We start from the raw sequence: 55,741 nt of genomic DNA, 5'->3' as shown, positions 1-55,741 counted from the left end.
CGCCGGCGAGACGGAGCTGCTGCGGGCGCGCGGCGGTTCGCGGGCCAGGATCACCTCGCTCGCCGCCGTCGAGGCGCTGCTGCTGGCCCTGCCCGCGGCCGTCGTCGCGCCGCTGCTCTCCGGCCCGCTGACCCGGCTGCTGGCCGACCGCGGCGAACTCTCCCGGATCGGGCTCCGCCTGGACACCGGCATGACCGGCCAGGTGTGGCTGGTCGCCGCCGTCACCGCGCTGGCCTGCGCGCTCGCCGTCGTGGCGCCCGCCCTGGCCGCCAGCGCCGGGGGCCGGCGCAGCACCCGGTCCGCCGCGCTGCCCGGCCCGGTGCGGGCCGGCGCCGACCTCGCGCTGCTGCTGATCGCGGCCGTGGCGTACTGGCAGCTGGACCGGCAGACGAAGGGCTCCGGCAGCGGCGCGCTCAGCGGCGACCGCTCCGGTGGTCTCGGCATCGACCCGCTCCTGGTGGCCGCGCCCGCGCTGCTCCTGCTCGCCGGCACCGTGCTGACGCTGCGCCTGCTGCCGCCGGCCGCGCGGCTCGCGGAGCGCCGGGCGGCCGGCGGGCGGGGGCTGGCCACCGCGCTGGCCGGCTGGCAGTTCAGCCGCCGGCCGCTGCGCGGCGCCGGGCCCGTGCTGCTGCTGGTCCTCTCGGCGGCGATGGGCATGCTGGCGATCGGGCAGAGCGCCTCGTGGAACCGTTCGCAGAGCGACCAGGCCGACTTCCGCTCCGGCGCCTCGGTGCGCATGACCGGCGGCATCAACGCGGACCCGGCGAAGTCGGGCGCGTACGAGGAACTGCCCGGCGTACGCGGGGTGGCGCCCGCCTTCCGTACGACGGTGGACCTCTCCGGCGAGCGCACCGCCGACGTCCTCGTCCTGGACACCGCGCACGCCGACGAGCGGATGCTGATGCGCGGCGACCTCGGCGCCGGCTCCACCGACCGGCTCTTCGACTCGCTCGCCCCCGCGAAGCAGGCGCGCCCCGGCCTCGTGCTCCCCGCCGGGAGCACCCGGCTCCGCTTCGACCTGGCCGTCTCCGCGCCCGCCGCCCCGCACAACACCTCGCCCTCCGGCGGGGACCCCCGGCTCACCGTGCTGCTGGAGGACCGCTACGGCCTGCCGTACCAGGTGTCCGCCGGGCAGGTGCCGGTCGACGGGAAGGCCCGGCCGTACGAGATCAAGGTGTCCGCGGCGGGCGGGCTGGCCGTCACCGGCTTCGAGCTGGACGACAAGCAGCCCGTGGACCGCGGCGAGACGCACCGCCTGACCCTGACCGGGCTGCGCGCGGTCACCGGGGGCGGCGCCGAGCGGCCGGTCCCGGTGCCCGGCGGCTTCCGCTGGCGTGCCGCCGTCACGACCGACACCTTCGGCGAGGTCCGCCCCGGTGCCGCCGCCTTCCCGACCTCGTCGGCCACCGCCCCGCTGGCCGTCGAGTACCGCACCGGCTCGGTCACCGCCGAGGACGCCGTGTACGCCGTGCCGGGCCTCAACGTGCGGATCACCGCCGAGCGCCCCAAGGCCCCGGCGGTCGTCCGGGGCGTCGCCACGGACGCCTACCTCCGGGCGACCGGCGCGAGGACCGGGCAGGCCGTCGATGTGACGCTGGCCGGCGAGCGGGTCCGGGTGAAGATCGCCCGGACCGTGGACCGGCTGCCGACGACCGGCCCCGGCGGCTCCGCCGCGACCACCACGGAGTACCGGCGGGCCAGGGACGGCGGGGCGCTGCTGCTCGACCTCCGGTCCCTGGGCCAGGTCTTCGCCGAACGCCCCAACGCCCGGCTCACCGTGTCCGAGTGGTGGATGAGCACCGAGCCCGGCCGCACCGCCGACGTGGCCGCCGCGCTGCGCGCCCTGCCGGACGTCGACCCGGCGCAGGTGCTGGTGCGCGACGAGGTCGCCGACGAACTGGTCAGCGACCCGCTGGGGGCCGGGCCGCAGTCGGCGCTGCTCGCGGTCGCGGTAATCGCGGCGGCCCTGGCGGCGGTCGGCTTCGCCGTGGCGGCGGTCGGCTCGCAGCGGGAACGTTTCGCCGAGTTCGCCGTGCTGCGGGCGCTCGGCGCCCCGCGGCGCCAGCTGGCCCGGATGACCGCGGCCGAGCAGGGCGTCCTGATCGCCATCGCGCTGCTCGTCGGAGGACTGCTCGGGGCCCTGCTCACCCGTGCCGTCGTCCCGCTGATCGTGCTGACCGGACAGGCGGCCCAGCCGGTGCCCCCGGTCCTCGTACAGCTGCCGGCCGGGCAGGTGGCCCTGCTGCTGGCCGGGGTCGCCGCGCTGCCGCTGCTCATCGTCGCGGCCCTCGCGCTGCGCCGCGCCGACCCCGCGATTTCGCTGCGCCACCAGGGGGACCACTGACATGAGCCCGCGTACGAGAACCCCCCGCGCGGCGGCCGCCGGCGCCCCCTGGGTGCGCACCCGACTGCGGACCGCGCCCGGCGCCTCCCTCGCGTTCGCCCTGCTGGTGCTGGTCACCGCGTTCCTGGCCGCCGCCTTCCCCCGGTCCGTGGACCGCTACGAGGGGCAGGGGCTGCGCCACGACCTCGGCGCCGTCGAGCCCCGGCGCGGCGTCCTGGAGATCAGCAGCCCGCAACCCGGCCTCGAACTGCCCGTCGAGGTGCGCGAGAACGCGGTGCGCGGGACCACCCTGGGGGCCGTGCGGCGCGACGTCATGGCCCGGCTGCCCGACCCGGTACGGGCCGACCCCGAGCAGTCCGCGTACGGGCTGCGGACCACCGGCTCGATCGCCGGCTCGGAGAGCTGGTTCCCCCGCCCCTACGGCCTCGACCCGCAGCTCACCTACGTCACCCAGGCCGGGCTCGCCGACCACGCCACCCTGCGCACCGGCGCCTGGCCCGAGGTCGACGGCAAGGTGACGATGAAGACCCGCGAGGTCGAGGGCGCCGTCACCGAGGCCACCGCGAAGGCCCTGCACATCGAGGCCGGGGCGACCGTCGCCGTGCCGACGCGGGGCGGCGGGACCCTGACCGTACGCGTCACCGGCATCGTCACCCCGAAGCGGCCCGAGGCGTCCTACTGGTCCACCGAGGAGCTGCTGCGCACCCCGTCCCTCGTCCCCACCCGGGGCAAGGGCTCCCCCCTCTACTACTGGACGGCCGCGCTGCTGCTGCCGCCGGACGCCGCCCCGGCCCTGCTCGCCACGACCGCGCAGCCCGAGGTGTACTGGCGGCTGGCGCCGGACGGCTCCGCCCTGAGCGCCCGTGACGTGTCCCGGCTGCGTACGGCGATCGCCTCGCTGGAGGGCGGCCCCGGACTGCTCTCGGTGCGCCAGGTGGCCGGGGACACCGCCACCGTCACCACCGACCTGGACGAGGTCCTGGCCGGCTACGACGGCATGCGCACCGCGATCCAGCCGGTCGTCGCCGTCGCCGCCGTCGGCATCGGGGCCGTGGCCGCCGTCGTCCTGCTGATGACGGGCGGCCTGATCGCGGCCCGCAGGCGCGCCGAGCTGTCCCTGCTGCGCGCCCGCGGCGCCTCCCTCACCGGCATCGGCGGCCGGCTCCTTGCCGAGACCGCGGTGCTCGCCGTACCGGCCGGCGCGCTGGGGCTGCTGCTCGCGGTCCTCACGGTGGACGAGGCCCGGTTCGGCCCGGCCGCCCTGGCCGCGGGCGCGGTCGTCGCCCTGGTCTGCGTGGCGCTCCCGCTGCGCACGGCCCTGCTGCACCGCAGGCACCGGGCGCACGGGGAGCGCGACGACCTCGCGACCGCCCGCCCGTCCCGGCGGCGCACCGTCGCCGAGCTGACCCTGCTGGTGCTGGCCGCGGGCGCCGTCGTCGCGCTGCGCAGGCGCGGCACGGACGCGGAGGGCGGCACCGATCTGCTGGTCAGCGCCGCGCCCGTGCTGGTCGCGCTGATCGCGGCCGTGGTCCTGGTGCGGCTCTATCCGCTGCCGCTGCGGCTCGCGCTGCGTTCCGTCTCCCGGCTGCGCGGCGCGGTCGGCTTCCTCGCCCTGGCCCGCGCCGGGCGCTCGTCCGCCGCCGGCACGCTGCCGCTGCTCGCCCTGCTGGTCGCGCTGACCACGGCCGCGTTCGGCGGGTCCGTGCTGGCCGGGGTCGCCGACGCGCGCGACGACGCGGCCGTCCTGGCCACCGGCGCCGACGCCCGGATCAGCGGCCAGGGCGACGCCGTACCGCTGCCCGCCGAGCTGATCCGGGCCGCCGGGAAGGCGGACGGCGTGCGCCGGGCGGTACGGGTCCAGATCGAGTACGGGGTCGCCCTGCCGCCCGCCGGGAGCGGGGTCGAGGACGCCAAGGGCGCCACGCTGATCGGCGTCGATCCGGAGGCGTACGCGGAGCTGGCGCGCGGCCTCGGGCTCGGCTCCTTCCCGGCCGGCCCGCTGAAGGCCACCGGCGCCCGGCCCGCGCAGGGCGAACCGGCCTCGCGGGACCGGGTGGTGCCCGTGATCGCCTCGCCGTCCGTCGCCGAACGCCTCGGTGACCGGCCGCGCGACCTGGAGTCCGTGGCCGGTGACTTCAAGGTGAAGGTGGCCGGCACGGTGGCGCGCACCCCGGCGATCACCGGCTCCTCCTTCATGATCGTGGACGCCTCCGCGCTCACCCACCGACAGACCACCGTGCTGCTGCTCACCGGCGGACACCTGGACGCCGAGGCGCTGCGGGCCGCCGCCGGCGAGGCGGGCGAGCACTTCTCCGTACAACTGCGCTCCGAGACGCGCGAGGCGTACGTGGACACCCCGATGCAGAACGGCGCCGAGCGGATCTATCTGGCGGCCATCGCGGCCGGCGCCGGATACGCCCTGCTCGCCGTCCTGCTGTCGCTGCTCCAGACCGCGCCGGAGCGCACCACACTGCTGGCCCGGCTGCGGACCATGGGCCTCACCTCCCGGCAGGGCGGGCGGCTCCTCGGCTTCGAGGCCATGCCGCAGGCGGTGCTCGCCGCCGTGGGCGGGCTGCTCGTGGGCCGGGCGACCATCGCCCTGCTCGCGCCCGGCATCGACCTGGTGCACCTCGCGCTCTCGACCGGCCCCGGCTCCGGCGTACTGGCCGGCGCACCGCTGCGGACCGACCCGTGGTCGCTGGTCCTGCCGGCGGTGGGCGTGATCGTCCTCGCCGCCGCGGTGGCCGGTGTGCAGGCCTGGTGGACCGGCCGCCGCGGATCGATCACCGAACTCAGGGCAGGAGACTCCCGATGACGACGCCGTCGACCGATTCCACGCTGGCGGAGCTCGAACAGCGGGCCACCGCCCGGCGCGACCGGCCCTCCTACGGGCACGACGCGCTGATCGCCTGCGACCGTCTGGTGCGCATCTTCACCACGGACGGGGTCGAGGTGCAGGCCCTCCAGGGGCTCGACCTGCTGGTCGAGGAGGGCGAGCTGCTGGCCCTGGTCGGCGCGTCCGGCAGCGGCAAGTCCACGCTGATGAACATCCTGGCGGGCCTGGACGAGCCCACGGCCGGAGCGGCCAAGGTGGCGGGCTGCGACCTGCTGAACATGGGGCAGAAGGAACGGCTGCGCTACCGCCGGGACGTCGTCGGCTTCGTCTGGCAGCAGACCGCCCGCAACCTCCTGCCGTATCTGACGGCGATCCAGAACGTCACCCTGCCCATGCAGCTGCGCGGGCGCGGCCGGGCCCGCGAGCGGGCGGCGCGCGCCGAGACGCTGCTGAGGATGCTGGAGGTCGACGACTGCCGGGACAAGCGCCCGCAGCAGATGTCGGGCGGCCAGCAGCAGCGGGTGGCGATCGCCGTCTCGCTCGCCAACTCCCCCTCGGTGCTGCTCGCCGACGAGCCGACCGGTGAGCTGGACTCGGCCACCGGCGAGCAGGTCTTCGCCGCGTTCCGCCGCGCCAACGAGGAGCTGGGCACCACGATCGTGATCGTCACCCACGACCAGGCGGTGGCCAGTGAGGTGCGGCGTACGGTCGCGATCCGCGACGGCCGGACGTCCTTCGAGGTGCTGCGCCGTACGGAGGTGGACGCGGCGACCGGCCAGGAGTCCCAGGTGGCCCGCGAGTACGCGATGCTGGACCGCGCGGGCCGGCTGCAGCTGCCCGCCGACTACACCGAGGCGCTGGGCATGGAGCACCGGGTGATGCTGGAGCTGGAGCGGGACCACATCGGCGTCTGGCCGGACGGCGCGACTCCGGGCGCGAACGCGGACGCGGGTAAGGACGCCGGTGCGGACACGGACGCGGGTGCGGACACGGACGCCGGCACCGCGTAGCCGCCGCTCGGGCGCCCGCTGACCGGCCGTTAGTATCCGGGCCATGACGACGTTCGAACGCGAGATCACCGAGCCGGTCGACCTCTGTCTGCCCGACGGGCGCCTCGACCCGTCGGCGGTCGGCTGGTCGCGGGTGCCGCTGCACCGCGCCAATCTGCGCGGCTGGGGCCGGACGAAGCGCTGGGAGTACTGGTGCGTGACGACGCCGACCCATCTGGTGGCGCTGACCGTCAGCGATCTGGACTTCCTGGCCCTGAACAGCGTCTATCTGCTGGAGCACGCGCCCGGCGGGCTGGAGTTCGAGCGCACGGCGGTCATCCCCGGCGGTGTGGGCGTGAGCCTGCCCGACACGGTGGCCGGCTCGCCCGGCGCCCCGGACGTGGTGACGGGACCGGCCCGCCCGACCGGCGGCAAGGTGCGCGTGGAGATCCGCGACGAGCCCGGCGGGACCCGGCTGCGGGCGCGCTGTCTGACCCCGGAGCGGGTGCCGGTGGAGGTGGACCTGCTGGTCGCCCGCCCGGCGGACCACGAATCGCTCTCCGTCGTCGTGCCGTGGGACAGCCGGCGCTTCCAGTACACCTCCAAGCAGACCGCGCTGCCCGCGTCCGGCCGGGTCCGGGTGGGCGGGGAGTACCTGGACTTCGACGGCGAGGACACCTGGGCCGTCCTGGACCACGGCCGGGGCCGCTGGCCGCGTACGGTCGACTGGAACTGGGGCGCCGCGTCCGGCCGGACGGACGGCCGTACGGTGGGCCTCCAGCTCGGCGGGCGCTGGACGCTGGGCACCGGCTCCACGGAGAACGCGCTGTGCGTGGACGGCCGGCTGAGCAAGATCGGCGAGGAGCTGGACTGGCGCTGGTCGCCTTCCGACCTGCTCGCGCCGTGGACGATCCGCACCCCGGTGACCGGGCAGGTGGACCTCACGTTCACCCCGTTCCACAACCGGCGCGCCCGCACCGAGGCGGGCCTGATCGTCAACCGCACCGATCAGTGCTTCGGCCACTACGACGGCCGCGTCCGCACCGACGACGGCGCGGAGATCGCGGTGAAGCGCCTGCTGGGCTGGGCGGAGGACGTACACATGCGGTGGTGACCGGGGCGGCGGGCGGCCGGGCCCACCGGGGTGCGCGGTACGGGTCAGCCGCGTACGGAGACCGCGAGGTTGCCCAGGCCGCCCGCCGCGTCCGCCCGGCGCAGGGCGACGGAGCCGTACGGGGTGCGCAGGCGCAGCCAGCTGCCGGCCGCCAGGAGGGCGACCGGGAAATCGGGGGCGGCGCGCAGGAAGCCGAGGGACTGCGCGGCGTGCACCGCGCGCAGCGGGAGCCCGGTGCCGGCGACGGTGCGCGACCAGATCTCGTGGCCGATGCGGTCGCGCTCGGCGCGGGTGCGCCGGTCCTCGGGCAGCGCTTCGTCGCGGGTCCGGAACTCCTGGACGGCGGCGGTGAGCGCGGTGCGCAGGGCGACGGGGTCGGGCAGCCCGCCCTGTTCCCGCCAGCCTCGGCGGGGCGGCAGGACACCGGCCCAGGGCGGTCCGGTGACCGGGGCGGGCAGGGCGCCCGCGTCGGGTTTTCCGGGGCCCGGTCCTTCGGCGTCCTCGGCGGGCAGGGCCTCCAGGAGGTCGCCGGCCGACACGGTGGTGTCGAACTCCTGGGCCTCGGCCAGCCGTACGGCTCGGATGGCGAGCACCTCGAAGGAGGGCGGCCGGCCGAACACGGCGAGCGCGCCGCCGCCCGCCTGGAGGCGTACGGCGGCGGCACGGTCGTAGTGGAGCAGCCGGCCGAGGAAGGCCGCGAGATCCGCGGCCTCCCTCGCGTCGGCGAACCGAAGCGGCTGTACGGACACGGTCATACCGCGGCGGGCTCCTCCGCGAGGTACTCCTGGAGGAACAGCTTCTCCTCCGGGGAGATCCGCCGGGGGCGCCCCTCGGCCAGGTCGTAGGGGACGACGACGGTGGACGCCCGTACGTAGACCTGTTCCGGGTCCTTGATCTCGTAGGCGATCGTCAGCGACGCGGCGCCGATCTTCGTGACCCAGGACTCGACGGTCACCGGACGGTGCCGGTGGACCAGGGGCCGCAGGTAGTCGATCTCGTGCCGCGCCACGACGGAGCCGCCCGCGAAGGACGGCGAGCCGTCCCCCGGCGCCAGCCGGAACATGAAGTCGATGCGCGCCTCCTCCAGATAGCGGAGGAAGACCACGTTGTTGACGTGGCCGAAGGCGTCCATGTCCGACCAGCGCAGTGGGCAGCTGTAGATGTGACGAGCCAAGACGATCAGCCTCGCGTGAGCTTCTTGTACGTGGCGCGGTGCGGGCGGGCCGCGTCGGCGCCGAGCCGGTCGATCTTGTTCTTCTCGTACGACTCGAAGTTGCCCTCGAACCAGTACCACTTGGACTCGCCCTCGTACGCCAGGATGTGCGTGGCGACGCGGTCCAGGAACCAGCGGTCGTGGGAGATGACGACGGCCGCGCCGGGGAACTCCAGCAGGGCGTTCTCCAGCGAGGACAGGGTCTCGACGTCGAGGTCGTTGGTGGGCTCGTCGAGGAGCAGCAGGTTGCCGCCCTCCTTGAGCGTCAGCGCCAGGTTGAGGCGGTTGCGCTCACCACCGGAGAGGACCCCGGCCGGCTTCTGCTGGTCCGGGCCCTTGAAGCCGAACGCGGACACGTACGCCCGCGAGGGCATCTCGACCTGGCCGACGTTGATGTAGTCCAGCTCGTCCGAGACGACGGCCCAGAGGGTCTTCTTCGGGTCGATGTTGGCGCGGGACTGGTCGACGTAGCTGATCTTGACGGTCTCGCCGACCTTGATGGAGCCGCTGTCCGGCGTCTCCAGGCCCTGGATCATCTTGAAGAGCGTGGTCTTGCCGGCGCCGTTCGGGCCGATGACGCCGACGATGCCGTTGCGCGGCAGCGTGAACGACAGGTCGTCGATGAGGACCTTGTCGCCGAACGCCTTCGACAGGTGCTCGACCTCGACGACGATGGACCCGAGGCGCGGCCCCGGCGGGATCTGGATCTCCTCGAAGTCCAGCTTCCGCATCTTGTCGGCCTCGGCCGCCATCTCCTCGTACCGGGCGAGACGGGCCTTGGACTTGGTCTGCCGGCCCTTGGCGTTGGACCGCACCCACTCCAGCTCTTCCTTGAGCCGCTTCTGGCGCTTCTCGTCCTTGCGGCCCTCGACCTTGAGGCGGGCGGCCTTCTTGTCGAGGTACGTGGAGTAGTTGCCCTCGTACGGGAGCGCGCGGCCGCGGTCCAGTTCGAGAATCCACTCGGCGACGTTGTTGAGGAAGTAGCGGTCGTGGGTGACGGCGACCACGGCGCCCGCGTACTTGGAGAGGTGCTGCTCCAGCCAGTTCACCGACTCGGCGTCGAGGTGGTTGGTGGGCTCGTCGAGCAGCAGCAGGTCGGGCGCCTCGATGAGCAGCTTGCAGAGCGCGACGCGGCGCTTCTCGCCACCGGAGAGGTTGACGACGGGCCAGTCGCCGGGCGGGCAGCCCAGGGCGTCCATGGCCTGCTCCAGCTGGGCGTCCAGGTCCCACGCGTTGGCGTGGTCCAGGTCCTCCTGGAGCTTGCCCATCTCGTCCATGAGCGCGTCGGAGTAGTCGGTCGCCATGAGCTCGGCGACCTCGTTGAACCGCTTGAGCTTGCCCATGATCTCGGCGGCGCCGTCCTGCACGTTCTCCAGGACCGTCTTGCTCTCGTCCAGCTCCGGCTCCTGCATGAGGATGCCGACGCTGAAGCCGGGCGACAGGAACGCGTCACCGTTGGACGGCTGCTCCAGGCCCGCCATGATCTTCAGCACCGTGGACTTACCGGCGCCGTTGGGCCCCACGACACCGATCTTCGCGCCGGGCAGGAAGTTCAGGGTGACGTCATCGAGGATCACCTTGTCGCCGTGCGCCTTGCGCGTCTTGCGCATGGTGTAGATGAACTCAGCCAAGAGAAACCGTCCGGCAATCGATGTGTGGGCAGATACACCCCATCTTGCCTGACGGCCGCCTCTTGACGGAAACCGGTCCGGTGCGCGATACGTGCGATCCCGGCTCTCGGTACGGGGCCGGGGTACGGGCGGGACCGGCTCGGAGGACGGTCGGGGCACGGGGGCGGGTGTGCGAAGGCCCCGGCGGGCCTGTGTGGCTCGTCGGGGCCTTCGTGCGGGGGTGTGGCGCCGGGCTCAGCCCGGGTCACTCACCGCTGGTCACTCACTGGCGGTGCGCTTGCGGCGCAGGAGCAGGACCGCTCCGCCGCCGACGACGACCAGGGCGATGGCGACGCCCGCGATGACCGGGGTGGCGCTGGAGCTTCCGGTCTCGGCGAGGTCGGTGCCGCCCGAGGTGCTGCCGCCGGCCGTGGCCGTGGTCGGCGCGGGCGGGGTGGGCTCGCTGCCGGTCTGGGTCTCCGTGCCGTCGGTGCCGCCCGTGCCGCTGCTGGTGGTCTTGCAGTCCAGGACGCCCTTGAAGGTCTTGGAGAAGCCGTTGGGGCCGGTGACCGTGATGTCGTACGCCTGGTCCTCGGCGACGGGCACCGTCACGGTCGTGGTCTTGCCGGCCTCGACGGTGTGCTCCTTGCCGTCGAGTTCGAAGGTGAACGCCTCGTCGCCCTTGTTGCCGACGGTGATGTCGACGCCGCCCTTGTCACAGTTCTTCTCGGCGGTGGCCGTGGGGATCGGGCCCTGCTTCGCCCAGGTGGCGGTGGCGGTCGCGGAGACCGTCGACTCGCTGGAGCCGGCCAGGATCATGGTCTGGCTCTTGGTGACCCCGGCGAAGGCGCGGCCGACCGGGACGGAGGTGGTCGCCTGGACGGTCAGCGAGGCGCTGCCCTCCTCGGAGGCCGCCGGCACGTCGAAGTAGAGCTTGGTGCCGTCCGACGCGGTGGTGACGGGCTTGCCGTCCTTGTCGGTGACCTTGACGCCGCTGGCGAGGTCCGCCGGCGGGGTCACCGTGGCCTGGCCGGCGTTGGTGTGGACGGTGACCGGGCCGACCCGCTCACCGGAGCGGCCGGAGACCGCGATCGGGTCGAGCGCCAGGGACGCCTTGGGCTCGGGGGTGTCGGTGGCGGACTTCTCCAGCCAGTCGGCCAGCTTCTCCGCCTGCTCGTCGGCCGCCTCCACGTCGACGTGGTCGGAGAACCGCCAGATCGCGACCTGGGTACCGGCCGCCGCGGTCTTGTCGGTGAGCGTCCCGGTGCCGGCCGCCTTCGCCAGTGCCGAGAGGTCGTTCACCTGCGGGTAGGAGTGCTGCAGAATCCAGAGGATTTTACCGGCGTCTTTGTTGCCGCCGAGCGAGGTCTGGCTCCAGGGGGTCTCCAGGTACTTCGCCCGGTCCTGGGTGGGGTTGTGGATGTCGATGCAGTACGTCTTGAGTGTGCCGCCGCCGTCGACCGTCATCTTGAACAGGCCTGCGGGCACGTTGCGGGTCCTGCCGTTCTCCTTCAGGAGCGCGGTGCCATAGGGCCTCTCCAGCCCGTCCAGCACGGCGGTGGCCCCGCCCTGGTGTGCGGGCACCTCGTCGGCGGCCGCGCTGCCCGCGCCGACGAGGGCACCGGCCACGACCAGGCCGGACGCCGCCACCGACGCGGCGAGCCGGGATATGCCCCGGCGCCGTCCGGTGCGGCCCGCCGCACCGGATGACGAAACGGTCTCTGAAGAAGCAGAAAACACTTATTTCCCCTCCGGGCGAGACCCTCGCGCCCGGTACGCGTGTGGGGATAGTCCCGCCTGCTACTCAAGTTCTTTGTGAGTCCGGGGAGATCCTATGGAGCGGACCAAGAACAGTCCCCCGTCATACCGTCCGACAACCATTCCGAATCGCAATCGTTATCCCCGGTAACTCCCGCCGCCGGGCGGCCACCGGCCACGGGCACGCTTGGTCATCGCCCGGTCGCCGGCGGGTCACCACGCCCCCCGCGTGCCGCTTCACTCCGCCGCCACCAGGTCGGGCTCCTTCTTCCGGGGTGCGGCCGCGGCCCTCTGACGTACCGTCCGTTTACGGGCCGCGGGCCGCTCCGCCGCACCCTCCCGCACGCCCTCCTCCGAGCCGTCCTCGACGCGCCCCTCCGCCCGCTCCCCGCCGGACGTCTCGCCCGACCCCTCCGGCGCGGCCGGGACCGCCGGGACCGCCGGAACCTCCGGCACCGCCCACGGGTCGTCCCCCGCCGCGACCGGCGCCGGGCCGAACCGCGAGGTCAGGGCCGGGTCGTTGCGCAGCGCCCGCCGGAAGGCCGCCGTACCCCGCGTCAGATCGTGGCCCACCGCCACCGCCTCGATGTCCACGAACGTCCGGCGCGGCCCCTCCACTTCCTCCTCGCGCACCTTCAGCCTGCCGTGCACCACCAGCGGCTCCCCCACCGACACCGATCCCGCCAGGTTCGCCGCGAGCGTCCGCCACGCCCACACGGTGTAGAAGCTCGTATGCCCGTCCGCCCACGCCTCCCTGGCCCGGTCCCACCTCCGGGGCGTGACGGCGAACCGGAACCGGGCCATCCCTCCGGTCGCCGTCTCCCGGAACTCCACCGCCGTCGCCGCGTTGCCCACCAGCGTCACCCAGGTCTCGTTCATGACTCCGCCTCCCCTTCGCCCGGACTTCGCGACCGCGCCGTACGCGCGGTCACCGATTCCATGCTGGAGGGGAGGCGGAATTCCCGCTGAGAGCTGTGGGCTAACGGACCGTTGTGGAAAACTCCGTCACCGCCACGTAGCGTTCGCGCACTTCGCGGTAGCGCGCCAGCTCGGCCGCGACCGGGTCGAGCACCCTGGCCCGTCCGCAGGCCGCCGCCGCCTCGCGCAGCCGGCGTTCGGCCTCCTGGCCGTACCGCCTGGCCGGCCCCCGGGCCGCCGCCGCGCACGACCACTCCACCAGCGGGCCGCCGACGATGCCCGCCAGCATCACCAGGGCGGGCGTCAGCAGCCCCGGCTCCAGGACGCCGATGATCTGGCCGGCCAGCCACAGGCCGCCGAAGATCTGGAGCAGCGTCATCGCGACCTGGGCCAGCACGGCCGCCGGCCACCAGGCGGGACGCGGTGGCTTCCCGGCCGCCCGGCCCTCCGTACCGCGTACGCCCGTCGCGTCACCGCCCGTACCGCCCGTACCGCCCGTACCGCCTGCGCCCGTCGCCTCGCCCGAGGAACGGCCCGCCAGTTCGTCCAGCGCGTCCGGCAGCCCCTTCGCGCCGTGCACCGCGGCCTCGCGCACCGCCTGTGCCCAGGGTCCGGGCAGTCCGGCGGAGGCGTCGTCCGCCACCGTGCGCACGGCCTGCTCGACGCGCTGACGTGCCGTGAGCCGTTCCTCGGGCGGGGCGGCGAGCGGAACCCGGTCCCGGGCGCCGGGCTGCCGGGTCGACTCGTACCAGCGCCACAGCCGCAGCCACGGCGTGCCGCACGCCCGTCCGGCGTTGCGGCGCCACTCGCGCTCGGCGGCCTGGCCCGCAGCCGCCGCGCCCACGGCCTCCGCGAGGCGGTCGGCGAACTCCTCCCGCGCCCGCTCCCCCAGGCCCGCCCGCCCCTCGGCGACGTACACCGGGCGCAGTCTGGCCGCCGCCGCGTCCACGTCGGCGGAGAGACGGCGGGTGGCCGCCGTGCGTTCCTGGACGAACCTGCCCAGCAGTTCGCGCAGCTCGCCGACGCCCTCGCCGGTGAGCGCGGACAGCGGAAGCACGGTCGCGCCGGGGTCGCCGTGCTCGCCGAGGGCCATGCCGTCCTCGTCGAGCAGTCGGCGCAGATCGTCCAGGACCTGGTCGGCGGCCTCGCCCGGCAGCCGGTCGATCTGGTTGAGGACGACGAAGGTCACCTCGGCGTGGCCGGCCAGCGGGCGCAGATAGCGCTCGTGCAGTGCGGCGTCCGCGTACTTCTCCGGGTCCACCACCCAGATCACCGCGTCGACCAGCGCCAGCACCCGGTCCACCTGGTCGCGGTGGCCCTTCGCCGCCGAGTCGTGGTCGGGCAGGTCCACCAGGACCAGGCCCTGCAGCGCCTCGTCGGACGCCGCGCCGGGCTGCGGCCTGCGGCGGAGCCTGCCGGGCACGGCGAGCCGGTCGAGCAGTCCGGCGGCGCCGTCGGTCCAGGAGCAGGCGAGCGGGGAGGAGGTGGTGGGCCTGCGCAGGCCGGTCTCGGAGAGCTGGGCACCGGCGAGCGCGTTGAAGAGGGTCGATTTGCCGCTGCCGCTGGCGCCGGCGATGGCGACGACGGTGTGCCGGGAGGAGAGGCGCTGTCGGGCCGCCGCCTCGTCCAGCACCCGGCCGGCCTCGGCGAGCGCGGCCCGGTCCAGGCGCGCCCTGGAGAGCCCGACGAGTTCGCGCAGGGCGTCCAGGCGGGGGCGCAGCGGGCTGCCGGAGTCCACGTACGCCTCGACCTGGGGCCGGGTCTCGTCGTCCTCCGGAACGATCTCGTCCGGGGTCCGGACGGCTTCCTTCCGCGCTTCCTGGGCGCGGCGGGCGATCAGTCCGTCGTCCCAGCCGCCGCTCTCCGAGCGCCGGGGGTCGTGGCCGCGGTCCGCCGCGTCCTGTTCCCGCCGCGCGCGGGCCGGGCGGCCCGGCTCCCGGCCCGATTCCCGTACCGTGTCCCGGCCCTGTCCCGGATTCTCGTCAGTGACGGCAGTCATCGCTGCCACCTCTCCTTCTGCAGTAGGGACAGCGCGGCAATCAGTTCCGCCTGCGGTTCGGGGGCCACGTCGAGGGCGTCCAGGGGGGCGAGGCGCCGGTCGCGTTCGCCGTTGAGGACGTGGTCGAGGTAGGTGGTGAGCAGTGCGCCGCCCTTGTCGCGCAGGCGCAGCGCGCCCTGGGCGCCCATGCGTTCGGCGAGCTGCTCGCCCGCGGCGCGGGCGCGGCGCCCGCCGAGGAGGGCGGCGGCCAGGAGTGCGGCAACGGTCTCGGGGTCCGGGGCGGTGTTGCGCTCCATCAGGCGCAGTTCCTCCTCGGCCAGTTCCTCCAGGATGCGGCGCCACCGGCGTACGGTCATGTCGATCCGGCCCCGGATGTCCTCGGCCGGGCCCCAGCCGCCCTCCTCGCGGCCGGCCGCCTCGTAGGCGAAGGCCGCGGCGGCGGGCTCGCGCCGCCAGACGGTACGGATCTGCTCGTCGGCGGCGGCGACGGCGCACTCCAGGAGCGCGGCCAGGCTCTCGACGAGCGCGTCGAGCACTTCCTCGGAGGTGCTGTACGTGGGGTAGCCGCGCCATCTGGTCCGGGCGTCGCCGGCGAGCGCGCCGCCGTTCTTCAGCCGGCGGCGGACCCGGGCGCTCTCCTTTCCGTACGCGTCCTCGACCACGCCCGTCAGCCGTACGGCGGCGGCGTACTGGGCGGCGACGGCCCCGGCGAGGGCGGGCATGCGGACGTCCAGCGAGTCGATGACCCCGGCGGCGGTCCGGCCGACCGCCTGCTGACGGGCCGCCGGGTCCTGGACGCGGTGGGCGAGCCAGGCGCGCAGCGGGGCGACGGCGGTGGTGGGCAGCAGGCCGCGGCCGCCGCCCGCGGACTCGGGGAGTTCGGGGATGGTGAACCGGGGCACCTCGCCGAGCCCGGCCTTGGTGAGGAGCGCGCCGTACTGCCGGGAGACCTCGGCGATGACCTGGTGGGGGACGCGGTCGAGGACGGTGACGAGCGAGGCGTTGTACTCCTTGGCGGTACGCAGGAGGTGCCAGGGCACGGCGTCGGCGTACCGGGACGCCGTGGTGACCATGACCCAGATGTCGGCGGCGCAGATGAGTTCGGCGGCCAGGACGCGGTTGCGTACGACGAGGGAGTCGATGTCGGGGGCGTCGAGCAGGGCGAGCCCGCGCGGGAGCCCGGGTGCGGTCTCGATGCGCAGGGCGGTGCCTTCCTCGGCGGCGTTCCCGTCGGGGCCGTCGAGGTCGTCGCACTGGCCGGGGTCGGCGTACTCCTCGGGCGACAGCCGTACCCGGGTGAGCTGCGGCAGCACCCGTACGCCTGTGAACCAGTGCTGGTCGTCGGGGTGGCAGACGAGGACGGGCGTACGGGTGGTGGGCCGGAGCACTCCGGCCTCGCTGACCCGGCGCCCCACCAGCGAGTTGACGAGTGTCGACTTGCCGGCGCCCGTCGATCCCCCGATGACCGCGAGCAGCGGCGCCTCGGGGTCCTTCAGCCGGGGCAGCAGGTAGTCGTCGAGCTGGGCGAGCAGCTCGATCCGGGTCTGCCGGGCACGGGCGGCTCCTGGGAGCGGCAGTGGGAGACGCACGGCAGCGACACGGTCGCGCAGGGCGGAGAGTGCGTCGATGAGCTGAGGCCGTACGTCCAAGGTCACCACATGCGAAGAATGCCCAATTTTGGCGCCCTTTTGAAGCGTATAGCCACTTCTGCGCGCCGGTTCCCCCGTCCGGACAGAGGGGATGAGTGGGACGCAGGCATAACGAGTGCACAACACCCGAGGCGTGAAGCGTCAAAAGCGGTGCGTGATCCGTACCCACCTGCGATTATCGTCTCGCTTCACCGAACCTCCACATAGTGCCACGGAGGTGAAGCAACGAGGTCCAGCCAATCGGAGCCCTATCCTTGTCCCGGCAAGGTCACGGACCACCAGGGTCCCAGGGAGCTCCGGAACACCGCAGCCACCACCGGCCCCCGTAGCTCAGTGGATAGAGCAGGTGCCTTCTAAGCACTTGGCCGCAGGTTCGAGTCCTGCCGGGGGCGCACGCCGCAGGACCCTCCTCCGGGAGGGTCTTTTCGCTGGTCAGGAGCCATTCTCCATGCGATCCGGAGAAGCCGGACGCGCCCCTCAGCGTGTCTGGGCGCGTCCGGCGGTGTCCGGCTGATTCCGGGTTTCTCCGGGTGGCTGCGGAGAATACGCGGAGAAATTCTCAGGACCCTGCCGCCGGGCCCGGCAGCTCCCCCGCCCGCTCGATCCGCTGCTTGAGGTCGTCAAGCTGGCCGTCGATGCAACGGGCGTACGTGGCCAGTAGGACGGGGACACTGTTGCCCGCCCACTCGGCCACGGTCGCGGGCGGGACACCCGCATTGAGCCAGCCGGTCAGGCAGGTGTGCCGAAGGTCGTACACGCGGCGCCCGAGCGGGGTACCGAACTCGTACTCGGTGAGCACTTCCTTCCGGGCCCGCCGCCATGCTCGGCGAATCACTGACCCGGCGAGGTCTCCGCCCTTCTCCCCCTGCATCAGCAAGTCACCGGGTTTCAGCCCCTCCTTCTCGATGTGGGCCCTGAGAATCCGCGTCAGGGCGGGGCGGCAAGGAACAGTCCGGGTGTCCCCCGCGGCCCGCCCCTTGAGCCCGCGTGTCTCGCGGACCTCCCCTGTGTCTGTCCACTGTTTGCCGACCTCGGGATGAGCTGTGTGGAGTACCAGCTCGCCCCACTGATCGCCGGTGTCCGCAGCAGGCAGGCGTACGTCTCCGACATCGATTGCCACCACCTCCTCGGGTCGGGCGCCGGCGTAGTACATCGCGGCGAAGAAGGTATGCAGCCGCTGGCCGCCCCTCGGCCGCTCGCGGATCCACCTGAGCAGTGCGGCAGCCTGGCCGCTGTTGAGCAGCGACCTCTTGTCGACGGCGGAGGATGTCTTGGCCGCCGTGGCGCTCGCGCCCTTGCCCTTCGGAAGCGGGTTTCCCTTGAGTACCTTCTTCTTGATGGCGTACTCGAAAAGGACGTTGAGTACGCGCCTGGTCCGTCTGACCGAACTGGCTGCCACGGGTGTGCCGTCCAGCTTTGTCCTGGCCGCACGCAGCGCAGTCTCTGCCGCGTCGTCGTCCTCCCAGGCCGACATGGGAAGCGAGTTCCGCTGCACCCACCGCAGGATCACGGTGACCTCCGGCGGGGCCTTGTCCCGCCGGAGGGTGTTGAAGGCGTACTCCCGGAGAGCCCGGCGAACATCAACGCCTTTGAACGCCGTGGGCTGGGAGCGGAGGAGGGCAATCGTGACTGGTGTAAGCGCCTTTGCCACGGTCTTCCGGTTGTTCGCCGACGTGCGCTCCCAGAGCTGGTCGACGAACTGGACCGCGAAGTCGTACCACGTCACGCTGGCCGCCTGTGAGATATGTGAGATGGGAAGGCCAGTCGAAAGGCTGAACGCCTCTCCTTTGCGGGCGGCAGACAGTAGGCCGGAGCGGAAGGACTCCGCGAGGGGGCCGGTGGCGAAGGGCTTCCGCCACTCCTCTCCCGCGAGCAGCCACCGGACTGTGTGCGTGGTCTTCTTCTTCCCCACGTACACAGAGGTCTTCCAGAACTTCACGTCGTACGTCGTGTCCATCAAGCAGCGTCCTCGTGATCGTTCAGCCAGATCTCAAGGTCGATCCGGCGTACACGGAGTCCGCCGTTCGGCAGCTTGATGCAGCGGGGCGCCCGCTGCTTCTGGCGCCAGTCGTAGAAGGTGGATCGGGTGATACCAAGTTCGGTGCACAGCTCGGGAACGGTGAGCATCGTGCGGGTCTTAGGCGTGCCAGCCATCGAGGTGCCCTCCTTGGGCAAAGACTTGGAGCCGATCCCAGGGGCCGCGTCTGTCCGAGGCGCGGGTTTCTGCGTCACTGCGTCATCTGCGTCACTCATGGGGTCTGAGCTGCGGTTTTTTGGTGACGCAGAGGCAGCGGCCTGTGTCACTGGTGACGGAGTCGTCCGTCATGGGGTGACGCAGGTGACGAACGGTGACGCAGAGATTTAGTCTCTGCGTCACGCCTGTCGGTGCAGGTCGGGAGCGGTTTTCGGGGCCGTGGTGACGCAGGTGACGCAGCGTCCTCCTACTTAGGAAAAGAGGAGCCTGTGTTCTGTTGGGTGTGCGCGCCTTCAGGCGTAAATGGGGAGCCGCAGAGCGGCACACCTCTTGGGCGGCGGCAAGCCGCCGAACAGCAAGAGGAGCACCCGCGCGGGCGTGCTCTTCTTGCCTGTGCGGCCGCCTCGCGTGGCACGGGTCAGAACGCCTGCTGCTCATCCTGCGCGAGCTTGGGGCGGCTCATCTCGATGTAGCGGGCGCTGTTCTTCCGCCCCCAGTCGATGAGGACGCCGCGGGAGGCGAGGACGGGCTGGAGGCGCTTGAGCCGGTCGGAGAGGACCTTGCCGGTGGTGGGCCAGCCCTTGGGCAGGGGACGGAACTCCCCCTCGTCGGTGTGGAGCTGGGTCAGGCCATGTAGCCACTCGGCGGACGTCATCCGGGCCTCGGTGCCGGGCTCGATCCCGGCGGCACGCTTGAGGACGGTCTGGGCGAGGATGTCGCCCTCGATGACGTCGTCGTTGAGGTCGTCCAGGCTCGCCCGGTAGGCGTCCAGGGCTCCGAAGTTCCGGGCGGTGTCGAGCTGTGCGCACAGGTGGGCAAAGTCGGCCATCCGCAGGTCGGTCGGGATGTCGGCCTGTGCGGCGCGGACCTCAACGGCCAGGTCGAGGATGGAGCCGAGGATGACGGGCAGGGACTGGGCGAACTCGGCCCACAGCTCCGCCTCCGTGCGCCGCACCCTCGGCCGTTCCAGGCGCAGGGGGAGGAGGCGTTCGGCGAGGTCGGGGCGGATGACGCCGACGTCGATGCCGGTCAGGAGCATCGGCCGGCGGTAGCGGGCCCGTACGACGTCGCCGTCGGTGAACAGGGCGCGCTTGATGTTCTCGGCGCCGGTGACGATGCAGCACATCAGGTCCGACAGGTCCGGGCCGAGGTGGGAGAGGTTGTCCAGGCCGGTGACCCACCCGGCGGCGACGGCCGTGATCAGGTTCTCCTCGTCCTTCGGTGCCCGCCGGAGGTCGCCGCTCATGCCTTCGATGATCCGCACGAGCATTTTCCCGGCGGTGGACTTCCCCGCGCCCTGGGGGCCGGTGAGGAACGGCGCGGGAACCGGGACGTCGGGGCCCAGGCAGCCGACAAGCCATGCGAGGGCGAGGCTTTCGGCGCGGGCGTCGGAGAAGTTGCAGAGCCTCATGAGCAGGTCGACGCCCTTGCCGTTCGTGTCCTTCACCGGCAGCGGCAACTCCCCGGTGAGCTGGGTGCGCCGCCAGCACACCTCGCGCGGGTCCGGGGTGAGGATGTCCCAGCCGGTGGGGTGGATGCGGACCGACTGGCCGTCGTCGCGGCCGAGGTCAAGCCAGGTGGCGCCGTCGTAGCCGGGGGCGACGCGGATGTGGACGGGCTGGACGTCCTCGGTGAGCGCGAGTGCTTCGATCAAGTCGAGTGCCTCCTTGAGGGCGGTTCCGTTGAAGACGCCGAGGCCGTCCTTGTAGAGGCCGACCATGAGTTCCTGGCGGTGGCTGCCGGTGGTGCCCTGGGAGCGGATGGGGCGGGCGACGGGGTGGCCGTTGCGCTGGGCGTAGACGGTGCCGTCGACGGTGCGGAAGTAGCGGAAGTGAGCCTGCGCGTAGTCGGTGATGACCTCGCGGGCCGGGTTCTTCTCGTCCTCGGACACAGCTCACATACCCAGCCGGGCGAGGGCGTTGGCCCAGGCCTCGGAACAGTGCCGGGCGCTCTCACCCTTGGCCTGGGCGGCGGCAAACAGGCGCTGCATGTGGGCGTCGGTCAGGCACCCGCACCGGCCGTGCGTGGACAGCACAGCGAGGAAGGTGCGGTACACGGTCGCGTGCACGGCGGTCGCGGCTGCGGTGATCTGCTGCTCGGCCATGGTGATGCCGCGCTCCAGGAAGGCGGGTGTGCGGTGGCGGCACTCCCCGCCCCCGGTCGGTACGGGCACGGTGACGGGCCGGACCGGAGACGGCTTCGAGGCGACCAAGGCCCGCACCGCATCGGGCAGGATGGCCGTGGTGCCGGTACCGGGTCCGAGCCAGCGGGCATAGGACATCGTGGACTTGATGTCGGCCCCAGGCCGGACGGCGTTCGCGGACTGCATGGCGCCCTGGTAGATCCAGTGCTCACCCCGTGTGGTGGACACGGTGCGGGTGGCGGGGAGCGTGGCGCGAGCCCAGGCGAGGGCGTCGGCGTCGTCCAGGTCGACCACGGTCAGGCCGGCACCGCCGGGGTGGTAGGCCACCGCCCCAGCCTGCCGCCACGCCGACGCCCATCCCGGCCCGGCCAGGGTGGTGGGGTCGGTGGTGGCGGCGGCCCACGCGTGGCAGGGGCGGGGGCAGGCGCAGGGGCCGGGCGTCTTCATGTTCGGCCGGCCGCCGCACCTGCTGTACAGGCAGTGAGGGCAGTTCGCGAACGGGACCTTCCCTGCGCGCAGCGGCAGCACCGGCAGGCCGCGCGTGGCGAGGTCCATGGCGGTGGCCAGGTGGGTGGACTGGTGGCCGAGGGCTCGCCCGGCGAGGGTGGGTTGGGTCATGCTGGGTGTCTCCAGTTCTGTGAGAAGTGCTGGTGGACGAGAGCGGCCCCGGATCTTGGTAGGACGGGGGCCGCTCTCGTTGTTTTGTCAGGGGTTGATGGCGGGTGGGGTGGGGAGTGTGGCGCGGAGGTAGGCGATGGTCTGGCCGGGGGTTTTGCGGGAGGGGTAGAAGCGGGGGGCGGTGCAGGCGGGGATGGCGGCGGCGATCTGGGCGGCGAGGTGCTGGGTGATGCCGTCGCGGGCGATCAGCCGGATTTCGACCGGTTCCGTCTCCGGGGCGTGGGTGCGGCGGGCGGGTGTGCGGGGCACGGGACTCTCCTGATCTCTGGTGGTGCGGAGGGGGTTCAGTGGGTGGTGGGGAGGAGGGGCCAGGCGGGGTTGACGGTGGCGGTGGGGTCGGTGCGTCGTAGGTGTCGTTCCAGGCCGAGGGCCTGTGCGGCGGCCCATGACTGCTGGCGGGCGTGAAGGGTTGCCAGGTCGAGGGCGGCGAGCTGGGGGCGGACGCGGAGCAGTCGCCAGGCCAGGCGGGCCACGGCGAGCGCGTCTTCCACTGCCTGGTTGGGGCCGTCGTGGCGGACCTGGTAGTGCTCGCACAGTGCGGGGAGGGTGCGTCGGCCGGGCCGGTAGCGGTTGATCTGCTTGTCGATCACGGCGGGGTCGATGACCGGTGCTACCTCGGTGGGGAAGGCGGCGGCGTGGCGGGCGGTGTCTCCGCCGGGAAGTTTTGGCCCCACCCCGCCGAGTTGTGTTGGCTCCGCCAGGTGTTCGACCGGCGGGCTGGAGGTGGTCCGCGCACAAGCGCAGCCAGCGAGAAGAGGCCGTCCGGGCCCCGGGTGAACGGTCGCCTGACCGTTCGAGGGGGTGGGGCCACTCGGTCCGTTCCCCTGGGGCCAACGAACCCCGTTCAAGACACGGGCGGCTTCCCGGGCGAGGACGGTCAGGGCGTACGGGGCCCGGAAGACGATCAGGGGCTGTCCGGCTGTCAGGGCCTGGCTGACCTGGGTGACGATTTCGGCGACCGCGTCGGCGGGGGGCCGGCCGTTCTTGACGGCGTGGTCGGTGGTGATGCCGTGGACGGCGGCGGCCTCGGCGGGAATGTCGATGCCGGGGTCGACCAGCCACGTACGGGCGGACGGTTCGCTGGCGGCTTGGATGGAGACGAGGGCGGCGGACACGATGCGGGCGGATTCCGGGTCGATGCCGGTGGTTTCCAGGTCCAGGGCGGTCATCGGCCCGTTGGACCATGCGGGCGTCTCAGGGGCAGTCATGGGGCTCTCCAGTAGTGGAATTTCATGGGTGAACAGGGATGGCCCTGCTCATTGCTGGTTGGTGGTCTTGGCCCAGATGCCGCGGGTGGTGGCGTGGACGGTGTGCTGGTCCTGGTGGACGGGGCCCTGGTAGTGGTGGTGGTGCTCGGTGTGCGCGTCGGCCCTGGCGCGGCCGGCGGAGCGCAGCAGCGATCCGGCGGCGAGGATCAGGGCGACGGGTCCGGCCGCGCCCACGGTGAGGGTGACGGGGTCGACCTGGCCGAGGGTGTAGAGGACGAGGGAGGTCGCGCCGCCGACGGAGAGCGAGGCGATGCTTCCGGAGAGCATCAGGGCGCTGGCGTCCGTGGCGCGCTGGCTCATGGGCGGGCGTCCCGGCTGGGCGACCGGGGGCGTGGCCCCGTACGCGGGCAGTGGGGTGGTGTCGTGGAAGGCGGTGGGCTGGTAGGCGTTGGTGATGATCCGCTTGGCTTCGGCGGCGGCTTCGGCGTCGGTCATCGGGAGCGGGTGGGCGGGGTGGTTGGCGGAGGGAGTCTGGCGGGGGCGGGGAGAGTCCATGGGGTGCCTTCGCGGGTGTGTGCGGGCCGCCTCCGGGCGTGGGGCGGTCCTGTGCGGCGGGGTGTGAATCGGGTGTGCGGGCCGGTGTGCGGGCCGATTCACACCCCGCGTGACGTGGGGATTTGCGCTGTGCGGCTGTGCGGGGTGTGCGGAGGTGTGCGAGGCCGTCAGACGCCCGCGAGGGTTGCGATGAGGCGGTAGACGCCCTGCTCGCCGGTCGCGGCCAGGCGGCCTTCCTCGGACAGGCGCTTCATCTCCTTGGAGACCCAGGAGCGGTCGCGGCCGATCTGGCTCAGGTAGGGGTAGAGGTCCTTCACGGCGACGGTGCCGGGGCCGACGGAGGCGAGCATGCGCACCATCTCGTCAAGGAGTTCACGGGCCTGCTCGGTCGACGGCTTCGAGTCGGGCAGTGCGGACGTCCCGCCGGCGGGCGGGAGTTCGGCCGTCGCGTCCAGCTCGGCGTCCTCGGTGTCGACGAGCGCGGCGACCTCCTGGGCCGATGCCTGTTCCTCGGCCACCTCGGCCGGGGCCGGGGCGGCGGCCGGGAGCGGGGCCCCGGCCGCGCGCTCGCGACGGCCGGTGAACATCTGGCCCGCGACCTTCTCGGCGGCGGCCGCGGTCACCGGGTCCAGTCCGGCGCGGACACTGGCGAACTGCTCGACGACGTAGCGGGCCATCCGCTCGTAGGTGCCCTCGGCCGGGGGCCCGGTCCAGAACGTCCTCGCGGGGTTGGCGTACAGGTCTTCGTCGACGCCGGAACTCACCAGGTAGACGTAGCCCTTGCGCTTGTTTCCCCACGCGGCGGGGTTGGCGCCCGCGTCCAGGACCTCCTCGGGGAGCGCGAACCCGGCGTCATCTCCCTTGACCCCGAAACACATCGCCGCCGGAAGCGAGGCGCGGGTGTCGGTGGAGAGCTGGTAGCCGGAGGCGCGCTGCATGGAGACGACCAGGGAGACCCCGGCCGACCGGGCTTCCTGGGCGATGCCGGTGAACACGTCGTCGCCCAGCTCCCGCAGGAGCTTGGCCGCTTCCTCGAACCATGCGAGCAGGTAGGGCATGCCGGGGCACCCGCAGGCGCCGGACGCTGCGCAGGAGTGCGCGGGGCTGGTCTGCTTCTTGGCGGCCGCGGGTTCCCAGGCCCGGTATCCGTGGTCCCGCAGCCAGGTGGTGCGGGCGGGGATGACGGCCTGGACGGCGGCGACCATCGCCCCGGCCGCCGGGGTGTCGAGAGCGGCCCAGTCCATCCCCGGGACCAGAGGCTGGAAGTCCTGCCCGGCCTTGGCCGCGTCGGCGAGCCACACGGCCACGTCGGTGCGGGTCAGGATCTCCAGCAGGATGTCCAGGGCGCCCTCGGTCTTGCCGGAGCCGGTCATCCCCATGACGAGCAGGTGGATCGCGTCGAGCAGCGGCAGCAGCAGGTCGCTGCCGTCGTCGTAGACGCCCAGCCGCAGCGGCACGGCGACCGACTCCCCGGGTGCGAACGGGCCGGGCCAGATGGTCGGGGTCCTGAGCATGTCCTCGGGCACGATGACGAACTGGCCCTTCCTGGCGCTGTCGGGGTCGTGCTGGACGCGGATCGCGGTGGTCGGCACGTCGAGCGCGGACGCGATCCGGGGGATGGCCTTGGCCACGTCGTCGTTGGTCAGCTCACCGGCGGGCAGCTCGTACGGCACGGTCACCCGGTTCGGCTCGACCTTGACGTTCCTCAGCTTGGTGCGGGCGAGCCCGACCTTTTCCAGCAGCCCCTTGTCGGAGTCGGATGCGGAGGTGTCGCTGTCGTTGAAGCGCATGACCTTGCGGATGTTCCAGGACAGCGCGAGCGACGCGCCGCCCATCAGGTAGAGGTCCGGGAGCGGGCCGGACAGCGGGCCGGACAGGGCGGCTGCGGTCACCCAGCCCGCCCCGGCCGCCACGGTGATCGCGGAGTGGAGACGGCGCTGCGGGCCGGTCGCCTTGCCCGCCCACCACGTCGCGGCCGTCAGCCCGACCGACGCGAGGGTCAGCCCGACTCCCGCCCACGGGGAGCCGCCCCACATAGTGTTCGCCCCGACACCGACGAGGCCCGTCCCCCCGGTGACGATCCACGGCGCGGCGTACGGCTTGGCCTGGGCCACCAGCCAGCCGCCTCTGCCGGAGGCGGAGGCGCGGTGTGCTCCTCCGTGGAGCAGCAGCTCGTCGCCGGTCTGTTCAGCGGTACGTGTTCTGCGTGCCATGTCGGTGCCGCCTCTCAGAACTTGAACGGGTTGGTGGTCGCCGTGCGCTGCGGGCGCGGGCTCATCAGGTCGGCGTACTCGCGGGTGAACGCGCCGTACGCGCCGACGGCCGACTTCGCGGCGGCGGTAGCCCCGTCGGCGGCCTTCTTGAGCTTCCGGCTCACCGATCGCGCTCTCATGCGGCCCTGGATCAGGTTGTCGCCGGGCAGCGTCTGCGCCTGGGAGAGGCGGGCCTCCAAAATCTTGCTCGCCATCGCCAGCTCGATCGCGGCCTGGATCATCAGCGCACGGACGTGGTTGCAGTAGTTCCGCACGTCGTCGGTGTTGTCGAACGTCGGCTCACCGAGCACGAAGTGCGACCCGCCACCGCTGGGCGCGGGCGCCGCCGCAGGGGCGTTCTTGGTGTTGTTGACCGTGACGTTGATCGGCGGGACGAATCCGCCGGCCGCAGCCCCGACGAAGTTGCCGGCGGCGGTGGCCGCCCCGGCCGCGAACTTGGCGCCCTTCCCGCTGGGGGCCTGGCCACCGCCATTTCTGCGCGGCGGGGGAGTGAAGGGGCGGGCAGCCTGCTGACGAGCGAAACCGCGGGCCTGCTGACTGGGGCTGCTTGCCATGACGTGCTCCTTTTCAGGCGGAGAGACAGAGAGCCGCGACGACGAGCGCGGCGATATGGGCGGTCTGATCGACGTGCGCGGCACCGCCGGCAGCGGCCCAGTCCTTCTGGCGGGCCAGGCGCATCCAGGCGGCCACCGGCCAGCGCCGGTCGATCACCGCGTGCGTGCCACCGATCCACACCAGAGCCGCCGTCGCGGACATGAGCGGAAGCCGCCAGCCGAGCACGGCCGCGCCCAGGGCGAGCAGCAGCCCGCAGACGACGACGTGCGTCATCGCATGCGCGAGGTTCGCCCGCCAACCGGCCAGGCCGGGTGCGGCCTTGTGCTGGGCTTGGTGGTCGCTCTGGAGCGGGTAGTCGGAGATCAGATGGCCGAGGTAGAGGAGGAACGCGAGGTCAGCGAACACGGCACTGCCCTCCGGCGGCATGGGTGGGGACCACGGAGAGATGACGTCCGGCGGCGGTGATCAGGGCGTCGTGGGCCTCCAGCGCGCGGCGCCGGAGCGCTTCCAGGGATTCCGTGTCCTGCGGGTTGCGCATGGCGTAGGTGGCCTGCACCGCGATGCGGGCGGCTTCCTGGGCGGTGGGGGCGAGGAGCTGGACGCGGGCAGACGGGGCGGTGATCGCGCCGCGGGTGCGATGCGCTTCGTCGCGCAGGGCTTGGACGCGTTCGTCGTCGGTGCCGGTCAGGCGGGCCTCGCCCAGCTTCCACATGGCCCGGCGGTGATCGGAGAGGGCGACCGCGAGGTCGATGACGGCGTTGACGCAGTCACGGCGCCGGTCGTCACCGCGAGTGGCGTTGCGGGCGGTGTGGGCGATGCGGGCCTGAACGAACCCGGCGACCAGGGTTCCGGCGAGGGTTCCGAGCACGGCGATGAGGGTCTGTTCCACCGATGCCTCCAGAAGGTGGGTGGGTCAGCAAGGGGAGTCGGCGCAGGTCACGCACGTGCCGAGGGAGCGCGGGATGCAGTACCCGGCGTCCCGTCGGCAGGCCGGGCACAGGCGCCGGGCCCGCATGGCCTTGGCCAGCGCGGCGGTACGGGCCGGAGTCATCGGCCGCACAGGCTTGGCCTGGTCGATGCGGTAGAGGTACGCGACCAGCGGTTCGCGTCGGCGACGCGGCCGGCAGACGACGGCGGCGACGTCCTGGCCGCCCGGCCGCAGTCCCATGGCGCGGAGCTGGCGGCGGGTGGCCAGGCCCTCGGGGGCCAGGTGCCACCGGTATTCGGGGAGGGTGGCCATCAGGCGGCCACCACCAGGTCGTGCGGGGCCGGGCGGGCGAGATGGAGCAGCCGCGTCTCGGCGCAGGGCATGGTGGCCGCGGCCCAGTCGTCCGCGATGAAGTCGCGGCCGATGTAGCGGGTGTAGGCGGGCGGGATGGCCTCGGTGAGTTCTTCGTGCGTGCTGGTCCAGGTGATGCCCATGGCGTGCTGCATCTCGGCGACGGTGCCCTTGCCGCCGCCCTTGCCGTACGCGGCGATGTACGGGCCGTCGCGCCACACGCCGTGGCGCCAGCCGCGCACCGGGCCCCGGTGCGGCTTGTGCACGGCCACCGGCGGCGACCAGTAGGGCCCGAGTTCGAAGTAGCGGTGACGGATCACCGAAAGCCCGAACATCTCCCCGCACAACAGCAGGTCCTTGCGCAGCCGGGCGCCCTGCACGTTCTCGATGACGTACGGGACGCCGTACCACTCGCACACCTCCCTCACCTGCGGGATGAGATCGATGTGGTTGCGGCGGCCGCGGTTGGTTCCCTTGGTCAGCGCGCAGGACGCCTGGCAGGGCGGGGAGTAGTGGACCAGGTCGAATTCCTGGCACCACTCCCGCGCCGCCTCCAGCGCGTCGGCCTGGACGAACGTGAACGGGTAGGCGGGGCGGGGGACGATGTCCACGCCGGTCACGTCGAACCCAGCCTGGTAGTAGCCCATCGACGCCCCGCCCGCGCAGCAGAACAGATCCAGCACACGCGGCCGGCGCATCACACCAGGGGCGCTTCGCCTGCGTTGGGCGGGCAGGGTGTTCACCGGGTGCCGCCGAGGGGGACCGGCCGGATGCGCCAGGGGATCTCGGCGGCCGGCGAGTTGGACGGGCAGCAGGTGGTGGACGCGGTCCATCCGTCCCGGGGGGCGCCCTCGGCCTCGGCGGCGATCTCCGCTGCGTCTCGGGTGACGTGCACGCTGTGCAGGTCCCCGAAGCGGTAGAGGACGTAGACGCGGTCGGTCCGGCTGGACTGCTTGCGCGCGGTCCGCAGCAGCATCCGCAGGACCTGCCGGTCCTCGGTGTCCAGCAGCGACTGAGCCCGCAACGCCTCCAGCTCCCCCTGGAGCCGGGCCGCGTTCTCGTTCGCGCGGGCCAGCGCGTCCCGCAGGCTCTCCACCGTGGTCTCGGCGCGTGCCGCGGCGGTGTTGGCGAGGTCGCGTTCCAGCTCGTGCTGCTCATCCTTGGCGCGGGCGGCCTTGGTGACGGCTTCGGCCTTGGCGAGGTCGGCGCGCAGGGCGTTAAGGGCGCGGGTGCGAATCAGCGCGATCATGCGGAGACTCCTTCGAGAGCGGCAGGGTGGGCGTCGCGCAGTTCCTGGTAGCGGGTGGACACCCAGCCGACCGACCAGCCGCACAGTTCCGCCGCGTTGCGCACAGGCAGGCCCGAGAAGTGGGCGGCGGTGACGATCTGCCGGGCGCGGTCCTCGGGCAGCTTGGTGTTCACCGGGCCGCCGGACAGCAGCGCTGCGCGTTCACGGGCCTCACGCTCCGCCCGCTCCTCACGCTGCCGGCGCTCGGTCTGCTCGCGCTCCAGCCGCTCGCGCTCGCGGCGCTGGACGGCTTCGCGTTCGAGGCGTTCACGCTCAGCGCGCTGCTGTTCACGCTCGCGTTCACGGCGTTCACGAGCCTCGCGCTCAGCACGCTCGCGGGCCTCGGCCCGCTCACGCTCCTCACGCCGCACCGCCTCTGCACGGGCGGTCTGTTCACGGGCCAGCACGGCTTCGTGCTCGCGCTGCTCGCGGGCCAGCTGGGCGGCGTGCTCGCGCTCCTCGCGGGCCCGCCGCTCCTGCGCCTCGCGGCGCTCGGCGGCGGCCCGTTCGCGCTCGGCGCGTTCGGCCTTCAGTTGGGCTTCGCGGGCCTGCTGGGCGGCGGTGATGGCCTGCCGGTAGGCGAGACCGGTCTCCGCCGTGACGATCAGAAGCAGGGGTGCGACCGCGTGCACGGCCACACCGACCAGCTCTTTTCGCAGCGCGGAGTCCGCGATGTTCAGGGCGAGGGTCATCGCTCCGGTCATCCACCGCAGCGCGATGGGCCAGCGCCCGCCGTGCCCGCCCAGCCGGGCCAGAACCGAGTCGAGCCGCACGACGATGACGACCGCCGCGTCCACAACGAGAGGCAGGATCGGGGCGGTCCAGCCCCAGCCCTCGGGGGTGTGCTGCTTCATCAGCGGCGTGACCGTCAGAACCGAGAACAGCATCGCGCCGCCCACGATCAGCCACGTCCCCACCGACAGCGCCTTCTCCGCTGAACGGATCTGAACATCGTTCACGACGCCACCTCCGCAGCCCGCGCGGGAGCCGCGACGGGAGCGAAGCAGACCAGACGCACACGCACCCCCATGAACGCGGTATACGCCTTGAGCACGTGAGTGGTGCCCCCACCCTGAACGCCGTGAACAACACTGTCGGGGGCGATCCCCAGAGCCTGCCGCCACGCCTCGAACCCGGCCAGGTTGTCGTGCGAGACCAGCTCCAGCTCGTCCGGGACGATGGTGGAGATCTGGCAGTCCACGGACGGCAGGTCAGGGAAGCGAGCCGTCAGAGTGGCCAGCGCGGTGACCGGCGCGGCCAGAGCCCCCAGCGTCGGCGCCCTCACGCGGCACCGCCCGGCTGCACCATGACGGTGCGGTTGCTCAGGTCACGGCGAGCGGCCATGACCCGCTTCCGGGCCCGGCGCACACGCCGGACGTCCAGCTCGCCGGCGGGGCGGTCGATGGTCGTGATCTGCGCGTCCAACAGCTCGACCTCCGCCAGGATGAGAGGCATCTCGTGCTCGATCGCGTCAAGCTCGGCGGCCGGCGGCTCGAAGTCGAGCGACTCGGCCGTAACAAGGCCCTCAAGGGCAGCGATGGGGATCATGGGTCGTTGGCTCCTAACCGATGGGACGGCCCAAACAGCACCCCCGGAGTAGGCGCTCCGGGGGTGCTGGCCGTTGGGTGAAAGGCCACCCGAGGGGTGGCGGTGCCCCGGGCCGGATTCGATCCAGCGGCATCTCGCCGGGTCCGGGGCGGGGGTGGTTAGCGGCCGGAGCCGCCGGAGGAACGACGATTGGCCTCGCTGACCTTCTTCGACAGCTCCTCGCGTTCCTGGTCTGTCAGACTGCTGATCACAGGTGCCTCCTACTCAGGTGCCTGTATCGCGGCACCCCGGTTGCCCCCGGGGTGCCGCCGCGGTTCCGGACCCTCCGGTTCCCCTCAGCCCCGCCCGTACAGCACCGCACGCGGCGGGCCGGACGGACGAGGGAGGCAACCGGCCCCAGCACAGCGGCTGCGGCGGTCAGATGACGCGATGGGCGCAGTCGTGCCTGCCGGTCCAGCAGGCACGGCGCCCAGAGTCTTCGTCGCTTCACGTCGGCCTCCAACGGCGCGGACATGGCGTACGGGTAGTTCACGATCTTTGCCCTTGTCTCACCGCACGAACGGGTCTCACTAGCCCTCAACAGGCCGGGATGAAGGTGCTTGCTACCTCGTGCGGCAGGGCCTGCGGCTTGTCGCAGATGCCTGTCATTCATCACGCTGTTCAGTTCTCAACGACCAGGGCTTCCTTCGGGCTCACTCCCGATAACCGGGACCCTCCGGGCGCTCTCGTGCAGGTCGAAGCAGCCCAAAACAGGGCCCTTCTTCTCGCCTTCACCGCTTTCCGTGAAGGCGTGCTCACCATAAGCAACTTGCCTAAGCAGGTCAAGATTGTTAGGCATCCTGAGTAGGGTGGGCAGGTGGCTTAGCATGGTGGGATGAACCTCGACCCGGACGATCCGCGACCGCCATATCAGCAGGTCAGCAGTGTTTTGAGGGCAGCGATTCTCACGAAGAGGGAGGGCTTCGCGCCTGGCGACAAATTGCCGTCTGGCCCCGAGCTGGCGAGGCGCTACTCAGTAGCGCGGGGGACCGTCGACAAGGCCCTGGACCTGCTTCGCGGTGAGGGCCTGATCATCACTCGCCAGGGAAGCGGGTCGTTCGTGCGTGAGCGCACGGAGCGCCCCGTCGGGCTTCGGCCTCACATCGAGACAGCGTTCGCTCAGCCTCACGTCACGATCGACTTCGCCGGCTTCTCCAGCGAGACCCTGCACACCGCCATGCAGGAGCCCCTGGACAAGATTCGCTCAGGCCGCCTCGCACCGAAGTCGATCTCAGTACGTCTGCTTCTGCCCGACACGACCGCACCCATGGCTGTGCCGGTGTTGGTCGACGGGCTCGCCGACGACGTTGCATTGCGCGACCGAGCCCGGGACATCGCCCTGACGAACGCCGGCGGCATCCGTCACTCCGTGGAGGTGCTGGCCGAATACGGGCTGGTGGACTCCGCCAAGGTGGAAGTTCGGGTCCACAAGGCATCCAGCCTGTTCAAGCTCTACATCCTTAACCGGTCCGAGGCGTTCTTCGGCTTCTACCCACTGCGCGAACGCACGCTGGAAGTTGCCGGGGAGTCGCGCAACTTCTTCGACGTGACAGGCAAGGACACGACTCTCTTCCACCACTCGGCGGGGCCGGATGACGAGTCGCTGGGTTCGCTGTATCTCCAGCAGGCGCAACTCTGGTTCGAGAGCGTCTGGAACACCATCTCCAGTGAGAGGCAGCCGTGAAGACTCTTACTGACGCGCTGCGATCGGCTGACCACGTCTTCCTCGACTTCGACGGCCCGGTCTGCTCTGTGTTCGCGGGCCTTCGCGCGCCAACCGTGGCAGCACGGTTGCGGGACGTTCTGGCGGAAGTGCTTGGGTATCCCCTCCCGGACGACTGGGCCAAGGAGGACGATCCTCTCGCCCTTCTGCGACGAGTCGATGACACCCGACCTGAGCTGACGGCCGTGACGGATTCAGCGCTTGCCGACTTGGAGCTGGACGCCGTTGCGCTAGCCGAAGCGACGGAGGGCGGGGAGTCCACGATTCACGCCTGCCAAGCGTCCGGACGGGCCGTCTGGATCGTCAGCAACAACGCGAGCGTGGCAATACACGCCTACCTGAGCAGGCGAGGGCTCACCGACGCAGTTGCCGGCGTGTTTGGGCGCGTGCCCGCTGAGCCCGCGCTGATGAAGCCTCACCCAAGGCTTCTGCATGACGCCATGCACGCCGCCGCGGCTGACCCGGCCTCGTGCATCTTCGTCGGCGACGCTGCCCGAGATGTTCTGGCGGGGGAGGCGGCGGGGGTCGACACCATCGGGTACGCGAACAAGCCCGGGAAGAAGGACGTGCTTCAAGACGCTGGCGCCGTAGCGGTCGTTGAGTCGATGAAAGCCATCGCCGATGCCCTGTTTCCCCCAGGCGTGCCGCACGGCCCCCCTGAAGCGGAATAGCACCACGTCAGCGGGTGCGAGTGGAGCCCTGCTGCCAAGCTGATTGCCTCTGCCATGGAGACGGCCCGCATGGCAGAGGCGCGCCCGGAACTTCTCGCTGCCAGCTCCCACCTCTTGGCCCTTGGCACTGTTCCCGCCGACAACCCCGACAGATAGCCCCAGCTTGCTACTGAGGACTGCACGCCTGCGGGGTGTGGCCACGCCCAGCATGTACAACGGGAACCGGTGCTTCCGGTGAATACGCGGGGAGACTCCAGTCGACGCCCACTACTGAGGCGAGAAAGGCCAGGTCAGAGCCTTGGCCCTCGCGAACCGCACGTGTCTCTTCTAAGCACTTGGCCGCAGGTTCGAGTCCTGCCGGGGGCGCACATTTATGCAGGTCAGAGGCTATTTAAGCCCTCCGCAAGATCACTTGCGGAGGGCTTTTTCGTTGCCCGGGGGAACGTTTTGCCCCGCTTTACCCCCTAGTTTTGAGCCGCCCGTCCCACATACATCCCCCGCTTCAGGGGACATTCCACGGTCAGCCTCCAGTCGCGAGAGAGTAATACCCGGTCAGAGCCATTCTGATGGCCCATCGGGGACACACAGAGCGAGCGTCAAAGCGGCGCCTGCCCTGTTCGTGACTGCTGACTCAAGCCGCTCCGCCTCGGCGCAACCACCCAACGTGGCACCGCCACCGGACCACGCAGATCGCGGAGCCAGCGGCTGCGTATCGGCCGCTGCCCCGAAGAACCGCTTCGTCCCAGGGCCCCGACGGAGACGAGTCTCACCCCTCGTCGCCTCCCCCTTCGGATTCCGTAGCCAGCCCCGCCGCGTCCGTGAGGTCCGGGGCCGAATCGTTGTCCGTCGCGCCCGCCTGCTCCTGCTCCACAGTTGACCCCACCGTCGCCCCTGTTGAAGCCTCATCACTCTGTACGAGCATCGGGAGGACATATGTCTGGGCCAGTCCGGCCAGGTGAAGCGGGAGCGGCAAGGGCAGCGCCGCCGCACAGCCGAGCACCGCGATCTCGAGCGAGGTCGGGTTCTAGGCACTGGTGCCCGCCTGCGAGGTGCGGTTGCCCACGGCGTTGACCCTGGCGACCAGGCGGTCGAGAGCGGATGACACGGCGTGGGTACCGGGGCGTTCCGTAGTGCTGCAGAAGACTCGGCCCCCCGATGAGGTCCTGCCCTGCGACGGGATGGTCTGGGCCCAGGAGCCGGCAGGCTGGCCATGCGGCTTGCCGGGGTCCGCCAGGCCGCACCACTGCGCGGCCTCCCGCCCGCCACATCCTCGGACGCGCACAAGGCGGAGTTCATCGTCGAGCCAGCCCGCAGGGGCGTGCCCCTCCGGATCAGGTCCCGCTCGATCCGGCCGTCCGGCAGTCACCGTCAATACAGCCTGCTGTTCTGTGCGCGAGTGATGTCGCACAACGCAACACCTGCCGCAAGGCACGCCCCCACCATGCAAACAACGGCATCGGACTCGGCCGCATTCCGTCCCGTCCCCTCGTACACGGGCTACCCCCGCGAGCGGCGAGATCCTAGATCGACGGCCCGCCAGTCGCCGGAACTGCCCCATCGCCCCGCACACCAGCTGTTGACAACCCAGCACGAGATCGATAGAACTTTTTTTTCTCGACTAAAGACGGAGAGAAAAAAATTCTCCGAGGGAAGGGGGGCATGTCCGAGCACAGCATCACCGTTGACGCAGAAGTCTTCGCGCGCCTGCAGCGCGAGGCCAAGCCTCTGGTCGACACACCAAACAGCGTGCTACGACGCCTGCTTGCCATGGACGAGGTGACGGTCCAGCCAGGCGCCCTCGCCAAGTTGATCGCTTCAGGACTGCTACAGCCGGGGCAGCGGCTGACCTGGCGCCGCCGCAACCTAGGCCAGGAGCACCGCGCACACATCACCGCCGAAGGAAGTCTTCGGCTGGATGACGGTCGGATCTGCACCTCACCGTCCGGCGCGTGCGAGGCGGCGACCGGGGCAAAGGCCAACGGTTGGGATGCCTGGCACACGGACGATGGCACTTCCTTGAGCACTCTTCGCGGCAGGGCCTGACCACTTCGACGGGGGGGGGATCCACCACGTGGACTTCACTCAGCGCATGTTGGCGCAGCTCACCCTGCGCCAACAGCTTACCGACATGCCAGGCGAGAGCTTCGAGCAGCTAATCCACAAGCTGCTGAGCCTGCGGCACCCCGACTTCGTGCCCGTACGCACACACGGAAACCTCGGCGACATGGGCGCCGACGGGCTCCTCCTTTGGGACCGGGTGCTCTGGGCGTGCTATTCACCGCAGACCGACGACATCGCCCGGGTCAAGCGCAAGTTCGCCTCGGACCTGGAGAAGGCGCTCGTGAAACGGCCGGATGCCTTCGACACGTTCCGCTTCGCGGTCAACGTTCTCAAGGGTGTGCACCCAGAGTTGAGCGTGATGATGTCCGAGGCTCAGGAGAAGCTGCGCCCGCGCCGAGTGGAGCACTACGGCTGGCACCGCCTATGGAACGACGTCATGCGACTGGACAGGATCGCCACGGAAGATCTCCTCGGCTGTGAGCTGCCGGTCCAGGACAAGACGTACGGCATCGGACTCACCGATCTCGAGGTGTTGCTTGCCCGGCTCGGTGAGCAGCGGCGCACGACGCAGCCGCTCGCGGCCCTCCCTGAAGTCAACAAGTACAAGATCGAGTGGAACGGTCTTTCCGGTGACGTCCGCGGCGCGCTGATCCAGGGGATCGGGCACAGCCATATCGTCGAGGGGTACTACGCCGGGCTCGGCGCACCGGACGAGGCGGACCGGGTCGCCCAGGGGTTCCGGGTGTACTACGAGCAGGTCCGGGCCAATACCGACGACCAGGACAAGCTATGGGCCGCACTGCAGGAGTACATTCTCGGAAACGCCGCACCGAGCCTGAACTCAATGTATTGCGCATGGATTGTCATCGCCCACTTCTTCCAGCGGTGCGACGTCTTCGACGTGCCACCCGACGGCTGGATTCCGGGCACAGCGGACCGGAGCGCCGCGTGATCACTCCGACGAAAGGGATCTCCCCGGACCGCTCCCTGCTCGCCATAGGTGCGCAGATCCTGCGGGTCCTCGACATGCCGGTGACCGTTACCCAGACCTGGTCGAGATTCCGCGCCGAACGTGTCCGGCTTGGCCACCACTCTCCGGTCTCTTTCCAGTGGTTCGTCCTCGGGCTCGATGTGCTGTATGCGCTCGGTGTGATCGAGTTCCGCGACGATCTGCTGACGAGAAGGCGAGCCGACTCGCCGACCAGAAGGAGGGACAATGCTGCGTCGTCTGAGCGCTGACGATCCTCGGTTCCGCCCCGTTGAGTTCCGGCGCGGCCTCAATCTTCTGGTCGCCGAAACCCACCCCGGAGCAAGGAAGACGGACAGTCGCAACGGCACCGGCAAGTCCAGCCTGGCAGAGCTGCTGCACTTCACCCTAGGGGCTCAGGCCGGTAAAGGCAGCCTGCCCGGCCACACCCTGCTTCGGCGCACTCTCTTCACTCTGACCTTGGACTGGCCCGGGCGCGAGGAGCCGGTAAAGGTGAGCAGACGCGGTGCCCAGCAAGGAGTCGTCCTGACCGACGCTCCAGACGGCACCGAGGGCGAGGCCGGAGAGCTCTTCGCGTTCAACCACGCCCGTGAGATGCCTGTGACGGAGTGGAGAACACGGATCGAGACGAACCTCTTCCGGCTGCCCGCCGACCATCCCGGCATCTCGGGGCGGGCCCTGCTGTCGCTTCTCGTACGCCGCGTCGGATCGCACGCCTTCAACGACCCGGTGCGGACCCATCCGCAGCAGCCGACGGCCGAGGCGGCGGCCAACCTCGCCTATCTCCTCGGCCTGGACTGGCGACTCGCCGCCGGCTACCGCGACATCGCCGCACGGGAAGCGACCCGACGGCAGCTGCGGTCGGCGATGAACGATCCGTCCTGGCACCAGGTCGTCGGCACGACGGCGGACCTGCGCGGACGGATCATTGTCGCGGAGGGCGACGTGAACCGGCTCCGCGAGCAGATCGCTTCCTTCCACGTTGTGCCCGCGTACGCAGAACTTCAGGCGCGAGCCGACGGGTTGGACAAGAGAGTCCGCTCGCTCCCGGAGCAGGACGTGATCGACCGTCGAAACCTGGCGGAACTACAGCGGGCAGTGGAAGAGGCAAACGAACAAGACACGGCATACGTGGACGCCATGTACCGGGAACTGGGCGTTGTTCTGCCCGACCGGGTACACCGCTCCTTCGAGGACGTACGTGGCTTCCACGCGTCCATCGTCCGCAACCGCCGCCGCTACCTCGCCGACGAGATCGAGGAGACGCAGGCCAGACTCACAGCTCGCGAACACGAGCGCAACCGTCTCGGCGAGGAGCTCACCGAGACACTAAGCGCATTGCGCGACGGAGGCGCCCTCGATGGCCTCACGGCGCTCCAGCAGTTGCTCGCTCAGAAGCAGGCGGCACTCGAAGCGCTGCGCAAGCAGCATGAGACGGCGCAGTTCATGGAGGCCAGCCAGCGGGAGATCACGGCGCAGCGCGTCGAACTCCAGGAGGAACTGGAGCTCGACCTGGAGGAGCGCGGCGAGCAAACCCGGGAGGCCACGTGGCTCTTCGCCCGCTTCGCTCGCCGCCTCTACGGGCAGGACCGACAGGCATACCTCACCATTAGAGCCGGCACCAGCAGCTTGGAAATCTCCGCACATGTCGACAGTCAAGGCAGCGTCGGCATTAATAAGATGGTGATCTTCTGCCTTGATCTCACGGCCGCAGTGATCGCCCTCCGCCACGACCGTGGGCCCGGATTCCTGGTCCACGACAGCCATCTCTTCGACGGGGTGGACGACCGCCAGGTGACTGAGGCGTTGACGCTCGCGTCCGAGGTCGCCGAGGAAGAAGGTCTCCAGTACATCGTGACATTCAACTCGGACAAGCTGGAACGCACCCGCCTGGGCGGCTTCGACCCCTCTCCCTATCTCATCGAGCCCCGCCTAACCGACGCCTACGACGAAGGCGGACTGTTCGGGTTCCGCTTCTGACTCGGCAGAGGGGAGGCTGCACGCCACAGCCAGAAGCTCACAGCAGCGACGGAGCTGCAGGCCAAGGCAAGGAATCACATCAGCGCCAGGTTGACTCCGTGACACAATTATCATGTCATTGAGTCATGCTGTACGTAACGCCCTCCCTGAACGCCGACGACCGCCGCGCCCTCGACGAGATCGAGGGCATGCGTCGCTCCCTGCGCCACATGCTTCGCGCCACCCCGCGCTGGACCCGCCAGCTGCGCCGCAACCTCACCGCCCGCGCTATCGCCGGATCGAACACCATCGAGGGGTACGCGGCGACGGTCGACGACGTGGAAGCGCTCATGTCGGGTGAGGAACCCCTGGAGACCGGAGAAAAGACTCGTGCCGAGCTGGAGGGCTACCAGCGCGGCATGACCTACATCCAGGCCCTCGCCGACGCCGGAGACGACTTCCGCTTCGACGCCGGCCTGCTCAACGGCCTGCACTTCATGCTCCAGGGCCACCACCTCGACAAACGCCCCGGCCGCTGGCGCGACGGGCCCGTCTACGTCACCAGCCCTGACGACCCCCTGGTCCCCGCCCACACCGCACCGGACCAGGCGGACGTTCCCGCTCTGATGTCGGAGTTCATCGACTGGCTCAATGAGGGCGACCTCGACGCGCCCGTCCACGTCCGCGCTTCCATGGCCCACCTCAACCTCGTCAAGATCCATCCGTGGAAAGACGGCAACGGGCGCATGTCCCGCGCTCTGTCCACTCTGGTGTTCTCCCGCGAGGCTCTGATGCCGCCCGAATTCTCCTCCATCGAGGAATGGCTCGGCCGGGGACAGAACACCTACGCCTACTACCAGATCCTGGAAGAGGTGGGCGGACCGCACTGGAGCCCCGAGCGGGGTACTCGCCCCTGGATCCGGTTCTGCCTGACCGCCCACCACCGACAGGCCCAGCAGGCCCAGCGCCGCTTCGATGTCATGTCGCGGGCCTGGACCCGTCTGGTCGAAGGCGTCGAGGCCACCGGTCTGGACGAGCGGGTGGTCTATGCCCTGCTGCCCGCCTTCTCCGACGCGAAGGTGCGCCGCACCGTCTACCAGCAGGACGCCGACCTCAGCGACCAGCAAGCCATCCGCGACATCCGGGAGCTCGTCGCCCGCGGCTGGCTCGTCCCCCACGGAAAGGCCCGCGCCCGGTACTACGCCCCCGGGCCCCTCATGCACCCGGTCCGGGACGAGGTCCGCCAGTCCATGGAGCCGTACACGGACCCCTACCGGCGGGAACGGTGACCCTCACCGGCGATCACGCGATCAGGGTGGCCGAGGCGTCCGACATCTCGTCGAGTCGCTGCCGCAGATCCTGCTCTTGACCACTGATGCACTGCGCATACATGGCGAACAGCATGGCAACGCTGGTGCCGGCCCACTCAGCCACCTGAGCAGGCGGAATGCCGTTGTTCAGCCACACCGTCAGCCTGGTGTGCCGAAGGTCGTACACGCGTTGTCCTGTCACGCATATATGTGGCGTGGCAGGGTTGCCCTGCGGGCGTGATCCCACATACGGCGGTAGACGGAACCGGCGAGAACTCCGCCGCGTTCCCCGGGAACGAGCCGATCGCCGGGGCGCAGGCTCGCCTCCTGGACACGCGCCCGCAAGAGGGTGGACAGGGTCGGAGGGCACGGCACTATGCGCGTTTCACCCTCTGCTCTGGCTTTCAGACGTCGCTGATCGTGCCGGGTTCCACTGTCGGTCCACGTGCGCCCGATCTCGGGCTCGGCGGTGTGGACCACGATGTCGGCCGACCGCCCTACCCCCGATGCGGGCAGGACAAGGTCCGAGACACGTAGCGCGACCGCTTCTTCCGGACGTAGCCCCGTGAAGTACAACGTCGCGAAGAATGCTTGCAGCCATTGCCCGCTGCGCGGCTGGCGGCGGATCCAGTCGAGCAGCTGCGCAGCCTGCCGCTCGTTCAGCAGACGGCGCCGGTCGATCGCACTGGCAGACCGCTGTGTGAGGTTCCGCGACTCGGGAACAGGGTCGGACGCCAGAATGCCGCGGACGATCGCATACCTCATCAGCAGATGCAGGACCCGTCAATGCCGCTTCACGGACGAAGCGGCCGCCCGTCTCCCGTCCAGCAACGTTCCCAGTACCAGCAGCACGTCCTGGACGATGAGCGGATCGGTCCAGGCGTCCATGGTCGGAGTGTGCCGTCGCACCCAGCCGAGCACCGCGGCCACGTCATCCGGGGCATCGTCGCGGCGGTTGGTATTGAAAGCCCAATCGCTCAGGGCCGTACGGAACCGGCGTGAAGGGACGCCCGGTGGATCCCGGTCCATCAGCGCAGTGGTGACGATCATCAGCGTGCGCGCCGTGTTCTTCCGGTGATTCGCCGATACGCGCGGCCACTGGGCGTCCGTGAACTGGACGGCGAAGTCGTACCACCCGACCGAGGAAGCTTTCGGCTCATGCCGGTCCGGCAGGCCGGTCGACATGTTGAACGGCTCTCCGGCGTGCGTCGCGGTCACCAGCTCCGCTCGGAAACCGTCGGCCAGCGCGAACGTCTGAAACGTCTTGCGATGGCGCTTTCCACCGACGGACCAGCGAACCCCGTAGGACTCGCGCAGCTTCCCGGAGCCCCGCTCGATCTGCCAGACCCTGACGTCAAAGGTGGTATCCATGGTCTGCACCTCGATCAGGTCTCGCCCGTGGCGCCCCTCGTCAAGGAAGCGGGTCCTTGAATCGCTACGGACTCTCCCTCCATGGTCCCACCACCAGTCGGCGAGCAAGATCGTCCCACATGCGTCCCCCAAAACGGCTGACGATGCGTCACTGGGTGATAAAATGCCAGGTCAGAGCGGTAGAGATAACGTTGGAATAAGCGCCTTCTCAGCACTTGGCCGCAGGTTCGAGTCCTGCCGGGGGCGCACGCCGCAGGACCCTCCTCCGGGAGGGTCTTTCTTACTGGTCAGGGACGGTTTTCAGTCGGGGCGAGCGTGCCGGAGCAAGAGCTCCGGATAGCTTCGATCTGCCCGGCTGAAACCAGCCAGAGACGGCCTCCGGCGGCCGTTCAGCCCCAAAATGTCCCGAAGTTTTTTGGGCCGCCCACTGCCCGCCTCACTCCACTCCACGCGCTCTTCGCTGCTGGTCACCCCCCGGACCGCGTCAACAGTCGTCGCCCGGCCGTAGGACGCCATCCACGTTCGGCTCGAAGTCGTAAGGGGGCACGTCCAGAGCGTGCCGGACCAGTTCAGCCGCTCTCGTCCAGCAACTCCATCGCGGCGTCCGCCCTCGGAGCGGGACCAGCGCCCGCCCCCTCGGTCGACCTCCACTCGTGCTCCAGGATCGAGTAGGTGATCGAGTCGCGCCACGCTCCGCGGACGAAGACGTGGTCGCGGATCCGGCCGTCCTCGGTCATACCCGCCCGCAGAAGGGTCCGCGCGGACGCCTCGTTGAGGGGTGAGCGGGCCGCCCAGATGCGGTGGAGGCCAAGCGTCCGGAAGCCCAGCGCGCATAACAGATGGACAGTCTCCGTGCCCAGGCCCCTGCCCCACTCAGCCGGGTGCAGGGCAAGGCCGATGGTGGCCGCCTGCTGCGGTTCCGTCGCCAGGCGCGCATAGCCGATCAGCTGGTGCTCGCCGCGTCGGGTGATGGCGAGGCAGTACTCGGTCCTCGGGGTGTCCGTGGCGGAGGCGATGGACCGGTCGACGATCGCCTGAACCTGCTCAAAGGTACGGGGTTCGAAGCTGAGGTGCCGGATGGCCTCGGCATCACCGTAGATGGCTAGGAGGGCTTCGGTGTCCTCGGGTTCGACTTCACGTAGAGCCAGTTTCGGCCCGGCCAGGTGGACGGGGGTCATGGGCGCCTAGCCTTCCTGCGGGGTCAACGGACGAAGTCGTCACTGTGCGGCCGAACTTTTACCGTCCAGCAGTTCCAGCGCCTCCTCCCAACGGAAGCGGTCCGCTCCACCGCCCGCCTTCGGCCGGTGCGGCTCGTACGACCCGACCAGGACGCCCATCTCCCGGAGCTGATCGAGACTCCGCCCGTACGCCGGGTGGGCGGCCATGGCGGCGTTCACGTACGGCAGGACAGCGGTCGGGATGCCCATCCCGTATGCCTCGCACAGGATGCCGAGGGCCAGGGTGTCGACGATGCCGGCCGTCCATTTGTTGATCGTGTTGAAGGTGGCGGGCGCGACGGCGATGGCGTGGGCGGGCGGGAGCGGACGCGGGTCTCCGGGACTGCGCCAGGCCGAGCGGATCGGGTAGCCGGTCTGGGCCTCGATCGCCTCGGTGTCGAGGAAGCCGAGCCCCTGTGGTGTTGCTATGACGCCGACACCCCAGCCCTGCTTCTGCGCGGCGCTGATCAGCTTGTGGGCGTCGCCCGCGATGCCGGCGGCGCAGACGACGACGTACAGGAACGGCTGTGCGGCCACGCGGGGACTCCCAGTCGGCGGCTGAAGTGGTGGAGCTCGGGCAGCGTACGTCGCCGGTCGCGGGCGGCCATGTCGGCGACCAGGTCGCGGACGGCAGGACGGCGAACGTCCTGCGCGGCGCAGGTCTCGGCGATACGCAGGGCCTGGTAGCCCTCGGCGAGGCGGCCCTGCTGGTTGTACGCGCGGGCTACTTCGACCCACACGGCCGCTCGGCGTTCGGGGACGGGGATGTGCCGCCGCATGAGGGGCGCTGCGGTATTCAGGGCGATGCCCGCGTCACCGAAGGCGACCGCGGCGCTCACGGCGTGCAGGGAGAGGTTGGTGGGGCTGAAGTTCGCCCAGGCGTCGGGCTGGTCGAGCGCGACGTAGCGGGCGACGTCCCGGGCTTCGTCGAGGAATTCGCGTGCAGCTGCGCGGTCTCCGGCTGTGCTGGCGGCTGTGACGCCACGGAGGAAGAGTAGCCCCACAGCGGCCAGGTAGCGAGGGGGCCGCTGGTCGTACGCGCCGGCGAGCTGGCCCGCCGTGTGCCGGACGAGAGTGACGGCCTGGGCGGTGTGTTTCTCTCGCGTCAGGACGTGGGCGTGCACGCGGACGCTGGAGGCGAGGACGACGGGCTCGCCGTCCTCGGGTACGACGTCTCCGTCGGCGATCGCACAGAGGTGCTCGACCCGCGCCTTCCTGGCCGCGTAGCCGGGGTCTCGGGAGGTCTTCCACGTCTTCAGGCGTTGAAGGGAGACGCCTTCCTCACGGAGCAGGATGCGCAGGCCCTCGTGGCTGATGTCGTCGACCACTCCCTCGGCGACCAGGAAGTCCGCCGGTTTGGTCAGGCTCCGGGTAGAAAACGGCAGGTCGTGCTCGGTCGGCTTGGACTTCGCGATCTTCTTGATCTCGCGCCGCTCGGGCAGCGTGAAGGTCTTCGGGCGGCCGCCCTTGTACTTCGGGTAGAGGGAGGCGAAGCCATCGGCGTTGAAGTTGTGGATCACATCCCGGACCCGGTCCGCGCTCGTGAAGGTGACCTCGGCGGTCTTCGCCACGGGCATGCCCTGCGCGGCCGGCAGCACCATCTGGGCCCGATCTCACGGACGCGTACTCGTTCTGCCACCCGCCCAGCCCGACGGCCGCGCGGCGGAAAGCTCAGCATCGCGGTGTCACAGTGCCCGGCGCATGCAGGCCCGCGGCCACCGGTCCAGGCCATGTGCCGCTTCGCGCCGGCGGATCTCCCGCAGACCAGGAGTAAGGCTGCTGTCGTCCAGGAGCCGAAATCCACACCGCGCGTAGTAAGGGGCATTCCACGGGACCTGAGTGAACGTGGTGAGGGTCAGGGCGGGCACCCCTTCGCTCGTGGCCTGGCCGGCCAGATGGTCCAGCAGGGACCGGCCGATCCCACGACGCGCGCTGTCCGGGTGCACCGATACCTGCTCGACATGGAGGTTGCCGTCGACGCGGTCGGCGATCAGGTAGGCGACGGGGATGCCGGCGTCGTTGGCCGCAACCCAGGCCAGCCCAGTGTCACGATAGCGGGCGAGCTCGCCGACCGGGAGCGGCTCGTCATCGGCGATCTCCGGCATGCCGATGTCTCGGAAGCACTGCCCGGCAGCCCTCTCTATGTCCTGGAGGAGAGGCAGTTCGTCCGGGTGCACTGCTCGGATACGCATGGATGCATTGTCCAAGATCAGCCGGATGCTGCCACCGATTGAGGTCCCGTGACGACGGTCCACTGGCATCGGCATGCTCGGCGCAGATCCGCATCGACAGGCTCGCGCGGCACTCACCCCGAATACCGCCTACAGCCCGCCACTCTCACATCACAACAGGGGCGAACGTTGCCTGACGCGGCACTAGCGAAGGGCTGGGCCGGCACAAGATCGCCTCATGCCTTCTGAAGGACAAGCCCCGTGGCCGAAGCCGCCTCAGCCGTCTTCAGGGCGTCCCGGTCCCCCTGAACGTCGCGAGGAGCGTGCGGGCGCGGTCCCGGAAGGCTTCGTCGTGGCGGATGATGCGGTCCTCGACGCCCGAGCGGACCACTCGGGCGTCGCCCTCGGCGAGGGCTTCGAGCCGGCGCAAGCGGTCGCCGGTCAGGGCGGCGCCGCCAAGGGCCGCCAGGGCGTCGCACGCCCCGGCCGCATCGGCGTCCGACTCGGCCGCGGCCAGGGCGGCGGAGGCGAGCGCGGCGCGGTCCACGGTAGCCGGGTCCGCCACGGCCAGAAGAGCCGTCGCCACGGCCGGGGCCCGCACCGGATCGCCGAGGGCCGCCTCAAGGGCGGCGGTGAGCGAACGGCCGGCCGGGCCCAGGAGCGCGGTCGTCCGGGCGGCCCTCACCACCGACCAGCGGGCCCACCGGCTCCGCGAGGCACGGTCGAAGACCGACGCGAGGACGGCGACGACGGGTTCCGGGTCGCCCGTGACCCGCCACAGGGCTTCGGCCAGGGCGGTGTCCGTGTCCAGCGCGGGCGTGGTGTCCTTCTCCGGGTCGCCGAGCGCCCCGCGCAGGAGCGGGGCCAGCGCGGCTCCCCGGGGACCGAGTGCGCCGGCGGCCCTGGCGGCATCGCGCAGCCCCCACCCCTCACGGCCGAGTTCCTGTTCGAGGCAGCGCAGCAGCGGGGCGGGGTCGTCCGTGAGCTCGTACAGGGCCCGCGCGGCCGGGAGGACATTGCCTCGGGCCGCCGTACGCAGCGCGGCAACGGCCCTGTCGCGGTCGGCCGGAGCGCGGCCCGCCACGACGGGGACGAGGGCCCGTGCGGCCTCGGCGGGGAAGTGCGGGACGGACGCGCACAACTCGGGCAGCGCGGCCGCCGCTTCGGCGCCCCAGCCGGCCAACAGGCCGGTCAGCTGCCCGGGTTCGTTGCCGCTGAGCGATGCTGGCCGCGAGAGGCGGGAACGTACGGCGTCGAGGAGGTCCCCGTCGAACGGGAAGGGCGCGGCTTCCGCGTCCCACAGGCCGGTCGCCGCGTCCAGGGCACGCGGGCGGCGCCCCAGGCCGGCGGCGAGGAGCGGGGCCGCCCGCTCGGGTGCGACGAGCACGAGTGCGGCCAGAGCGCGGTCGGCATGATCGTCCTCCCGGTCCGGGTGTCGGCCGGCGAGTGGGGCGAGCACGTCCGCGGCCGGTTCGGCGGCGCGGGCCAGCCGTCCCAGCAGGGACGCCATGCCCACCACCGACTCCTCGTCGACGGCCGCCGCGCACAGGCCCGCCACCAACCGCCGCGGGGCTCCGCGCGAGAGCATGCAGGCGCGGTCGGCCGCCCAGGTGCCCTCGGCCCGGACCGCGGCCCGGCTGTCCCGCAGGGCCGCGTCGACCAGGGCGAACACCGCCTCCCGGTCCGCGTCGCGGTCCCGGGAGAGAAGGATCTCGACGACAGCGGCCAGCGGCTCGCCGCGTTCGAAGTCGAGGTCGGAACGCAGGGAGTCGGCGGGCAGAAGCGACAGCATCGCCGTGTGCAGGGAGTCGTCCCAGGGGGCGGCCGCGTCGAGGCGGGCGAAGAGGGCGGCCAGCCGTACGACGGCGGGCTGGGAGGGGTCCAGGGCACAGGCCGCCACGGCGGCCCCGCGCTGCGGGTCGAGCCGGGCGATCCCGGCGAGCACCTCGGCCCGGACGGCGGGCTCGGTCTCCTGCGCCCAGCGGGTCTCCAGCGCGGGCAGGACGGTTCCACTCTCGCGGGTCTGCGAAACCGCCCAGGCGGCGATCCGCCGGACGTCCGGTTCGGCACCGCCCAGCAACGGCAGCAGCAACTCCAACCGCGCGGCCACTGCCTTCCGTACAGCGCCAGGGGCCACGCCGTACTCGTCCTCGCTCTCGGCCATGCCACCGAGCAGCCCCAGGACGTCGGCCGTACGGTGGCCGGCCGCCGCGATCCCGGCGAGGAACGGCACCGCTTCCGCGCTCGCCGCGTAGACGGTCCCCTGGTGCAGCACGCTCCCGTACAGCTCCGACAGCGCTTCGGCCGCCGCGGCGGCGTCCGTACCCGCAAGGGTCCGGAGCAGTTCGGGAACGTCTTCCGCGCTGCCGTACGCGTGGGAGGAGGAGGCCCAGGACACGGCGTCCAGGCCGTCGAACGGGTGCGCGAGATCCATACGGGACATGCTGTCATCCGCCTCTGACAGGGCCTCCCCGCGTCCGGCTGCCCGCCGGGGGCGGGGGTCGTCAGTAGCATGGGGCCGCGCTCGCCGTGGTGGGGGCGTGGGACGGTGGGAGGCCTGGGATGACGGAGCAGCGGGGGGCCGGGGCGCGGCGGCGGGGGCAGGGGGAGCTGGAGGCCCAGGTGCTGGCCACGTTGCGCGCCGCGCCAGGACCGGTCGTCGCGGGGTGGGTGCAGGAGCGGCTCGGGGGCGGTCTCGCGTACACGACGGTGGTGACCATCCTGACCCGGCTGCATGCCAAGGGGGCGGTGGCGCGGGAGCGGTCGGGGCGGTCGTTCCAGTGGACGGCGGTCGCGGACGAGGCGGGGCTGGCCGCGTTGCGGATGCGGCGGGTGCTCGACTCCGAGGCCGACCGCGAGGCCGTGCTGGCGAGTTTCGTGAACACGCTGTCCCCGGGGGACGAGCGGCTGCTGCGCACGTTGCTGGAGACGGCGGAGCCCTCGGAGGAGGGAGACTAGGGCCATGGGGGTCTTCGTCTTCCTGCCGCTGGTACTGCCGCTGACGGCCTGGCCCGTGGCGCGGCTGGCCGAGCATCATCTGCACCCCCGGGCGGCGACCCGGCTGCTGAGCATGGTCGCGGCCGTGCTCGCGCTGTGCAGCACCCTGTGTCTCGGGCTGCTCATGGTGGTGGGCACCGCCCAGCTGCCCGGCAATCCGCTGCCCGACGGCTGGTCGGACCCGGAGGTGCGCGCCGCCGTGCCGCACGACGAGATCGCCGGCCGGATGGCGATCCCGGCTCTGGTCGCCGTGCTCGCCGCGTGTACGGGGACGGCGCTGCGGCACCGCCGGGTGCGGCGCCGGGCCGCGCGGGCCCTGGCCGGGCTGCCGGACACGCCCGTGGCGGTGCTGCCCGACGAGGCGGCGTACGCGTACGCCCTGCCGGGCAGGCGCGACCGGGTCGTCGTCAGCACGGGCATGCTCGCCGGGCTCGCCCCGGCCGAGCGGCGGGCGATGTTCGCGCATGAGCGGGCCCATCTGGCCGGCCGTCACCACCGTTTCCTGCTGACCGTCCAGCTGGCCGCCCGCGCCAATCCCTTCCTGCGCCCGCTGCGTACGGCGGTGGCCTACTCCACCGAGCGGTGGGCGGACGAGGAGGCGGCGCAGGCCGTGGGCGACCGGCGGACCGTGGCGCGGGCGGTGGGCAAGTCGGCGCTGATGGCGGGGGTTTCGCCCGCGCCCGGCCTGGCGCACTTCGCGGCCGCCGGGCCGGTGCCGCGGCGGGTTGCGGCGCTGCTCGGGCCCGCCCCCTCGCCCCGGACCTGGCCCCCGGTGTTCACCCCGGTCGGGCTGGCCGCCTGGACGGCGACCGCCGGGACGACCGTCTCGGCGCTGTCCTCCGCGAATGCGACCGTGACGCTGTTCCTCATCCTGCACGCCGCCACCCCCGTGTAGCGGGGGCGGGGCGTGGCTCCGGCGACGGTCAGCCGGACAGGCCGTACGGGCAGGCCCTAGAGACGGGCAGGCCCTAGAGGTCGAACTCGTGGGGCGGGAGGTCGAGGGTGAAGCACGCCTCGCGCACGACGGCCCGTTCCGTGTCGTCGAAGTGGCCGTCTGCGCCGCCGATGACGATGCCGATCTGAATCACGGCGCGCGCCTCGGCCGGCTTCTTCTTCGCCTTGGCGATCTCCTGGAGCACGCCGACCTTGCCGAGGCCGAAGTCGGCGGTCAGCTTGTCGAGGTTCTCGTCGAACCGGCGCCGGAGGTCGTTCGCGTCGAAGTTCCGCAACACCTCGTTGGTGGCGATCAGCTGGGCCACGCGCTGCCGTTCGGACGGGTCGATCGAACCGTCCGCCGCGGCCACGAGGGCGCACATCGCCATGGAGGCGTCCCGGAAGGCACCGGACTTGAGGTCGTTCTTCTTCGCCAGCAGCTGCGTCTGCATCGTCGACGCGGACTCCTTGATGCGGTCCCACAGGGCCATCCCGCACTCCCAACGCGCTTGGTGGGCCCGCCCGAGCCGGGGTGGGGTGGCGGCTCGGACGACCCAACTTCTACATTACTGTAGAAGCTACCAGTCCGGAGAGGCCGCGCCCCGGCCGCGCGGGCCGCCCGGCCTCACCCCTCGTCCTCCCCCTCGCCCTCCCTCTCTTCGTCGCCCTCGAAGAAGTCGCCCACCTCGTCGACGACTTCGGCGGCCACCACGGCGCCGACCACGCCGACGGCGAGGCCCGCCGCACCGACGGCGACCGCCGTCCCCACCCCAGGGCCGGAGCGATGACCGTCACCGCCGTGGCCGTCATGCCCTCCGTAGCCGCCGCGGCCGTCATGGCCCCCGTGCCCGCCCTGCACGAACAGCGCGCCGTCCGCCTGCCCGTACGCGGCGCGGTGCTCGACGAGGCGTCGGATCCAGCCGTCGACCTCCGCGTTCCAGTCCGTCCCCGGGACCTCGTGGTGGCCGACGGTGTGGCGGACCAGGGCGTCGTGCCCCTCGGAGAGGAAGCCGTCGCGCTTGTCGGCCTCCAGGACCACCTCCAGACCGGCGGGCCCGGCCAGGAAGGTCACCTCGATCTCGTTGAGCTGGTGGGCGTACTGCGGCGCCGGGGACAGCTCGATCTCCTGGCAGAACGGCAGCTGTTGCCCCGTACCGCCGATGCGGCCGAGTTCCAGGTCGGCCGACCTGAAGCCGAAGCCGAGTTGCCCGAGCGCCTCCAGGACCGCTTCCTGAGCCGGCAGGGGGCGCACGGCGAGCGGGTCGAGGTCGCCCTTGTCCCTGGCGCCGGCCACCCCGAGTTCGGTGCGGACGCCGAGGACGATCCCCAGCCCCTGCCCGTACAGTTCCGTGATCGGCGTCTCCCACGGCAGCGTCAGCGCGAAGGGCACCGCGCGGTCCTCGCCTCCGGAGAGGCGGAAGCCGCCCGCGACGGCACACCGGTGGAAGGCGACGTAGCCTTCGGACTCGCCGTCGTCGTGCTCGGCCTCGACGCGGGCGACGAGTTCCAGGGTGATGTGCTCGATCATGACGTCCCCGTCGCCGCCCCGGAGGCGTACCTCTCCGGTGACGTCACCGCCGGGCGCGACCGCGCCCGCCTCCAGCACGGTGTCCACCGAGGGGCCCCCGATGCCGAGCGAGCCGAGCAGACGCTTGAACACCATCGGGCGTTCACTCCTTCATGTGACTCCTCCACCCCCTGAAGGGGGTGGCTTCTCGCTATGCCTGGTTGGCGTTGCGACGGGCCAGCCCGGCCCGTAGAACGTTGGTTGCTCCCACGACGTCGGCGTGCGCGGTGTGGCCGCACGACACGCAGTGGAACTTCTCCTGGGTGGGCCGGTTCTCCTTGGCGGTGTGCCCGCATTCGGGGCATTGGCGGGAGGTGTTGCGGGGGTCCACGGCGATCACTTCCCGTCCGGCGCTTTCAGCCTTGGCGTGCAGAATCGTCAGGAACACCCCCCAACCGGCGTCAGCTATCGAGCGGTTGAGCCCGGTCTTGGCGGCGGCCCCGTTGGGCAGGAACGCGCCCGGCTTGTCGAGGTCGGGCTTCGGCTGGGCGGTCATGCTCATGTTGCGGATCGTGAGGTCTTCGTGCGCGATGAGATCATGCTTGCGTACGAGACTGAGCGCGGTCTTGTGCGCGTGGTCGAGGCGCCGGCGTCGCACCTTGCGGTGCAGGGTGGCGACGCGTTCGACGGTTCGCTGGTGGTTGGCGGTGCGCTTGTCGCGGCGCACCCGGCCGAACCGGCTCAGTGCCTTCTGCGCTGCTTCGAGTTTGGCGGCGGCCTTGCGGGCGTGACGCGGGTTGAGGACATGCTCACCGTTGGATGTGGTGAGGAACGAGGCGATGCCCATGTCGATGCCGACCACGCTGCCGGTCTCTGGAAGCGGCTCGGGCTGCGCCTGTTCAGCGGTCAGCACAACGAACCACTTACGGCCTTCGCGCTTGACGGACACCGTCTTGACCTTGCCGACCACGGCACGGTGCTGGTTGACCTTGACGTGCCCGACGCCTTGGAAGCGGACGCGGGTGACGGGGTCGTGCGGGGTGGAGTCCCAACGGCAGCCGTCACCGTCCTTGGGAAAGTCGACCGTGTCGAACCAGTTCACTCCACGGAAACGCGGATAGCCGGGCGTGCCCCCGGCCTTGATGCGGCGGAAGAACGCGGCGAACGCCTTGTCCAAGCGGCGAAGCGTTGCCTGCTGCGAGTTGAACGACCACCGGCCGTGCCGCTCGGGGTCGAACGCCCGGATCTCCTTCAGCTGGGCGGACTGCATCCCGTACTTGATGCTCGTCTTCGAGGTGTGCCGGTAAGCGTCGCGGCGTTCCTGCAAGGCCCCGTTGTAGAGGCCGCAGTGATCCCGCAGTATCTCGCCCAAAGCGGCCTGCTGGCCCACGGTGGGCCGCATGAGGAACTTGTACGCACGGATCACCCGGCCCACCCCCTTCCGAAGTCTGCTCAGTGATCATACTACGCTTGGTGTATGTCACCACGCTGGGAACCAAACGTCGACATCCGCCGGGGTCGTCACGTCGTATACAACCTCCACGCCCACTTGGTTTTCGTAACCAAGTACCGGCGGAACGTCTTCAACGACGAGATGCTGACCAGGTGCGAAGAGATCATGCGGAACGTCTGCAAGGACTTCGAGGCGGACCTGATCGAGTTCAACGGCGAGGAAGACCATGTGCACCTGCTGGTGCACTATCCACCGAAGGTCGCCCTGTCCAACCTCGTCAACAGCCTCAAGGGCGTCAGCTCACGATACTTGCGCGCCGAGTTCACCGACCACGTCAACCGGGCCACCGTGCACGGCCGGTTCTGGTCCGGCTCCTACTTCGCCGGGTCCTGCGGCGGAGCGCCGTTGGAGATCGTCAAACAGTACATCGAGCAGCAAAAACGTCCGCTGTGACCTGCGGGTGAGAGCAATTCCGAGATCGGATTCCCTCCCCACCCAAAGGAGGGGATTCCCTCCGAAGAGAGGGACGGCTTGTGCAGTACAGCACTTCGGCCGCCGCGACCAGCGACCGTCTACACTTGTGTAGAAGCATATGAGGGGCGACGGCCGGCGGACGGGATACGAACAGGTGGACACGACAGGAACCGGCGACCTCGGCGACGCTCCGGGCGCGGGCACGGACACCGTCGCCAGGGTCTTCGCCGCCCTCGCCTCCCCCGCGCGCCTGCGCATCCTCCAGGTCCTCACCCAGGGACCGAGCGATGTGACGCGCCTGGTGGAGCAGGTGGGCGGAGCCGCGTCCACGGTGAGCCAGCACCTGTTCACCCTGCGGCGGGCCGGGTTCGTCGACTCCCGCAGGGAGGGGCGGCGGCAGGTGTACTTCACCGAGGAGTCGCAGGCGCTCACCGAGGTCCGGCGGGCGGCCGAACGACTGGCCGCACGCCAGGGCGACGCCACCGGCCGGGGAGCGGCCGGCGGCTGACACCGCCGGCCGGAGCGCCACCCGGCCGGGCGGCGAGGCCGCGCTACTTGGTGGCGCCCAGCGCGGCCAGCGCCTGCGCCCACCGTACGTACTTCAGCGAGGCCAGGTCCGCCACGGTCTTGACGCCGAACGCCTCGTCCAGCAGCTCACCGTCCCGGTCGGACACGCCCTTCAGAGCGGCCACCGGCGCGGCCAGGATCTCCGACAACTCCTTGTCCGCCCATGCCGAGTCCAGCACCTTGCCGAGATCGATCGAAGCCATGTCCAACCCTCCGGGAACGAGCGGGTGCGACCGCCGCACCCTCTACACTGCTGTAGAAAATACGAGCCGGGGTCACCCCCTCAAGGGCTTGATCGGGTCTCCGCCAAAAACGGCTGAAAGTACCGCCTTCTGCGGCTTCGGGGTGTTCGGGGTCTTCAGGGCCTTCGGGACGAGAGGTACCGAAGGACCCGTCAGCCGGCCGCCACCGCCAGCAGCGCGAACGCCGCCAGGGACAGGACCGTGCGGATGCGGTGGAAGGTGTTCCACCGGGCCTCGAACGCGGTGCGGGCCGCCGTGTCGTCGCCGCCCTCGGACTGCGCGAGGGCGTTGTTCAGCGGGATGTTGCCCGCGACCGTGATCAGGTGGGAGGCCACGGCGCAGACCAGCGCGGCGAGCAGCAGGGGCCAGGTGTCCTCGCCGGTCTCCGTGAAGACGGGGACGGCCGGGAAGGCGATCACGCCGAGGAAGAGCAGCAGGAAGACCGGGCCGGGGACCTTCTCGTTGAAGCGGCGCATCGCGGCCGTGAATCCGGCGTCGGGCAGGACCGCGAGGCCGGGCATCACCGCGATGAGGAAGGTCAGCAGGAATCCGGCGTAGAGGCCGGTCGTGAGCACGGCGAGGGTCAGGAACAGCGAGGCCATGGGCCCATCATGGCCTGCGGGGAGCGACCGCACCGCCTGATTTCGCAGATGTGTGCGAACCGCTCCCCGGTGCGCGGCGTCAGTCCATCTCGCCCTCTCCGGTGTCCTCCGCGGCGTCCCCGCCGCCCTTGAGCCGGTCGGCGCGGCTGATCGCGTCGGCGAGCTTGGAGACCGAGGAGTCCTCCGTACGCGTGGCCAGCTTGCCTGCCCGCGCGGCGAGTTCGCCGAGGCCGGGGGCGCCGGGCAGGCTGCCGCCGCGCAGGTTCTCCGCGAAGTAGGCGGCCACCGCCGTGACCTGGAGCCGGTCGCTGCGGCCGCCCCACAGCTTGCCGGTGACCGCGCCGGTCTCCACCGAGCCGGTCTTCTCGTGCGGGGTACGGGTCTTGGGGTCGAGCCAGCGCACCGTGGCGGTGGCGACATGGCCGGAGGCGCCGTCGCGCAGGTGCACCGCGTACAGGGCGGTCACCGTGTGGCCGGGGCCGACCTCGCCGCCGTCCACGCTGTCGTCGCGGAAGTCGTCGTCGGCGACCTTGCGGTTCTCGTAGCCGATCAGCTTGAACTTCTCGACGGTCTCCGGGTCGAACGCGACCTGCGCCTTGGCGTCGCGGGCGGTCAGTTCGAGGTGGGCCGGGAGCTGGTCGACGAAGACCTTGCGGGCCTGCTCCTCGTCGGAGACGTAGGTGGTGTGGCCGTCGCCCTTGTTGGTCAGCTCCTCCATGAAGGCGTCGCCGTACTCGCTGCCGACGCCCACGCCGAACAGGGTGATGCCGTGCTCGCGGCGGGCGGAGTCGATGCGTTCGAGGATGTCGTCCGCCTGGGTTTCGCCGGTGTTGGCCAGTGCGTCGGAGAGCAGGACGACCCGGTTGTTGGCGCCCTTGCGCAGGCCCTCGACGGCCTCCTCGTAGCCGCGCTCCACGCCGGCGCCGACGTTGGTGGAGGAGCCGGGCTCCAGGGAGTCGACCGCGTCGCGGACCTCGCCCCGGTGGCCCTTCAGCCGGGTCATGGGCAGGACGGTCTCCGCCTCGTCGCTGAAGGTGACCAGGCTGATCGAGTCGTCGTCCCGCAGTTCGTCGGTGAGGATGCCGAGCGAGGTCTTCACGAGCCCGAGCCGGTCGGGCGAGTTCATCGAGCCGGAGACGTCCACGACGAAGGTGAGGGCGGCCGGGGGCCGGTCGGCGCTGCTGGGCGCCGCCCTGGTGGCCAGCCCGACCCGGACCAGCGACCAGTCGCCGTCCTCGCCGCCCGCCCGGGCGCCGTCCACCGAGACCGAGAAGCCGTTGCCGGTGGGCCGGTGGTAGCCCTGCCGGAAGCTGTTGACGAACTCCTCCGGCCGCACGCTCTGCGCACCGGGCAGCCGCCCGTCTGCGAGGGTGCGGCGGGCGTAGCCGTACGAGGCGGTGTCCACGTCCAGCGCGAAGGTGGACAGGTAGTCCGGTGCGTCGGGGCCCTTGAGCCGGTCGGGGCCGTCCGTGGGGCCGCCGTTCGGCCCGTCCGTCGGCCCGGCCCGCAGATCGTCCGTCGCCCCCTTGGTGCCGGCGGGCGCGGGTGCGGGCGCGGGCGCTCCGGCGCGGCGGTCGGCCGAGGAGGCCGCGTCCCGGCCCGGCTCGCCCGAGCAGCCGGTGAGCAGCACGCCGGCCGCGAGCAGCAGCCCGAGCGCCCCCTGATGCCTCCGCCGGTGATTCCGTGTGCGGCGTTCCATTCCGTACCCCCTGTGTCGTCACGTCAGCACTTGTGCATGTGACGCGCGAGGGGGGCCGCAGGACCGGCGGAAAGCGTTGCGGAACGATCTCGATGCGGCAACAGGAAGCGCACAACGGGCGGAATGTCAAGGTCAGGACACGATGTCCTTACGACTGAATCCCCGGAAGGCGAAGGCGAGCAGGATCAGGGCATAACTCACCGATACGGCCGCGCCCTTGGCCATGCCGCCCCACTCGATGGCGGGCTGGAGGGCGTCGGCCCAGGCGAACTGCCAGTGGGCGGGCAGCAGCTCGCGCCAGGAGCCGAGCGCGGTCACCGCGTCGAGCACATTGCCGACGATGGTGAGCCCCACCGCGCCGCCGACCGCGCCGAGCGGGGCGTCGGTCCGCGTCGACAGCCAGAACGCCAGCCCGGCGGTCACCAGTTGGGACACGAAGACGAACGCGACGACGAGCACGAGGCGCGGCACCGCGTCCCCGGCCGCCAGCGTCCCCCCGGTCGGCAGCTCCAGCGGCCCCCAGCCGTACGCCGCCGCGCCGGCCGCGAGCGCGACGAGCGGCAGCAGCACCATCGCGGCGAGGCTGAAGCCCAGCGCGACGACGAGCTTGCTCCACAGCAGCCTGCTCCGGGGCACGGGCGCGGCCAGCAGATAGCGCAGCGAGGACCAGCTCGCCTCGGACGCCACGGTGTCGCCGCAGAACAGCGCGACCGGGACGACGAGCAGGAAGCCCGCCGAGACGAACAGGCAGGTGGCGGCGAAGTTGGCGGCGGACGCGGTGGCGGTGTCCATCAGCGTGATGCGGTCGTCGCCGCCGGGCCCGCCGTCCGGGGTGCCGCCGATGGCGAACGCGATGATCAGGACGAACGGCAGCGCGGCCAGCACTGTGCCCATGAGCAGCGTGCGGCGGCGGCGCAGCTGCCGTACCGCCTCCACGCGCAGCGGGAGCGTGTGGCGGGCGCGGTAGCCGGGGGCCTCGGGGGCCGTGGTGAGGTCGGCGGCGGTGCTCATGCGGAGCCTCCGGAGATCAGGGTGAGGAAGGCGTCCTCCAGGCGGCGGTGCGGTCCGACGCCGGTCAGCGGCACGTCGAGGCGGACCAGTTCGGCGACCAGGCCGGGCGCCGTCGCCCCGTCGAGCCGGACCAGCAGGCCGTGGCCGTCGTCGGTGCGCACGGCGGAGCCGATGCCGGGCAGGGCGGCGATCTTGTCCACGACGGGTTCGGTGAGCGGGTCGGCCGCGGTGACCAGGAGCATGTCGCCGGAGCCGGTGATCTCCGCGACCGGGCCGGCCTGGACGAGCCGGCCGCGATCCATGACGACCAGATGCGTGCAGGACTGCTCGACCTCGGACAGAAGGTGGCTGGAGACGATCACGGTGCGGCCGCCGGCCGCGTACCGGATCATCACGTCCCGCATCTCGCGGATCTGCGGCGGGTCGAGCCCGTTGGTCGGTTCGTCGAGGATGAGGAGGTCCGGCATGCCGAGCATGGCCTGGGCGATGGCCAGGCGCTGCCGCATGCCCTGCGAGTAGGTGCGCACGGCGCGGGCCAGGGCGTCGCCGAGACCGGCGATCTCCAGGGCCTCCTCGATGTGCGCGTCCTCGGCGG

The 55,741-nt window shown here is 71.4% G+C and carries 55 protein-coding genes, 1 tRNA gene and 2 pseudogenes (2 of these 58 cut by a window edge); 17 read left to right on the top strand and 41 right to left on the bottom strand.

The features are described from left to right. The 4 genes in view from DNK56_RS07315 to DNK56_RS07300 are tightly spaced (at most 43 nt apart) and all read left to right on the top strand, a layout consistent with a single transcriptional unit that may run on beyond the window. Nucleotides 1-2,344, top strand: partial view of an FtsX-like permease family protein gene (locus DNK56_RS07315; protein ID WP_111331578.1) — the 3' portion only. The gene continues 977 nt to the left of window position 1, outside the view; only the last 2,344 of its 3,321 coding nucleotides appear in the window; the start codon falls outside the window, past its left edge; the stop codon is at nt 2,342-2,344. Between the two features lies 1 nt (nt 2,345). Then, the gene (locus DNK56_RS07310) at nt 2,346-5,159 is read left to right on the top strand and encodes an ABC transporter permease (protein ID WP_111331576.1); all 2,814 of its coding nucleotides are present in this window, start codon (nt 2,346-2,348) and stop codon (nt 5,157-5,159) included. Then, nucleotides 5,156-6,190, top strand: coding sequence for an ABC transporter ATP-binding protein (locus DNK56_RS07305; RefSeq protein WP_241989797.1), 1,035 nt, complete (start codon nt 5,156-5,158; stop codon nt 6,188-6,190). The genes DNK56_RS07310 and DNK56_RS07305 overlap by 4 nt, the downstream gene beginning before the upstream one ends. Before the next feature lie 43 nt (nt 6,191-6,233). Beyond that, nucleotides 6,234-7,283, top strand: coding sequence for a DUF2804 domain-containing protein (locus DNK56_RS07300; protein WP_111331574.1), 1,050 nt, complete (start codon nt 6,234-6,236; stop codon nt 7,281-7,283). Between the two features lie 44 nt (nt 7,284-7,327). On the opposite strand, the gene DNK56_RS07295 is transcribed toward DNK56_RS07300, so the two are convergent. The 7 genes from DNK56_RS07295 to DNK56_RS07265 form a co-directional block, all read right to left on the bottom strand. Beyond that, complete coding sequence (locus tag DNK56_RS07295) at nt 7,328-8,038, bottom strand: hypothetical protein (RefSeq protein WP_111331572.1); 711 nt, start codon at nt 8,036-8,038, stop codon at nt 7,328-7,330. Continuing rightward, on the bottom strand, nt 8,035-8,457 hold the full coding sequence (locus DNK56_RS07290) for an acyl-CoA thioesterase (RefSeq protein ID WP_158558538.1): 423 nt from the start codon (nt 8,455-8,457) through the stop codon (nt 8,035-8,037). The genes DNK56_RS07295 and DNK56_RS07290 overlap by 4 nt, the downstream gene beginning before the upstream one ends. Before the next feature lie 5 nt (nt 8,458-8,462). Further along, nucleotides 8,463-10,127 (bottom strand): energy-dependent translational throttle protein EttA, encoded by a 1,665-nt coding sequence (gene ettA / locus DNK56_RS07285; RefSeq protein ID WP_111331568.1) that lies wholly within the window; start codon nt 10,125-10,127, stop codon nt 8,463-8,465. A 258-nt stretch (nt 10,128-10,385) separates the two neighbouring features. Then, entirely contained in the window at nt 10,386-11,846 is a 1,461-nt protein-coding gene (locus tag DNK56_RS07280) for a Cys-Gln thioester bond-forming surface protein (protein WP_199563828.1), read from the bottom strand. 255 nt (nt 11,847-12,101) lie between these two features. Next, complete coding sequence (locus DNK56_RS07275) at nt 12,102-12,743, bottom strand: single-stranded DNA-binding protein (RefSeq protein ID WP_111331564.1); 642 nt, start codon at nt 12,741-12,743, stop codon at nt 12,102-12,104. A gap of 100 nt (nt 12,744-12,843) precedes the next feature. After that, complete coding sequence (locus DNK56_RS07270; protein ID WP_111331562.1) at nt 12,844-14,781, bottom strand: YfjP family GTPase; 1,938 nt, start codon at nt 14,779-14,781, stop codon at nt 12,844-12,846. Beyond that, on the bottom strand, nt 14,778-16,430 hold the full coding sequence (locus tag DNK56_RS07265) for a dynamin family protein (RefSeq protein ID WP_111331560.1): 1,653 nt from the start codon (nt 16,428-16,430) through the stop codon (nt 14,778-14,780). The genes DNK56_RS07270 and DNK56_RS07265 overlap by 4 nt, the downstream gene beginning before the upstream one ends. Nucleotides 16,431-16,749: 319 nt before the next feature. Here DNK56_RS07265 and DNK56_RS07260 point away from each other — a divergent pair. Further along, a tRNA-Arg gene (locus tag DNK56_RS07260) sits at nt 16,750-16,822 on the top strand. Nucleotides 16,823-16,989: 167 nt separating this feature from the next. Here the strand turns inward: DNK56_RS07260 and DNK56_RS07255 are convergent. The 17 genes from DNK56_RS07255 to DNK56_RS07170 form a co-directional block, all read right to left on the bottom strand. After that, entirely contained in the window at nt 16,990-18,387 is a 1,398-nt protein-coding gene (locus tag DNK56_RS07255; RefSeq protein WP_111331558.1) for a tyrosine-type recombinase/integrase, read from the bottom strand. Then, nucleotides 18,387-18,584 (bottom strand): helix-turn-helix transcriptional regulator, encoded by a 198-nt coding sequence (locus tag DNK56_RS07250; protein WP_111331556.1) that lies wholly within the window; start codon nt 18,582-18,584, stop codon nt 18,387-18,389. Before DNK56_RS07250 ends, DNK56_RS07255 begins: the two co-directional genes overlap by 1 nt. A gap of 458 nt (nt 18,585-19,042) precedes the next feature. Beyond that, nucleotides 19,043-20,515, bottom strand: a complete 1,473-nt coding sequence (locus tag DNK56_RS07245; RefSeq protein ID WP_111331554.1) for an ATP-binding protein — start codon at nt 20,513-20,515, stop codon at nt 19,043-19,045. A gap of 3 nt (nt 20,516-20,518) precedes the next feature. Next, on the bottom strand, nt 20,519-21,385 hold the full coding sequence (locus DNK56_RS07240) for a bifunctional DNA primase/polymerase (RefSeq protein ID WP_111331552.1): 867 nt from the start codon (nt 21,383-21,385) through the stop codon (nt 20,519-20,521). 87 nt (nt 21,386-21,472) lie between these two features. Next, nucleotides 21,473-21,694 carry a hypothetical protein gene (locus tag DNK56_RS07235; RefSeq protein ID WP_111331550.1) on the bottom strand — a complete coding sequence of 74 codons (222 nt, stop codon included), beginning with the start codon at nt 21,692-21,694 and terminating at the stop codon, nt 21,473-21,475. Nucleotides 21,695-21,729: 35 nt separating this feature from the next. Then, complete coding sequence (locus DNK56_RS35815; protein WP_241989796.1) at nt 21,730-22,653, bottom strand: exonuclease domain-containing protein; 924 nt, start codon at nt 22,651-22,653, stop codon at nt 21,730-21,732. A gap of 48 nt (nt 22,654-22,701) precedes the next feature. Continuing rightward, nucleotides 22,702-23,208, bottom strand: coding sequence for a hypothetical protein (locus DNK56_RS07220; RefSeq protein ID WP_241989795.1), 507 nt, complete (start codon nt 23,206-23,208; stop codon nt 22,702-22,704). Nucleotides 23,209-23,375: 167 nt separating this feature from the next. Beyond that, nucleotides 23,376-25,421 carry a plasmid transfer protein TraB gene (gene traB, locus DNK56_RS07215; protein WP_241989794.1) on the bottom strand — a complete coding sequence of 682 codons (2,046 nt, stop codon included), beginning with the start codon at nt 25,419-25,421 and terminating at the stop codon, nt 23,376-23,378. 14 nt (nt 25,422-25,435) lie between these two features. Further along, nucleotides 25,436-26,035 (bottom strand): plasmid transfer protein TraA, encoded by a 600-nt coding sequence (gene traA / locus DNK56_RS07210; RefSeq protein WP_111331548.1) that lies wholly within the window; start codon nt 26,033-26,035, stop codon nt 25,436-25,438. A 13-nt stretch (nt 26,036-26,048) separates the two neighbouring features. Beyond that, nucleotides 26,049-26,441, bottom strand: coding sequence for a DUF3307 domain-containing protein (locus DNK56_RS07205; protein WP_111331546.1), 393 nt, complete (start codon nt 26,439-26,441; stop codon nt 26,049-26,051). Continuing rightward, nucleotides 26,431-26,925 (bottom strand): pRL2-23, encoded by a 495-nt coding sequence (locus DNK56_RS07200; RefSeq protein WP_111331544.1) that lies wholly within the window; start codon nt 26,923-26,925, stop codon nt 26,431-26,433. The genes DNK56_RS07205 and DNK56_RS07200 overlap by 11 nt, the downstream gene beginning before the upstream one ends. A gap of 24 nt (nt 26,926-26,949) precedes the next feature. Continuing rightward, complete coding sequence (locus DNK56_RS07195; protein ID WP_111331542.1) at nt 26,950-27,276, bottom strand: RRQRL motif-containing zinc-binding protein; 327 nt, start codon at nt 27,274-27,276, stop codon at nt 26,950-26,952. Beyond that, nucleotides 27,276-28,013 carry a DNA cytosine methyltransferase gene (locus tag DNK56_RS07190; RefSeq protein ID WP_111331540.1) on the bottom strand — a complete coding sequence of 246 codons (738 nt, stop codon included), beginning with the start codon at nt 28,011-28,013 and terminating at the stop codon, nt 27,276-27,278. Before DNK56_RS07190 ends, DNK56_RS07195 begins: the two co-directional genes overlap by 1 nt. A 41-nt stretch (nt 28,014-28,054) precedes the next feature. After that, complete coding sequence (locus DNK56_RS07185; RefSeq protein ID WP_111331538.1) at nt 28,055-28,564, bottom strand: hypothetical protein; 510 nt, start codon at nt 28,562-28,564, stop codon at nt 28,055-28,057. Next, nucleotides 28,561-29,562 (bottom strand): DUF2637 domain-containing protein, encoded by a 1,002-nt coding sequence (locus tag DNK56_RS07180; RefSeq protein ID WP_111331536.1) that lies wholly within the window; start codon nt 29,560-29,562, stop codon nt 28,561-28,563. Before DNK56_RS07180 ends, DNK56_RS07185 begins: the two co-directional genes overlap by 4 nt. Beyond that, entirely contained in the window at nt 29,559-29,888 is a 330-nt protein-coding gene (locus tag DNK56_RS07175) for a hypothetical protein (protein WP_111331534.1), read from the bottom strand. The genes DNK56_RS07180 and DNK56_RS07175 overlap by 4 nt, the downstream gene beginning before the upstream one ends. Further along, complete coding sequence (locus DNK56_RS07170; protein ID WP_111331532.1) at nt 29,885-30,151, bottom strand: DUF6284 family protein; 267 nt, start codon at nt 30,149-30,151, stop codon at nt 29,885-29,887. Before DNK56_RS07170 ends, DNK56_RS07175 begins: the two co-directional genes overlap by 4 nt. Before the next feature lie 874 nt (nt 30,152-31,025). Here DNK56_RS07170 and DNK56_RS07165 point away from each other — a divergent pair. The 3 genes and pseudogenes from DNK56_RS07165 to DNK56_RS36660 form a co-directional block, all read left to right on the top strand. Continuing rightward, nucleotides 31,026-31,874 carry a GntR family transcriptional regulator gene (locus DNK56_RS07165; RefSeq protein ID WP_111331530.1) on the top strand — a complete coding sequence of 283 codons (849 nt, stop codon included), beginning with the start codon at nt 31,026-31,028 and terminating at the stop codon, nt 31,872-31,874. Further along, nucleotides 31,871-32,584, top strand: coding sequence for an HAD family hydrolase (locus DNK56_RS07160; protein WP_111331528.1), 714 nt, complete (start codon nt 31,871-31,873; stop codon nt 32,582-32,584). The genes DNK56_RS07165 and DNK56_RS07160 overlap by 4 nt, the downstream gene beginning before the upstream one ends. Nucleotides 32,585-32,611: 27 nt before the next feature. Continuing rightward, nucleotides 32,612-32,740: pseudogene (locus tag DNK56_RS36660) on the top strand (SAM-dependent methyltransferase); the annotation flags it as partial. A gap of 868 nt (nt 32,741-33,608) precedes the next feature. On the opposite strand, the gene DNK56_RS35805 reads toward DNK56_RS36660, so the two are convergent. Then, nucleotides 33,609-34,142, bottom strand: coding sequence for an RNaseH domain-containing protein (locus tag DNK56_RS35805; RefSeq protein ID WP_241989793.1), 534 nt, complete (start codon nt 34,140-34,142; stop codon nt 33,609-33,611). Nucleotides 34,143-34,243: 101 nt separating this feature from the next. Between DNK56_RS35805 and DNK56_RS07145 the strand changes: the two genes are divergently transcribed. From DNK56_RS07145 to DNK56_RS07125, 5 genes are all read left to right on the top strand, one after another. Then, nucleotides 34,244-34,627 (top strand): restriction system modified-DNA reader domain-containing protein, encoded by a 384-nt coding sequence (locus DNK56_RS07145; RefSeq protein ID WP_111331526.1) that lies wholly within the window; start codon nt 34,244-34,246, stop codon nt 34,625-34,627. A 28-nt stretch (nt 34,628-34,655) separates the two neighbouring features. Next, a complete protein-coding gene (locus tag DNK56_RS07140; RefSeq protein WP_111331524.1) occupies nt 34,656-35,597 on the top strand; it encodes an ABC-three component system protein in 942 nt (313 codons plus the stop codon). Continuing rightward, nucleotides 35,594-35,884, top strand: coding sequence for an ABC-three component system middle component 6 (locus tag DNK56_RS07135; protein ID WP_111331522.1), 291 nt, complete (start codon nt 35,594-35,596; stop codon nt 35,882-35,884). The genes DNK56_RS07140 and DNK56_RS07135 overlap by 4 nt, the downstream gene beginning before the upstream one ends. Then, nucleotides 35,862-37,613, top strand: coding sequence for an ABC-three component system protein (locus DNK56_RS07130; protein WP_111331520.1), 1,752 nt, complete (start codon nt 35,862-35,864; stop codon nt 37,611-37,613). The genes DNK56_RS07135 and DNK56_RS07130 overlap by 23 nt, the downstream gene beginning before the upstream one ends. 125 nt (nt 37,614-37,738) lie before the next feature. After that, nucleotides 37,739-38,881 carry a Fic family protein gene (locus tag DNK56_RS07125; protein ID WP_241989792.1) on the top strand — a complete coding sequence of 381 codons (1,143 nt, stop codon included), beginning with the start codon at nt 37,739-37,741 and terminating at the stop codon, nt 38,879-38,881. 13 nt (nt 38,882-38,894) lie between these two features. Here DNK56_RS07125 and DNK56_RS35800 read toward each other — a convergent pair whose 3' ends face one another. The 8 genes and pseudogenes from DNK56_RS35800 to DNK56_RS07095 form a co-directional block, all read right to left on the bottom strand. Continuing rightward, a complete protein-coding gene (locus tag DNK56_RS35800) occupies nt 38,895-39,089 on the bottom strand; it encodes a hypothetical protein (protein ID WP_241989791.1) in 195 nt (64 codons plus the stop codon). Nucleotides 39,090-39,100: 11 nt separating this feature from the next. Further along, the gene (locus DNK56_RS35795; RefSeq protein ID WP_241989790.1) at nt 39,101-39,667 is read right to left on the bottom strand and encodes a hypothetical protein; all 567 of its coding nucleotides are present in this window, start codon (nt 39,665-39,667) and stop codon (nt 39,101-39,103) included. Nucleotides 39,668-39,685: 18 nt separating this feature from the next. Then, on the bottom strand, nt 39,686-40,273 hold the full coding sequence (locus DNK56_RS35790) for a hypothetical protein (RefSeq protein ID WP_241989789.1): 588 nt from the start codon (nt 40,271-40,273) through the stop codon (nt 39,686-39,688). 569 nt (nt 40,274-40,842) lie between these two features. Further along, complete coding sequence (locus DNK56_RS07115; protein WP_111331518.1) at nt 40,843-41,451, bottom strand: GNAT family N-acetyltransferase; 609 nt, start codon at nt 41,449-41,451, stop codon at nt 40,843-40,845. 39 nt (nt 41,452-41,490) lie between these two features. Further along, on the bottom strand, nt 41,491-42,027 hold the full coding sequence (locus tag DNK56_RS07110) for a flavoprotein (protein WP_111331516.1): 537 nt from the start codon (nt 42,025-42,027) through the stop codon (nt 41,491-41,493). A 604-nt stretch (nt 42,028-42,631) separates the two neighbouring features. After that, nucleotides 42,632-43,100, bottom strand: a pseudogene (locus DNK56_RS36550) (helix-turn-helix domain-containing protein); the annotation flags it as partial. A gap of 75 nt (nt 43,101-43,175) precedes the next feature. Further along, the gene (locus DNK56_RS07100) at nt 43,176-43,682 is read right to left on the bottom strand and encodes a GNAT family N-acetyltransferase (RefSeq protein ID WP_111335569.1); all 507 of its coding nucleotides are present in this window, start codon (nt 43,680-43,682) and stop codon (nt 43,176-43,178) included. 265 nt (nt 43,683-43,947) lie between these two features. Next, complete coding sequence (locus tag DNK56_RS07095; protein ID WP_241989787.1) at nt 43,948-46,095, bottom strand: hypothetical protein; 2,148 nt, start codon at nt 46,093-46,095, stop codon at nt 43,948-43,950. Nucleotides 46,096-46,223: 128 nt separating this feature from the next. Between DNK56_RS07095 and DNK56_RS07090 the strand changes: the two genes are divergently transcribed. Together DNK56_RS07090 and DNK56_RS07085 are read left to right on the top strand one after the other, a co-directional pair. Then, the gene (locus tag DNK56_RS07090) at nt 46,224-46,619 is read left to right on the top strand and encodes a BlaI/MecI/CopY family transcriptional regulator (protein WP_111331512.1); all 396 of its coding nucleotides are present in this window, start codon (nt 46,224-46,226) and stop codon (nt 46,617-46,619) included. 4 nt (nt 46,620-46,623) lie between these two features. Then, nucleotides 46,624-47,553 carry a M56 family metallopeptidase gene (locus tag DNK56_RS07085; RefSeq protein ID WP_111331510.1) on the top strand — a complete coding sequence of 310 codons (930 nt, stop codon included), beginning with the start codon at nt 46,624-46,626 and terminating at the stop codon, nt 47,551-47,553. A gap of 73 nt (nt 47,554-47,626) precedes the next feature. Here the strand turns inward: DNK56_RS07085 and DNK56_RS07080 are convergent, their stop codons facing one another. The 3 genes from DNK56_RS07080 to DNK56_RS07070 form a co-directional block, all read right to left on the bottom strand. Beyond that, nucleotides 47,627-48,082 (bottom strand): tellurite resistance TerB family protein, encoded by a 456-nt coding sequence (locus DNK56_RS07080; protein WP_111331508.1) that lies wholly within the window; start codon nt 48,080-48,082, stop codon nt 47,627-47,629. A 134-nt stretch (nt 48,083-48,216) separates the two neighbouring features. Further along, nucleotides 48,217-49,254: a sporulation protein gene (locus DNK56_RS07075; protein ID WP_111331506.1), complete on the bottom strand. Its 1,038-nt coding sequence runs from the start codon at nt 49,252-49,254 to the stop codon at nt 48,217-48,219. Nucleotides 49,255-49,309: 55 nt separating this feature from the next. Continuing rightward, nucleotides 49,310-50,524, bottom strand: coding sequence for an RNA-guided endonuclease InsQ/TnpB family protein (locus DNK56_RS07070; protein ID WP_111335567.1), 1,215 nt, complete (start codon nt 50,522-50,524; stop codon nt 49,310-49,312). A gap of 51 nt (nt 50,525-50,575) precedes the next feature. On the opposite strand from DNK56_RS07070, the gene tnpA reads away from it, so the two are divergent. Then, complete coding sequence (gene tnpA / locus DNK56_RS07065) at nt 50,576-51,004, top strand: IS200/IS605 family transposase (RefSeq protein ID WP_111331504.1); 429 nt, start codon at nt 50,576-50,578, stop codon at nt 51,002-51,004. Nucleotides 51,005-51,179: 175 nt separating this feature from the next. Next, the gene (locus DNK56_RS07060; protein WP_241989786.1) at nt 51,180-51,533 is read left to right on the top strand and encodes an ArsR/SmtB family transcription factor; all 354 of its coding nucleotides are present in this window, start codon (nt 51,180-51,182) and stop codon (nt 51,531-51,533) included. A 43-nt stretch (nt 51,534-51,576) separates the two neighbouring features. Here the strand turns inward: DNK56_RS07060 and DNK56_RS07055 are convergent, their stop codons facing one another. The 5 genes from DNK56_RS07055 to DNK56_RS07035 all read right to left on the bottom strand — a co-directional run. After that, nucleotides 51,577-51,795: a hypothetical protein gene (locus DNK56_RS07055; RefSeq protein ID WP_111331499.1), complete on the bottom strand. Its 219-nt coding sequence runs from the start codon at nt 51,793-51,795 to the stop codon at nt 51,577-51,579. 191 nt (nt 51,796-51,986) lie between these two features. Next, complete coding sequence (locus tag DNK56_RS07050) at nt 51,987-52,436, bottom strand: anthrone oxygenase family protein (protein ID WP_111331497.1); 450 nt, start codon at nt 52,434-52,436, stop codon at nt 51,987-51,989. Nucleotides 52,437-52,515: 79 nt separating this feature from the next. Then, complete coding sequence (locus DNK56_RS07045) at nt 52,516-54,135, bottom strand: vWA domain-containing protein (RefSeq protein ID WP_111331495.1); 1,620 nt, start codon at nt 54,133-54,135, stop codon at nt 52,516-52,518. 132 nt (nt 54,136-54,267) lie between these two features. Beyond that, on the bottom strand, nt 54,268-55,146 hold the full coding sequence (locus tag DNK56_RS07040; protein WP_111331492.1) for an ABC transporter permease: 879 nt from the start codon (nt 55,144-55,146) through the stop codon (nt 54,268-54,270). Beyond that, nucleotides 55,143-55,741: the 3' portion of an alpha/beta fold hydrolase gene (locus DNK56_RS07035; RefSeq protein ID WP_111331490.1), read on the bottom strand. Its footprint extends 2,062 nt past the window's final position; 599 of the gene's 2,661 nt are visible here — the last part of the coding sequence; its start codon lies beyond the right edge, outside the window; it ends in the stop codon at nt 55,143-55,145. Before DNK56_RS07035 ends, DNK56_RS07040 begins: the two co-directional genes overlap by 4 nt.

It is taken from the genome of Streptomyces sp. AC1-42W (assembly GCF_003248355.1).
GTDB lineage: Bacteria > Actinomycetota > Actinomycetes > Streptomycetales > Streptomycetaceae > Streptomyces.
The sequence above is the reverse complement of the archived record's forward strand: the minus strand, read 5'-3'. Positions and strand labels throughout refer to the sequence as shown.

Excerpts from the sequence above, each read along its gene's own strand:
- traA (WP_111331548.1), bottom strand. The coding sequence starts at position 26,035 with ATGGCAAGCAGCCCCAGTCAGCAGGCCCGCGGTTTCGCTCGTCAGCAG.
- DNK56_RS07165 (WP_111331530.1), top strand. The coding sequence starts at position 31,026 with ATGAACCTCGACCCGGACGATCCGCGACCGCCATATCAGCAGGTCAGC.
- DNK56_RS07095 (WP_241989787.1), bottom strand. The coding sequence starts at position 46,095 with ATGGATCTCGCGCACCCGTTCGACGGCCTGGACGCCGTGTCCTGGGCC.
- DNK56_RS07040 (WP_111331492.1), bottom strand. The coding sequence starts at position 55,146 with ATGAGCACCGCCGCCGACCTCACCACGGCCCCCGAGGCCCCCGGCTAC.
- DNK56_RS07045 (WP_111331495.1), bottom strand. The coding sequence starts at position 54,135 with ATGGAACGCCGCACACGGAATCACCGGCGGAGGCATCAGGGGGCGCTC.
- DNK56_RS07085 (WP_111331510.1), top strand. The coding sequence starts at position 46,624 with ATGGGGGTCTTCGTCTTCCTGCCGCTGGTACTGCCGCTGACGGCCTGG.
- DNK56_RS07100 (WP_111335569.1), bottom strand. The coding sequence starts at position 43,682 with ATGCGTATCCGAGCAGTGCACCCGGACGAACTGCCTCTCCTCCAGGAC.
- DNK56_RS35795 (WP_241989790.1), bottom strand. The coding sequence starts at position 39,667 with ATGAGGTATGCGATCGTCCGCGGCATTCTGGCGTCCGACCCTGTTCCC.
- DNK56_RS07270 (WP_111331562.1), bottom strand. The coding sequence starts at position 14,781 with ATGACTGCCGTCACTGACGAGAATCCGGGACAGGGCCGGGACACGGTA.
- DNK56_RS07275 (WP_111331564.1), bottom strand. The coding sequence starts at position 12,743 with ATGAACGAGACCTGGGTGACGCTGGTGGGCAACGCGGCGACGGCGGTG.
- DNK56_RS07075 (WP_111331506.1), bottom strand. The coding sequence starts at position 49,254 with ATGGTGTTCAAGCGTCTGCTCGGCTCGCTCGGCATCGGGGGCCCCTCG.
- DNK56_RS07115 (WP_111331518.1), bottom strand. The coding sequence starts at position 41,451 with ATGACCCCCGTCCACCTGGCCGGGCCGAAACTGGCTCTACGTGAAGTC.
- tnpA (WP_111331504.1), top strand. The coding sequence starts at position 50,576 with ATGTCACCACGCTGGGAACCAAACGTCGACATCCGCCGGGGTCGTCAC.
- traB (WP_241989794.1), bottom strand. The coding sequence starts at position 25,421 with ATGGCACGCAGAACACGTACCGCTGAACAGACCGGCGACGAGCTGCTG.
- DNK56_RS07250 (WP_111331556.1), bottom strand. The coding sequence starts at position 18,584 with ATGGCTGGCACGCCTAAGACCCGCACGATGCTCACCGTTCCCGAGCTG.
- DNK56_RS07255 (WP_111331558.1), bottom strand. The coding sequence starts at position 18,387 with ATGGACACGACGTACGACGTGAAGTTCTGGAAGACCTCTGTGTACGTG.
- DNK56_RS07055 (WP_111331499.1), bottom strand. The coding sequence starts at position 51,795 with ATGGCTTCGATCGATCTCGGCAAGGTGCTGGACTCGGCATGGGCGGAC.
- DNK56_RS07080 (WP_111331508.1), bottom strand. The coding sequence starts at position 48,082 with ATGGCCCTGTGGGACCGCATCAAGGAGTCCGCGTCGACGATGCAGACG.
- DNK56_RS35790 (WP_241989789.1), bottom strand. The coding sequence starts at position 40,273 with ATGGATACCACCTTTGACGTCAGGGTCTGGCAGATCGAGCGGGGCTCC.
- DNK56_RS07145 (WP_111331526.1), top strand. The coding sequence starts at position 34,244 with ATGTCCGAGCACAGCATCACCGTTGACGCAGAAGTCTTCGCGCGCCTG.
- DNK56_RS07125 (WP_241989792.1), top strand. The coding sequence starts at position 37,739 with ATGCTGTACGTAACGCCCTCCCTGAACGCCGACGACCGCCGCGCCCTC.
- DNK56_RS07185 (WP_111331538.1), bottom strand. The coding sequence starts at position 28,564 with ATGATCGCGCTGATTCGCACCCGCGCCCTTAACGCCCTGCGCGCCGAC.
- DNK56_RS07240 (WP_111331552.1), bottom strand. The coding sequence starts at position 21,385 with ATGACCCAACCCACCCTCGCCGGGCGAGCCCTCGGCCACCAGTCCACC.
- DNK56_RS07090 (WP_111331512.1), top strand. The coding sequence starts at position 46,224 with ATGACGGAGCAGCGGGGGGCCGGGGCGCGGCGGCGGGGGCAGGGGGAG.
- DNK56_RS07300 (WP_111331574.1), top strand. The coding sequence starts at position 6,234 with ATGACGACGTTCGAACGCGAGATCACCGAGCCGGTCGACCTCTGTCTG.
- DNK56_RS07305 (WP_241989797.1), top strand. The coding sequence starts at position 5,156 with ATGACGACGCCGTCGACCGATTCCACGCTGGCGGAGCTCGAACAGCGG.
- DNK56_RS07295 (WP_111331572.1), bottom strand. The coding sequence starts at position 8,038 with ATGACCGTGTCCGTACAGCCGCTTCGGTTCGCCGACGCGAGGGAGGCC.
- DNK56_RS07130 (WP_111331520.1), top strand. The coding sequence starts at position 35,862 with ATGCTGCGTCGTCTGAGCGCTGACGATCCTCGGTTCCGCCCCGTTGAG.
- DNK56_RS07195 (WP_111331542.1), bottom strand. The coding sequence starts at position 27,276 with ATGGCCACCCTCCCCGAATACCGGTGGCACCTGGCCCCCGAGGGCCTG.
- DNK56_RS07220 (WP_241989795.1), bottom strand. The coding sequence starts at position 23,208 with ATGGACTCTCCCCGCCCCCGCCAGACTCCCTCCGCCAACCACCCCGCC.
- DNK56_RS07190 (WP_111331540.1), bottom strand. The coding sequence starts at position 28,013 with ATGCGCCGGCCGCGTGTGCTGGATCTGTTCTGCTGCGCGGGCGGGGCG.
- DNK56_RS35805 (WP_241989793.1), bottom strand. The coding sequence starts at position 34,142 with ATGGGGCAGTTCCGGCGACTGGCGGGCCGTCGATCTAGGATCTCGCCG.
- DNK56_RS07050 (WP_111331497.1), bottom strand. The coding sequence starts at position 52,436 with ATGGCCTCGCTGTTCCTGACCCTCGCCGTGCTCACGACCGGCCTCTAC.
- DNK56_RS07310 (WP_111331576.1), top strand. The coding sequence starts at position 2,346 with ATGAGCCCGCGTACGAGAACCCCCCGCGCGGCGGCCGCCGGCGCCCCC.
- DNK56_RS07170 (WP_111331532.1), bottom strand. The coding sequence starts at position 30,151 with ATGATCCCCATCGCTGCCCTTGAGGGCCTTGTTACGGCCGAGTCGCTC.
- DNK56_RS35815 (WP_241989796.1), bottom strand. The coding sequence starts at position 22,653 with ATGACTGCCCCTGAGACGCCCGCATGGTCCAACGGGCCGATGACCGCC.